This window comes from Amorphus coralli DSM 19760 (assembly GCF_000374525.1).
Classification (GTDB): Bacteria; Pseudomonadota; Alphaproteobacteria; order Rhizobiales; family Amorphaceae; genus Amorphus; species Amorphus coralli.
The window spans coordinates 514853-570718 of record NZ_KB894572.1 but is presented as its reverse complement, the minus strand read 5'-3'; the positions used below and the strand labels follow the sequence as shown (position 1 = coordinate 570718).

Annotated in this window: 57 protein-coding genes and 1 tRNA gene (2 of these 58 only partly in view); 11 read left to right on the top strand and 47 right to left on the bottom strand. The window is 67.3% G+C overall.

Features of this window, described 5'->3' with window-relative positions; genetic code table 11:
* The 12 genes from truB to C507_RS0110510 form a co-directional block, all read right to left on the bottom strand.
* Positions 1-973 carry the 5' portion of a tRNA pseudouridine(55) synthase TruB gene (gene truB, locus C507_RS0110570; RefSeq protein ID WP_018699667.1) on the bottom strand. 5 nt of this gene lie to the left of the window's left edge, so only the first 973 of its 978 coding nucleotides appear in the window; the start codon lies at positions 971-973; its stop codon lies beyond the left edge, outside the window.
* Positions 970-1359 (bottom strand): 30S ribosome-binding factor RbfA, encoded by a 390-nt coding sequence (gene rbfA / locus C507_RS0110565; RefSeq protein WP_018699666.1) that lies wholly within the window; start codon positions 1357-1359, stop codon positions 970-972. The genes truB and rbfA overlap by 4 nt, the downstream gene beginning before the upstream one ends.
* Before the next feature lie 31 nt (positions 1360-1390).
* Positions 1391-2053 carry a class I SAM-dependent methyltransferase gene (locus C507_RS0110560; RefSeq protein WP_018699665.1) on the bottom strand — a complete coding sequence of 221 codons (663 nt, stop codon included), beginning with the start codon at positions 2051-2053 and terminating at the stop codon, positions 1391-1393.
* Between the two features lie 76 nt (positions 2054-2129).
* The gene (gene infB / locus C507_RS0110555; RefSeq protein WP_018699664.1) at positions 2130-5123 is read right to left on the bottom strand and encodes a translation initiation factor IF-2; all 2994 of its coding nucleotides are present in this window, start codon (positions 5121-5123) and stop codon (positions 2130-2132) included.
* Positions 5124-5173: 50 nt separating this feature from the next.
* Positions 5174-5818, bottom strand: a complete 645-nt coding sequence (locus tag C507_RS21050; RefSeq protein WP_018699663.1) for an RNA-binding protein — start codon at positions 5816-5818, stop codon at positions 5174-5176.
* Between the two features lie 36 nt (positions 5819-5854).
* A complete protein-coding gene (gene nusA, locus C507_RS0110545; RefSeq protein ID WP_018699662.1) occupies positions 5855-7459 on the bottom strand; it encodes a transcription termination factor NusA in 1605 nt (534 codons plus the stop codon).
* Positions 7460-7530: 71 nt separating this feature from the next.
* Positions 7531-8091: a ribosome maturation factor RimP gene (gene rimP, locus C507_RS0110540; RefSeq protein WP_026319003.1), complete on the bottom strand. Its 561-nt coding sequence runs from the start codon at positions 8089-8091 to the stop codon at positions 7531-7533.
* Between the two features lie 260 nt (positions 8092-8351).
* Positions 8352-9113 (bottom strand): ABC transporter permease, encoded by a 762-nt coding sequence (locus tag C507_RS0110535; protein ID WP_018699660.1) that lies wholly within the window; start codon positions 9111-9113, stop codon positions 8352-8354.
* A complete protein-coding gene (locus tag C507_RS0110530; protein ID WP_018699659.1) occupies positions 9110-10036 on the bottom strand; it encodes an ABC transporter ATP-binding protein in 927 nt (308 codons plus the stop codon). The genes C507_RS0110535 and C507_RS0110530 overlap by 4 nt, the downstream gene beginning before the upstream one ends.
* Positions 10037-10152: 116 nt before the next feature.
* Positions 10153-10923, bottom strand: a complete 771-nt coding sequence (locus C507_RS0110525) for an SDR family NAD(P)-dependent oxidoreductase (RefSeq protein WP_018699658.1) — start codon at positions 10921-10923, stop codon at positions 10153-10155.
* A gap of 300 nt (positions 10924-11223) precedes the next feature.
* Positions 11224-11781, bottom strand: coding sequence for an HNH endonuclease (locus C507_RS0110515; RefSeq protein ID WP_026319002.1), 558 nt, complete (start codon positions 11779-11781; stop codon positions 11224-11226).
* A 118-nt stretch (positions 11782-11899) separates the two neighbouring features.
* On the bottom strand, positions 11900-12553 hold the full coding sequence (locus C507_RS0110510) for an alpha/beta hydrolase (RefSeq protein ID WP_018699655.1): 654 nt from the start codon (positions 12551-12553) through the stop codon (positions 11900-11902).
* A gap of 153 nt (positions 12554-12706) precedes the next feature.
* On the opposite strand from C507_RS0110510, the gene C507_RS0110505 reads away from it, so the two are divergent.
* The gene (locus tag C507_RS0110505) at positions 12707-12961 is read left to right on the top strand and encodes a GlsB/YeaQ/YmgE family stress response membrane protein (RefSeq protein WP_018699654.1); all 255 of its coding nucleotides are present in this window, start codon (positions 12707-12709) and stop codon (positions 12959-12961) included.
* 87 nt (positions 12962-13048) lie between these two features.
* Here C507_RS0110505 and C507_RS0110500 read toward each other — a convergent pair whose 3' ends face one another.
* Positions 13049-13690 (bottom strand): DNA-3-methyladenine glycosylase family protein, encoded by a 642-nt coding sequence (locus C507_RS0110500; RefSeq protein WP_026319000.1) that lies wholly within the window; start codon positions 13688-13690, stop codon positions 13049-13051.
* Positions 13691-13869: 179 nt separating this feature from the next.
* Here C507_RS0110500 and gluQRS point away from each other — a divergent pair, with 179 nt between their 5' ends.
* Entirely contained in the window at positions 13870-14769 is a 900-nt protein-coding gene (gene gluQRS, locus C507_RS0110495; protein WP_018699652.1) for a tRNA glutamyl-Q(34) synthetase GluQRS, read from the top strand.
* Here the strand turns inward: gluQRS and C507_RS0110490 are convergent.
* From C507_RS0110490 to C507_RS0110475, 4 genes are all read right to left on the bottom strand, one after another.
* Positions 14766-15587 (bottom strand): exodeoxyribonuclease III, encoded by an 822-nt coding sequence (locus C507_RS0110490; RefSeq protein ID WP_018699651.1) that lies wholly within the window; start codon positions 15585-15587, stop codon positions 14766-14768. The genes gluQRS and C507_RS0110490 overlap by 4 nt on opposite strands.
* Entirely contained in the window at positions 15587-16477 is an 891-nt protein-coding gene (locus C507_RS0110485; RefSeq protein ID WP_018699650.1) for an HpcH/HpaI aldolase/citrate lyase family protein, read from the bottom strand. Before C507_RS0110485 ends, C507_RS0110490 begins: the two co-directional genes overlap by 1 nt.
* Before the next feature lie 102 nt (positions 16478-16579).
* Entirely contained in the window at positions 16580-17923 is a 1344-nt protein-coding gene (locus C507_RS0110480; RefSeq protein WP_018699649.1) for a DUF2252 family protein, read from the bottom strand.
* Between the two features lie 50 nt (positions 17924-17973).
* Entirely contained in the window at positions 17974-19932 is a 1959-nt protein-coding gene (locus C507_RS0110475; RefSeq protein ID WP_018699648.1) for an acetoacetate--CoA ligase, read from the bottom strand.
* A 290-nt stretch (positions 19933-20222) separates the two neighbouring features.
* On the opposite strand from C507_RS0110475, the gene C507_RS0110470 reads away from it, so the two are divergent.
* The 4 genes from C507_RS0110470 to C507_RS0110455 all read left to right on the top strand — a co-directional run bounded on the left by C507_RS0110470 (position 20223) and on the right by C507_RS0110455 (position 22289).
* Positions 20223-20873, top strand: coding sequence for an RNA polymerase sigma factor (locus C507_RS0110470; protein ID WP_018699647.1), 651 nt, complete (start codon positions 20223-20225; stop codon positions 20871-20873).
* Positions 20874-20934: 61 nt separating this feature from the next.
* Positions 20935-21393, top strand: coding sequence for a hypothetical protein (locus C507_RS23270; protein ID WP_018699646.1), 459 nt, complete (start codon positions 20935-20937; stop codon positions 21391-21393).
* On the top strand, positions 21390-21902 hold the full coding sequence (locus C507_RS0110460) for a periplasmic heavy metal sensor (RefSeq protein ID WP_018699645.1): 513 nt from the start codon (positions 21390-21392) through the stop codon (positions 21900-21902). Before C507_RS23270 ends, C507_RS0110460 begins: the two co-directional genes overlap by 4 nt.
* Positions 21903-22004: 102 nt before the next feature.
* On the top strand, positions 22005-22289 hold the full coding sequence (locus C507_RS0110455) for a DUF6460 domain-containing protein (RefSeq protein WP_026318998.1): 285 nt from the start codon (positions 22005-22007) through the stop codon (positions 22287-22289).
* Between the two features lie 52 nt (positions 22290-22341).
* On the opposite strand, the gene C507_RS22405 is transcribed toward C507_RS0110455, so the two are convergent.
* The 3 genes from C507_RS22405 to C507_RS0110440 form a co-directional block, all read right to left on the bottom strand.
* The gene (locus C507_RS22405) at positions 22342-22944 is read right to left on the bottom strand and encodes a putative glycolipid-binding domain-containing protein (RefSeq protein ID WP_018699643.1); all 603 of its coding nucleotides are present in this window, start codon (positions 22942-22944) and stop codon (positions 22342-22344) included.
* A gap of 276 nt (positions 22945-23220) precedes the next feature.
* Positions 23221-23757, bottom strand: a complete 537-nt coding sequence (gene infC, locus C507_RS0110445) for a translation initiation factor IF-3 (protein ID WP_083923462.1) — start codon at positions 23755-23757, stop codon at positions 23221-23223.
* A gap of 213 nt (positions 23758-23970) precedes the next feature.
* A complete protein-coding gene (locus C507_RS0110440; RefSeq protein ID WP_018699640.1) occupies positions 23971-25140 on the bottom strand; it encodes a glycosyltransferase family 4 protein in 1170 nt (389 codons plus the stop codon).
* 107 nt (positions 25141-25247) lie between these two features.
* On the opposite strand from C507_RS0110440, the gene C507_RS0110435 reads away from it, so the two are divergent.
* Entirely contained in the window at positions 25248-26030 is a 783-nt protein-coding gene (locus C507_RS0110435) for an alpha/beta hydrolase (protein ID WP_018699639.1), read from the top strand.
* A gap of 15 nt (positions 26031-26045) precedes the next feature.
* Here C507_RS0110435 and ubiB read toward each other — a convergent pair whose 3' ends face one another.
* Positions 26046-27632 (bottom strand): 2-polyprenylphenol 6-hydroxylase, encoded by a 1587-nt coding sequence (gene ubiB / locus C507_RS0110430; protein WP_018699638.1) that lies wholly within the window; start codon positions 27630-27632, stop codon positions 26046-26048.
* A 4-nt stretch (positions 27633-27636) separates the two neighbouring features.
* Positions 27637-28419, bottom strand: coding sequence for a bifunctional demethylmenaquinone methyltransferase/2-methoxy-6-polyprenyl-1,4-benzoquinol methylase UbiE (gene ubiE, locus C507_RS0110425; RefSeq protein WP_040400879.1), 783 nt, complete (start codon positions 28417-28419; stop codon positions 27637-27639).
* 128 nt (positions 28420-28547) lie between these two features.
* On the opposite strand from ubiE, the gene mutM reads away from it, so the two are divergent.
* Both mutM and C507_RS0110415 read left to right on the top strand, forming a co-directional pair.
* Positions 28548-29429 (top strand): bifunctional DNA-formamidopyrimidine glycosylase/DNA-(apurinic or apyrimidinic site) lyase, encoded by an 882-nt coding sequence (mutM, locus tag C507_RS0110420; protein WP_018699636.1) that lies wholly within the window; start codon positions 28548-28550, stop codon positions 29427-29429.
* Positions 29430-29473: 44 nt separating this feature from the next.
* On the top strand, positions 29474-30022 hold the full coding sequence (locus tag C507_RS0110415; RefSeq protein ID WP_018699635.1) for a hypothetical protein: 549 nt from the start codon (positions 29474-29476) through the stop codon (positions 30020-30022).
* A gap of 117 nt (positions 30023-30139) precedes the next feature.
* Here C507_RS0110415 and purH read toward each other — a convergent pair whose 3' ends face one another.
* The 4 genes from purH to htpX all read right to left on the bottom strand — a co-directional run bounded on the left by purH (position 30140) and on the right by htpX (position 36275).
* Positions 30140-31756 carry a bifunctional phosphoribosylaminoimidazolecarboxamide formyltransferase/IMP cyclohydrolase gene (gene purH, locus C507_RS0110410; RefSeq protein ID WP_018699634.1) on the bottom strand — a complete coding sequence of 539 codons (1617 nt, stop codon included), beginning with the start codon at positions 31754-31756 and terminating at the stop codon, positions 30140-30142.
* Positions 31757-31901: 145 nt separating this feature from the next.
* The gene (locus C507_RS0110405; protein WP_018699633.1) at positions 31902-33653 is read right to left on the bottom strand and encodes a heparinase II/III family protein; all 1752 of its coding nucleotides are present in this window, start codon (positions 33651-33653) and stop codon (positions 31902-31904) included.
* 277 nt (positions 33654-33930) lie between these two features.
* On the bottom strand, positions 33931-35319 hold the full coding sequence (locus tag C507_RS0110400; RefSeq protein WP_018699632.1) for an RsmB/NOP family class I SAM-dependent RNA methyltransferase: 1389 nt from the start codon (positions 35317-35319) through the stop codon (positions 33931-33933).
* Positions 35316-36275 carry a zinc metalloprotease HtpX gene (gene htpX, locus C507_RS21040; protein WP_018699631.1) on the bottom strand — a complete coding sequence of 320 codons (960 nt, stop codon included), beginning with the start codon at positions 36273-36275 and terminating at the stop codon, positions 35316-35318. Before htpX ends, C507_RS0110400 begins: the two co-directional genes overlap by 4 nt.
* Before the next feature lie 130 nt (positions 36276-36405).
* On the opposite strand from htpX, the gene C507_RS0110390 reads away from it, so the two are divergent.
* Positions 36406-36669, top strand: coding sequence for a DUF1674 domain-containing protein (locus tag C507_RS0110390; protein WP_018699630.1), 264 nt, complete (start codon positions 36406-36408; stop codon positions 36667-36669).
* Here C507_RS0110390 and C507_RS0110385 read toward each other — a convergent pair.
* The 21 genes from C507_RS0110385 to rplU all read right to left on the bottom strand — a co-directional run bounded on the left by C507_RS0110385 (position 36627) and on the right by rplU (position 55210).
* Positions 36627-37529 carry a DMT family transporter gene (locus C507_RS0110385; RefSeq protein WP_018699629.1) on the bottom strand — a complete coding sequence of 301 codons (903 nt, stop codon included), beginning with the start codon at positions 37527-37529 and terminating at the stop codon, positions 36627-36629. The genes C507_RS0110390 and C507_RS0110385 overlap by 43 nt on opposite strands.
* On the bottom strand, positions 37526-38272 hold the full coding sequence (locus C507_RS21035; protein WP_245559668.1) for a gamma-glutamyl-gamma-aminobutyrate hydrolase family protein: 747 nt from the start codon (positions 38270-38272) through the stop codon (positions 37526-37528). Before C507_RS21035 ends, C507_RS0110385 begins: the two co-directional genes overlap by 4 nt.
* Positions 38269-39261, bottom strand: a complete 993-nt coding sequence (locus tag C507_RS21030; RefSeq protein ID WP_018699627.1) for an amidoligase family protein — start codon at positions 39259-39261, stop codon at positions 38269-38271. Before C507_RS21030 ends, C507_RS21035 begins: the two co-directional genes overlap by 4 nt.
* A 135-nt stretch (positions 39262-39396) precedes the next feature.
* A complete protein-coding gene (gene gloA, locus C507_RS0110370) occupies positions 39397-39837 on the bottom strand; it encodes a lactoylglutathione lyase (protein ID WP_018699626.1) in 441 nt (146 codons plus the stop codon).
* Positions 39838-39927: 90 nt separating this feature from the next.
* Positions 39928-41505 (bottom strand): FMN-binding glutamate synthase family protein, encoded by a 1578-nt coding sequence (locus C507_RS0110365; protein ID WP_018699625.1) that lies wholly within the window; start codon positions 41503-41505, stop codon positions 39928-39930.
* Between the two features lie 197 nt (positions 41506-41702).
* Positions 41703-42563, bottom strand: a complete 861-nt coding sequence (purU, locus tag C507_RS0110360; RefSeq protein WP_018699624.1) for a formyltetrahydrofolate deformylase — start codon at positions 42561-42563, stop codon at positions 41703-41705.
* Between the two features lie 281 nt (positions 42564-42844).
* On the bottom strand, positions 42845-43375 hold the full coding sequence (locus tag C507_RS22400) for a hypothetical protein (RefSeq protein ID WP_018699623.1): 531 nt from the start codon (positions 43373-43375) through the stop codon (positions 42845-42847).
* A 102-nt stretch (positions 43376-43477) separates the two neighbouring features.
* Positions 43478-44023: a BA14K family protein gene (locus tag C507_RS22395; RefSeq protein ID WP_051089741.1), complete on the bottom strand. Its 546-nt coding sequence runs from the start codon at positions 44021-44023 to the stop codon at positions 43478-43480.
* Between the two features lie 26 nt (positions 44024-44049).
* A complete protein-coding gene (locus C507_RS23070; RefSeq protein ID WP_051089740.1) occupies positions 44050-44721 on the bottom strand; it encodes a BA14K family protein in 672 nt (223 codons plus the stop codon).
* A gap of 209 nt (positions 44722-44930) precedes the next feature.
* On the bottom strand, positions 44931-45431 hold the full coding sequence (locus C507_RS0110340) for an RNA pyrophosphohydrolase (RefSeq protein ID WP_018699622.1): 501 nt from the start codon (positions 45429-45431) through the stop codon (positions 44931-44933).
* A 179-nt stretch (positions 45432-45610) separates the two neighbouring features.
* Positions 45611-46939 carry a S41 family peptidase gene (locus C507_RS0110335; RefSeq protein WP_018699621.1) on the bottom strand — a complete coding sequence of 443 codons (1329 nt, stop codon included), beginning with the start codon at positions 46937-46939 and terminating at the stop codon, positions 45611-45613.
* Complete coding sequence (locus tag C507_RS0110330; RefSeq protein ID WP_018699620.1) at positions 46936-48207, bottom strand: murein hydrolase activator EnvC family protein; 1272 nt, start codon at positions 48205-48207, stop codon at positions 46936-46938. Before C507_RS0110330 ends, C507_RS0110335 begins: the two co-directional genes overlap by 4 nt.
* A gap of 225 nt (positions 48208-48432) precedes the next feature.
* Positions 48433-48915: a 23S rRNA (pseudouridine(1915)-N(3))-methyltransferase RlmH gene (rlmH, locus tag C507_RS0110325; RefSeq protein ID WP_018699619.1), complete on the bottom strand. Its 483-nt coding sequence runs from the start codon at positions 48913-48915 to the stop codon at positions 48433-48435.
* 72 nt (positions 48916-48987) lie between these two features.
* The gene (gene rsfS, locus C507_RS0110320) at positions 48988-49401 is read right to left on the bottom strand and encodes a ribosome silencing factor (RefSeq protein WP_156829244.1); all 414 of its coding nucleotides are present in this window, start codon (positions 49399-49401) and stop codon (positions 48988-48990) included.
* Between the two features lie 220 nt (positions 49402-49621).
* Positions 49622-50266: a nicotinate-nucleotide adenylyltransferase gene (locus C507_RS21010; protein ID WP_018699616.1), complete on the bottom strand. Its 645-nt coding sequence runs from the start codon at positions 50264-50266 to the stop codon at positions 49622-49624.
* Positions 50263-51567 carry a glutamate-5-semialdehyde dehydrogenase gene (locus tag C507_RS0110310; RefSeq protein ID WP_018699615.1) on the bottom strand — a complete coding sequence of 435 codons (1305 nt, stop codon included), beginning with the start codon at positions 51565-51567 and terminating at the stop codon, positions 50263-50265. Before C507_RS0110310 ends, C507_RS21010 begins: the two co-directional genes overlap by 4 nt.
* Positions 51561-52715, bottom strand: coding sequence for a glutamate 5-kinase (proB, locus tag C507_RS0110305; RefSeq protein ID WP_018699614.1), 1155 nt, complete (start codon positions 52713-52715; stop codon positions 51561-51563). The genes C507_RS0110310 and proB overlap by 7 nt, the downstream gene beginning before the upstream one ends.
* Positions 52712-53752, bottom strand: coding sequence for a GTPase ObgE (obgE, locus tag C507_RS0110300; protein WP_018699613.1), 1041 nt, complete (start codon positions 53750-53752; stop codon positions 52712-52714). Before obgE ends, proB begins: the two co-directional genes overlap by 4 nt.
* 111 nt (positions 53753-53863) lie before the next feature.
* The gene (locus C507_RS21005; RefSeq protein WP_018699612.1) at positions 53864-54433 is read right to left on the bottom strand and encodes a GNAT family N-acetyltransferase; all 570 of its coding nucleotides are present in this window, start codon (positions 54431-54433) and stop codon (positions 53864-53866) included.
* A 119-nt stretch (positions 54434-54552) separates the two neighbouring features.
* Positions 54553-54822 carry a 50S ribosomal protein L27 gene (gene rpmA, locus C507_RS0110290; protein ID WP_018699611.1) on the bottom strand — a complete coding sequence of 90 codons (270 nt, stop codon included), beginning with the start codon at positions 54820-54822 and terminating at the stop codon, positions 54553-54555.
* A 64-nt stretch (positions 54823-54886) separates the two neighbouring features.
* Positions 54887-55210 carry a 50S ribosomal protein L21 gene (rplU, locus tag C507_RS0110285; RefSeq protein ID WP_018699610.1) on the bottom strand — a complete coding sequence of 108 codons (324 nt, stop codon included), beginning with the start codon at positions 55208-55210 and terminating at the stop codon, positions 54887-54889.
* 623 nt (positions 55211-55833) lie between these two features.
* On the opposite strand from rplU, the gene C507_RS0110280 reads away from it, so the two are divergent.
* Positions 55834-55866: transfer RNA gene (locus tag C507_RS0110280), tRNA-Ser, on the top strand (it continues 57 nt past the right edge of the window).

Below are 55866 nucleotides of genomic sequence, written 5' to 3'. Positions count from 1 at the left end.
GCCGGGGCTCGGTGTGGCGGAACACGCGGCGCGGGTGAAACGTGGCCTGATCGACCTCGCCGAGCGCCACGAGTTGGCCCGCCGCCGTGGCATAGGCCTCGCCCGTGACGACAGGCGCGTCGCGTCCGCGGAGGATGACGGCCTGGCCGCGACGCAGGCGCCCGGCGTCGGATCCGGTAATCACGACCTCGGGAAGCGCGTAGAAAGCCGTCTCGACACCGCGCAGCCCGGTGTCCAGCTGCGCCTCCCCATCCTCCTCAGCCGCGATTTCGCGCAGTTCGTCGAGGGTGATCATGTCGTCTTCCGAAAAGGGACCGACCAGCAGCCGCCTCAAGCCCGCCACGTGCGCGCACGTGTCCAGCGCCTGTCCCATGTCGCGGGCGATGGCGCGCACGTATGTACCCTTGCCGCACTCGGCCTCGAAAACGGCCTCGTCCGCGCTCGGGACCTCGACCAGCCGCAGGTCGTAGACGGTGATGGTGCGTGCAGCGAGTTCCACTGTCTCGCCATCGCGGGCGAGATCATAGGCGCGCTCGCCGCCGACCTTGATTGCCGAATAGCGCGGTGGCACCTGCTCGATGTCGCCGATGAACTGCTCCAGCACGGCCTCGATCTGTTCCACGGTCGGGCGCACGTCAGAGGTCTCGACCACCTCGCCCTCGGTGTCGTCGGTCTCCGTCGCCTCACCCCAGCGCACCGTGAACCGGTACACCTTTCGCCCGTCCACCACGTAGGGAACCGTCTTCGTGGCTTCACCGAAGGCGATCGGGAGCAGACCCGAGGCCAACGGATCGAGCGTACCGGCGTGACCGGCCTTCTGCGGCTTGAACAGCCGCTTCACCGCGCCCAACGCCTCCGTCGACGTCAGACCCACCGGCTTGTCGAGGACCAGCCAGCCGTTGACGTCGCGCTTCTTGCGGGGCGGTTTGCCGCCCTTCTTGCGCGGTTGGCGTTCGAGCGGCTCGGCGCTCATTGCCCTTCCTCCGCATCCCCGTCGATGTCCTTGCGCACGTCGGGGTCTTCCAAGAGATCGTTGATCCGGTCATCGTCGTCGAACCGGGTGTCGATGACGAAGCGGAGGTCGGGAACGAATTTCAGCTCGACCCGCTTGGCAAGCGTTCCACGGATCTGCTTGCGGCCGGCCTCGAGCGCCTTGACCGTACGATTCCGGTCGAGCGTATCGCCGAGCGGCATCACGAGCACAGTGGCGACCTTCAGGTCGGGCGTCATGCGAACTTCGGGGATGGTGACGAGATGGCTCGGCACCCCAAGGCCATGCACGTCGCCGCGCATGAAGACATCGGATAGGGCGTGGCGGACGAGCTCGCCGACCCGCAGCTGACGTTGGGACAGGGTCATCGGGTAACTTGGTCTGTGGTTCGTGGTTTCGTCAGGGATGCCGGATGGCGATCAGCGACTTGATCAGTCCGAACGCCCGTTCCACCCGAAGCTCGGCATCGGGGAAAAGCGCCCGCATCTGGGTCCGGTCGAGCAGTCTCGCATCCTGCATCAGCAACATGGCGTGGGACACGTCCCGCGCCTTCGGATAGTAGCCGTTTCGGCGCATCAGAAAGAGGCGATAGCGCAGCGGTTCCGGCAGAAACTGCAGGAACGGCGTGCGCGCGTGCGGTTCGATTGGAAACCAGACATAGGGCGTCTGGACGAAATAGGCGGGCGCGAGCCGACCGACCTCCGCGGCCATTGCCATCATCTCCCGCCATCCTCCGACATGCTCGATGACAGAGTTGGAATGGACGATGTCAAAGCTGCTGTCCTCGAATTCGGACATGTCACGCGCATCGACGACCTGGGTGTTGATCCGCTCACTGCTGGAGGCGATTGCGACCCGGTTCGTCACCGTGACCGAAAGGCGATCCCAGGGGAGCTCCGATCCGAAGACCTCCCAGTAGTCCACCGTCCCACCAACATCGACGATCCGGCAGATCTCGCCAGCCGGCTTGGCCTTCACGACAGCGTCGACCAGATCGCGGAACAGCCGGAAGCGCTTCGCGCGGAAGGAATTGGTCGGTGACGTGGGGCTGAAATCCAGCATCTGGAAACCGTCCCCACCTCACCCGCCGGCGCCGGCGGTCCTTGAGCGGAACCGCCGGTCCTGAGAAGCGCGGCGCCTAAAGCGACCGCGCCACTTCCTCGACCCGGTAGCACTCGATCACGTCGCCGGCACGGATGTCTTCGTACTTCTCGAAGGCCATGCCGCACTCCTGACCGGACTGGACTTCCTTGACCTCGTCCTTGAAGCGCTTGAGCGTGCCGAGCTTGCCCTCGTGGATCACCACGTTGTCGCGCAGCAGCCGGACGGAAGCGCCCCGTTCCACCATGCCTTCGGTGACGCGGCAACCCGCGACCTTGCCGACCTTCGTGATGTTGAAGACCTCGAGGATCTCGGCATTGCCAAGGAAGGTCTCGCGACGCTCCGGCGAAAGCATGCCCGACATCGCCGCCTTCACGTCATCCACCAGGTTGTAGATGATGTTGTAGTAGCGAAGCTCGACGCCGGCCCGGTCGGCCGCATCGCGGGCCTGACGGTTGGCGCGGACGTTGAAGCCGATGATGGCCGCGCCCGAAGCTTCCGCCAGCGTGATGTCGGACTCGGTGATCGCACCGACGCCGGAATGCAGGACGCGCGCCGCCACCTCGTCGGTGTTGAGCTTCTCAAGCGCACCGATGATCGCCTCGACAGAGCCCTGCACGTCACCCTTGATAACCAGCGGGAACTCGGCCCGGCCCGCCAGCTTCAGGTCGCTCATCATCTGCTCGAGCGAGCCGCGGGCGATCGGCTTGGCCGACTGCTTCTCGCGACGCACGCGCTGACGGTACTCGGCGATCTCGCGACCGCGGGCCTCGTTCTCGACCACCGCAAAGCGATCGCCGGCGTGCGGCGTCCCCTGCAGGCCGAGCACCTCGACCGGCATGGACGGAGCGGCTTCACTCACCTGCTCACCGCGATCGTTGATCAGGGCACGCACGCGGCCCCATTCGGTACCGGCAATGACGATGTCGCCAACCCGAAGCGTACCGCGATGGACCAGGACGGTCGCGACCGGGCCACGGCCGCGGTCGAGCTGGGCCTCAATGACGATGCCTTCGGCCACACGGTCGGGGTTCGCCTTCAGCTCCAGCACTTCTGTCTGCAGCAGGATCGCGTCGAGAAGCTTGTCGAGGTTGGTCTGCTTGAGTGCCGACACCTCGACCTCGAGGGTGTCGCCACCCATCGATTCCACCACGATCTCGTGCTGCAAGAGTTCGGTGCGGACCCGGCTGGGATCGGCGCCCGGCTTATCGATCTTATTGATGGCCACGATGATCGGCACCTCTGCCGCGCGGGCGTGGGCGATCGCCTCCACCGTCTGCGGCATGACGCCGTCGTCGGCGGCCACCACGAGAATGACGATGTCGGTGGCGGTGGCGCCACGGGCACGCATCGACGTGAACGCCTCATGGCCCGGCGTGTCGAGGAAGGTGATCTTCTGACCGTCCTGCTCGACCTGGTAGGCACCGATGTGCTGGGTGATGCCGCCGGCTTCGCCGGACACGACGTTGGCCTTGCGCAGCGCGTCCAGCAGCGACGTCTTGCCGTGATCGACGTGGCCCATGATGGTCACGACCGGCGGACGGGTCTCCAGCACGCCATCGTCGTCCGGCTGGTCGAAGATGCCGTCCTCGACGTCGGACTCCGACACGCGCTTCACGGTGTGCCCCATCTCCGTGGCGATGAGCTCGGCCGTGTCCGCATCGATCACGTCGGTGATCTTGTGCATCTGACCCTGCTTCATCATCAGCTTGATGACGTCCACGCCGCGTTCCGCCATGCGGTTCGCCAGCTCCTGGATGGTGATCGTCTCCGGCAGGATGACCTCGCGGACGATCTTCTCCCGGGGACCGGACTGGGCCGCCCGCTTTTCCTTCTCGCGGCGGCGACGCATGGCCGCGAGGCTGCGGCCGCGCTCGTCGTCGTCTTCGAGAGCGGTGGTGATCGTGAGCTTGGTGCGGCGCCGGTCGTCGGTCTTCGGAGCCGGCTTGGAGGGAGCGGCACCGCGCGCGCCACGCTTGGCCTTTGCCTTCTCCGACTCCTCGTCGTCGAGCTCGGCCTGGGTCTTGCGGCGAGGGGCGCCGCCGTCGTCGGCCTTCGCGGAGCGACGGTCGCTCTTGCCCTCGCCATCGGCGGGCGGCATCGCGGCCTCGACGTCGGCCGGGGAGACCTTGGGCTCTTCGGCAGCGCGCTTGGCGGCCTCTTCCTCAGCCTTCTTGCGGGCGACCTCTTCCTCGCGCTTGCGCTCGGCTTCCTCGGCCTGCTCGCGCCGGATGCGATCGAGTTCCTCCCGCTCCTTGCGGGCTTCCTCCTCGGCACGGCGACGATCATCATCCTCGCGGGTGCGCGCCTCGGCGAGCGCCGCGGCACGGGCCCTGGATTCCTGATCCGTCAGGGTGCGGTGGATCTGGCCACGGCCGGCGCCGCGCTGGCCGCCGTCGCGACGGTTGTCGTCACGGCCGCGCGAGCGCTGCGGCTGGTCGGACCGGCGATCGGGACGCGACGGAGCGGCCGCCGGGGCCTTGGCTTTCGCCTTGGGAGCGGCAGGCGCAGCCGGTGCAGCGGCCGGAGCCGGTGTTGGTTCCGGCGCCGGCGGGGCCTTCGCCTCCACGGGCGCGGCCGCGGGCTCGCTCGGCGCAGAAGCAGCGGACGCCTTCACCTCGACGGGGGCCTCCGAGGGCTCCTTGGCCGCAAGCGGCTCGTCCACAGGCGCAGGCTCCGGAGCCGGTGCAGGCTCGGGAGCCGCGGCCGCCTCGGCGGCCTTCTGCTCGGCAGCCTTCTGCTCGGCGGCCTGCTGTTCGGCTGCCCGCTGTTCAGCCGCCTTTTGCTCGGCGACCTTCTGCTCGGCGGCCTGCTCGCTTGCCTTTGCGGCGGCGGCGGCCTCCTGGGCACGCGCCTCCGGCGAGCCGGGAACGACGACCCGACGCTTCTTCTTCTCAACAACGACCGCCTTCGACCGCCCATGGCTGAAGCTTTGGCGCACGGTGCCCTGCTCCACTCCACGACGGAGAGAAAGGGTCTTCTTGCGCTCAACGCCCAGGGTCTTGTCGCCGGTGTTATTCGTGTCGCTCATACTTGCCTTCGATCCTACGGCCAGGGCCAAACGCCTTGGCCGTGCGTCCGCTATAAACCAATATCCGCACGCTCGAACAGGGGCGCCTTCGCGTCACGGCCCGTCCGGAAGCGTTCAAGTCGATCTGCGCGTTCGAGAAACCCGGTGCTTGCCCGGCCCGATTTCAGGCACGCATGTATCACATGACCGCGGCCCAATGCCAAACTCAATTGGGACGCGTCGAAACTCGCTACAAGTGGAAGCGCCTCGGAATCACCAAAGCGCCGCTTGACGGCCTGCAACAACTTGCGGCGTCCGTCTGCTGCCCCGTCACGCGCTTCCACGAGACAGGCCAGCGTGTCTCCGCCGATCGAGGCCTCCACCGAAGCGAAGCCATCGACCACCAGTCCCGCCTTGCGGGCAAGGCTCAGCGACGACAGCGCGCGCTCCTCAAGGAGCGCCTCGATGCGGTCGGCCAGGCCCGGTTCGACCGTGACCTGCGCCTTGAACCCGCGCGAGAATAGACGCTTCCGCTCCGCTTCTTCAACCGCGTCGCGTGTGGCAATCACCCACACGCCCCTGCCCGGCAGATCGCCCTTCAGATCCGGCACGACGCGTGCATCCGGATCGCAGACGAACCGAATCATCCGGTCCACCGGAAAAACCGAGCGGCTGACGAGACAGTGGCGCTCGACGGGTCCGTTCTTGCGCGGCATCTCCGCTCCCCGCCAGCGTCGTCGACGCGTTCGCCCCTACTCCTCGGCAGCCGCGTCCGCCTCTTCGCCTTCCGTCTCCGGCTCGGCGAGGTCTGCTTCGGTAATCCAGCCGATGGCCAGGCGAGCCGCGATGATCATCTGTTCCGCATCGGCCCGGCTCACGTCGAACTCCGACAGCGCGCCGGCGTGACGCTCGACCTCACCCTGCTTGCGCTCCACCCAGCCGACCAGGTCGTCCGTGGCGCATCCGGCGAGATCCTCCACCGTCTTGATGTCGTCCTTGCCCAGCGCAACCATCATGGCAGTGGTCATGCCCGGAATTTCACGCACCTCGTCGGCCACGCCCAGCCCGCGACGCTCTTCGTCGAGCTGACGCTCACGCTCTTCGAGATGCTCCCGCGCCCGGGCCTGGATCTCTTCTGCCGTTTCCTCGTCGAAGCCCTCGATGGAGGCGATCTCGTCGAGTTCCACGTAGGCCACTTCCTCGATCGAGGTGAAGCCCTCGGACGCGAGAAGCTGGCCGACCACCTCGTCGACATTGAGGCCTTCCACGAACAGCGCGGTGCGCTCCTGGAATTCCTTCTGGCGGCGCTCCGACTCCTCCTGCTCGGTCAGGATGTCGATGTCCCAGCCGGTAAGCTGCGAAGCCAGCCGAACATTCTGGCCACGCCGGCCGATGGCCAGCGACAGCTGCTCGTCCGGCACCACGACCTCGATGCGCTCGGCGTCCTCATCGAGAACGACCTTCGCCACCTCGGCCGGCTGCAGCGCATTGACGATGAAGGTCGCCGCATCCGGATTCCACGGAATGATGTCGATCTTCTCGCCCTGCAGCTCCTGCACGACCGCCTGGACACGGCTGCCGCGCATGCCGACGCAGGCGCCCACGGGATCGATGGACGAATCGTTGGACACCACCGCAATCTTGGCGCGGCTGCCCGGATCGCGGGCCACCGACTTCACCTCGATAACGCCGTCGTAGATCTCCGGGACTTCCTGGCGGAACAGTTTCGACATGAACTGCGGGTGGGTGCGCGACAGGAAGATCTGCGGACCGCGCTGCTCGCGGCGCACGTCCATGATGTAGGCGCGCACGCGATCGCCGTTGCGGAACAGTTCACGCGGGATCAGCTGGTCGCGCTTCACGATGGCCTCGCCGCGCCCCAGATCGACGATGACGTTGCCATACTCGACGCGCTTGACGACGCCGTTGACGACTTCGCCGATGCGATCCTTGAACTCGTCATACTGGTGATCGCGCTCGGCTTCGCGCACCTTCTGGACAATCACTTGCTTGGCCGACTGGGCGGCGATCCGGCCGAAATCGATCGGCGGCAGCGGCTCGGAGACGTAGTCGCCGAGTTGGGCCGCGGGATTGCGATGGCGGGCCTCGTCGAGATCGACCTGGGTCGTCGGGTTCTCGACCTCCTCGACCACTTCCAGCAGGCGCTGCAGCCGGATGTCGCCCGTCTTCGGGTTGATCTCGGCCCGGACTTCGGTTTCGGAACCGTAGCGGGAGCGCGCCGCCTTCTGGATCGCGTCTTCCATCGCCGCGATCACGATGGTGCGGTCGATCGACTTCTCGCGGGCGACCGCATCGGCGATCTGCAGAAGTTCGAGGCGGTTTGCACTAACGGCCATTGTCTTTTCTTCCTCCGATCGGCCTGCGAGCGGCGAGGCCAATTCCAGTCCCGTGCGAGCCGGCGAAACCCTCAGGCGTCGTCGTTGCCGCCCACATTGCGCGCCTTGCTGTCGGCCTTCAGGGCTTCGTCGATCAGCGCGTCTGTCAGCACCAGGCGAGCGTCGGACACGTCCTCGAGCGGCAGCACCGCCTCCGCCTCCTCGGCTTTCTTGTCTTCCAGCCTCAGCACGACGGCATCGTCGCGCGTGCCCAGAAGAATGCCGCGGAAGCGTTTGCGGCCGTCCTGCATGCGCGCCAGCTCAATCTTCGTCTCGTGGCCCATCCAGCGATCGAAGTCCGACTTGCGGACCAGCGGTCGGTCGATGCCGGGCGACGAGATTTCCAGATGGTACGCCTTGTCGATCGGGTCCTCGACGTCGAGGACCGGCGACACGGCACGGCTGACGTCCTCGCAGTCATCGACGGTCATTGTGCCGTCCGGGCGTTCGGCCATGATCTGCAGGGTACAGCCGTTGAGGCCGGTCACCTTCACGCGGACGAGGCGGAATCCCAGATCTTCCACGACGGGCTCGACGATGGCGGCAACGCGCGCGTCCAGCCCGCTCTCGCGGACCACGCGCGGCTCGTCGATCGCCGCCTCGATGTCGGCAGGCCCGGTTTCGCTGTCGTGCTTGTCGTCTGCGCTCACGCGCGCTCCATTGCCATTGTGGCGTGTCGGGCCGCATGTCGCGGCCCTGCCCTGTCGTCGAATCGTGATCCGGATAAACGAAAAAGAGCGGGTGCCCGGGAGGCCCCCACTCTCACACCGCACCTGTCAGGATGCCGATAGAGATGTTCGGATCGCTACCGAATATAGCGGAAACGACCCAAAACGCAAGATGACGCCGACGCTCAGGGCCGCAGGCGCCAGCCGGTGCGGAAGATGATCCAGATCACCGCCATGCAGATCAGCATGAACAGGACGGTCATGCCCAGCGAGATGGCCACCGGCACGTCGGACGTCCCATAGAACGACCACCGGAAACCGGAGACCAGATACACCACCGGATTGAGCAGCGTCACCTTCTGCCAGATCGGCGGCAGCATCGAGATCGAGTAGAACGTCCCGCCCAGGAAGGTCAGCGGCATGATGAAGAGAAGCGGGATCAGCTGCAGCTTCTCAAAGCCGTCCGCCCAGATGCCGATGATGAAGCCGAACAGGCTGAACGTCACCGCCGTCAGGACCAGGAAGGCCAGCATGACGAAGGGGTGTTCGATGCGAATCGGCACGAAAAGGGCCGCCGTTGCCAGGATGATCAGCCCCAGGATGATCGATTTCGAGGCTGCGGCTCCGACATAGCCGAGCACGATCTCCGCGTAGGAAATCGGCGCGGAAAGAATCTCGTAGATGGTGCCGGTGAACTTCGGGAAATAGATGCCGAAGGCGGCGTTGGACACCGACTGCGTCAGGAGCGACAGCATGATCAGGCCAGGCACGATGAAGGCGCCGTAGCTGATCCCATCGACCTCCTGGATGCGCGAGCCGATCGCACCGCCGAAGACGACGAAATAGAGCGAGGTCGACAGCACCGGCGAGATGATGCTCTGCAGCACCGTCCGTGCGGTGCGGTTCATCTCGAAGCGGTAGATCGCGGCAGAGGCATGAAGGTTCATCGCCGTTCCCTCACCAGATTGACGAAGATTTCCTCCAGCGAGCTCTGCACGGTGTAGAGATCGCGGAAACGGATGTCGGCGTCGCGCAGATCGGTCATCAACGAGGTGATGCCGGTGCGCTCGCTGCGGGTGTCGTAGGTGTAGACGAGTTCAGTCCCGTCCTCCGACAGGCTCAGGTCGTAGGACGACAGCGCGGCCGGCACCTCTGCCAGCGGCTCCTGCAGCAGGAGCGTCAGCTGCTTGCGGCCGAGCTTCTGCATCAGCGCGGCCTTTTCCTCCACCAGGATGATCTCGCCCTTGGAGATGACGCCGATCCGGTCGGCCATCTCCTCCGCCTCTTCCAGGTAGTGGGTGGTGAGAATGATCGTCACGCCGGCTTCGCGAAGGCGCAGAACCACGTCCCACATGTCCCGACGCAGCTCCACGTCGACACCGGCGGTGGGTTCGTCGAGAAACAGGATCTGCGGCTCGTGCGACAGCGCCTTGGCGATCATGACGCGCCGTTTCATGCCGCCGGACAGGGTGCGAAGCTGGTTGGACCGCTTGTCCCAGAGAGACAGGTCCTTGAGGATCCGCTCGATGTGGGCGGGGTTCTTTGGCTTTCCGAACAGACCGCGGGTGAACGCGACGGTGTCCTCCACCTTCTCGAACTGGTCGGTGGTCAGTTCCTGGGGCACCAGGCCGATGAGCGAGCGGGCAGCGCGATAGTCCGACACGATGTCGTGGCCACCCACGCGCACCGAACCGGCACTCTTGTTCACCAGCCCGCAGACGATGGAGATCAGCGTTGTCTTGCCGGCCCCATTGGGACCGAGCAGCGCGAAGATCTCGCCCTTCTGGATATCGAGATCGACCGACTTCAGGGCCTCGAAACCGGATTCGTAGACCTTGGACAGGCCCTGGACGGAAATGACGGAAGGCATGCGGCGTTTTGCCTTGTCTCTGGAAAGAGCAAACCGCGCGGTGACCTGCCACCGCGCGTCGGGGTCTATTTAGGACCGTTCAGTACAAATTTAAGGGGCGCCCCGCCAGAGGCTGGTCAGAGCGACGAGACGAGATGGCCGCCGTCGACCGGGATCACGCCCCCCGTCATGAAGCTCGAGGCATCGGTGGCGAGCAGCAGGAACACCCCGTCGAGTTCCTCCAGGTTGCCGATCCGGCGCATGGGAATGCGTTTCATCATGCCCTGTCCGGCGTCGCTGTCGAAGAAGTCGGCATTGATATCGGTGGCGAAATAACCCGGCGCGATGGCATTCACGCGAATGCCGTTGCGGGCCCACTCCAGCGCCAAAGCCTTGGTCATCTGAATGACGCCGGCCTTGGAGACCGCATAGGGTGCCACGCCCGTGGCGACCCGATCTCCCAGGATCGACGCGATATTGATCACCGTCCCTGCCGCCTTGGCATCCCGCCAGCGCCGCGCGACTGCAACCGCCGTCAGCCAGACGCCGCGCACATTCACGCCCATGACATTGTCGAAATCGGTGGCGGACTGGTCGATGGCCCAGCCTTCCGTGGCGATCCCGGCATTGTTGACAAGGACGTTGAGGTCACCGAAAGCCTGGAAGACGGTGTCGCAGCACGCCTCGATGGACTCCTCCGACGTGACGTCCAGTTCCACTGCCATCGCCTCGGCGGCCCCCGCCTCGCTGAGTTCGGCGAGGAGCCCTTCCAGCAGGTCATGACGTCGGGCGGCAACGGCGACCCGCGCTCCGGACCGCGCGGCAATGGTGGCGAAATGCGCACCGAGGCCGCTTGAGGCCCCGGTGACGAGAACGCTGCGGCCGGAAAGACGGCTGGCGAGATCCATTGAGACAGTCTCCTGAGTCTGCTGGGCAGCGCCGGTTGCGGCGCGCCCCTCCGGGATCCGGGAAGCGACGGCGCCCCTTGCGAAGATGGGGCGCCGCGGTCGGATCGCGGGATGAACGATGGTCTGCGGTCGGCCTCAACCGGTCCGGATGTCCGGCCGGGCCCCGCGAATGGCGGCCACGATCAGCGATCGCCGGAGCGGAACGCGGCACGGCATCTCGCCCGCCGTATGCTCCGCGCGGATGGCGGAGTCCAGCACGTCGCCGGTCCCGCGTCGAGCCGGACCATGACCCATTTGGCCCTAAGGCTCCAGCTCGGTATCCCAATACAGGAAGTCGAGCCAGCTTTCGTGCAGATAGTTCGGGGGAAACAGCCGGCCGTTGTTGTGGAGGTCCTGGACGGTGGGCCGGAAGGGCATCTGCCGCGGCCACATGTCGATCTCGCGGCAGGATTTGTTGGCCTTGCGCAGATTGCAGGGCGAACAGGCCGTGATGACATTGTCCCAGAGGGTGAGACCGCCCTTCGACCGGGGAATCAAATGATCGAAGGTGAGATCCTCGCGGGTGCCGCAATACTGGCACTCGAACCGGTCGCGAAGGAAGACGTTGAAGCGGGTGAAGGCGGGGTGTCGGGCAGGCTTGATATAGGTTTTCAGCGAGACGACGCTGGGGAGCTTCATTTCGAAGGACGGACTTCGGACCGCCGCTTCATATTCGGAGACGATGTTCACCCTATCGAGGAAGACGGCCTTTATGGCGTCCTGCCACGACCACAGAGAGAGCGGGTAGTAGCTCAGTGGTCTGTAGTCCGCGTTCAGCACCAACGTAGGGTGCGCATCGGGAGATACCGCTATGGTCACTCGATGTCCCTCGTACCTCAGTTGATTCGCCAACCTCGGATGCGCGACTGAACTATGTATAGGCTCTATGTCACTGATGTGAAGTACGAGTCTTGCCTGCGAGGCGCGGACGGCGTCTTCAGCCCGGCAAATATTCGCGCAGGAAACCGCGCCCCAACTCCAGCCCTACCGCATTGATTCCGTGCCCCAATCCCGGCTCCACGTGGGAGCGGACGGCGACACCGGCCGTCGCCAGCGTGGCCTCTGCCTGCAACGTCAGTTCGCTGGGCAGGAGATCGTCCGCCTCGCCGTGGACGAGCAGGACGGGAAAGCGGATCTCCGTTTCCGATTCGAAGCGTTCCGGACCCGCCAGCCGGCCCGAATAACCGATGAGCCCGGCGAGCGGCCTAGAACGGCGAAATCCGACGTGCAGCGCCATCATGGTGCCCTGGCTGAAGCCCACCAGGATCAGCTCCCGCTCCGTCAGGCCGGCCGCATCCAACTCCCTGTCCAGGAAGCGATCGAGGACCGGGGCCGCCGCCGTCACGCCGCGCCAATATTCCGACGGATCGCGCAGCGACAGCGGAAACCACTGCCGGCCCATTGGAGCCAACTCGCACGGATCGGGAGCGTCGGGAGCCACGAAGGCCGTGTGGGGAAACTCGCCTGCCCACATCTCCGCCAGCGCTATGAGATCGGAGCCGTCGGCGCCGTAGCCGTGCAGCAGCACCACCAGGCTGCGGGCCGCTTCGCCGGATGCCGGATGGAGGCGAGGTCCGTCGAGAGTGATCATGGCTCTGCCTTGTTGGCTTGGGCATTTGCTGTCGGCAGACTTTCACGCAAGTCCGTCAGGATAAAGTGACGGATGGGTGCGCGTGCAAATTCTGGAACCAAAAGGCCCCGGGACGAGTTTGCGCACCGTCAAGAAAACAGGGGGTCTCTCCGAATGCTGACCATTATTTCCTGGATTATCCTCGGCCTGATCGCCGGTGCCATTGCCAAGCTCATCATGCCCGGTCGCGATCCTGGCGGGTTCATCGTCACGATCCTGATCGGTATCGCCGGTGCCTTCGTCGGCGGCTATGTGGGTACCGCTCTCGGCGTCGGCGGCGTGACCGGTGGTCTTTCGCTTGCCTCGATCATCACCGCCATCGTCGGTGCGCTGATCCTGCTGTTCATCTACCGGCTGCTGCGCCGCTGATCAGGCACCAAGTCATCTCCAGGCTTCGACAGGGGCATCGGCAACGCCGGTGCCCCTTTCGTTTGCCGCCCGGTCTGCTGGGCCGGGTCAGACCGGCAGCGCCTCCCGACCCTCCCGGCGCGCCTTGTAAAAGGCCCAGAACAGCCGCGCCGCCACGCCGCGCCACGGCGTCCACGCGCCTGCGATCGCCTGAAGTTCACCGATGGTCGGTCGCGCCTTGAGCGCGAAGCCGTCCGCCACGGCGTTCTGCAATGCCAGGTCTCCCGCTGGGAAAATGTCCGGATGGCCGGCACAGAAGAGCAGATAGATGTCGGCGGTCCACGGGCCGATACCCTTGACCGCGCACAGCGACGCATGGGCGTCCTCGGCCGAAAGCGTTGCCACCCGGTGAAGGTCGAGACCACCCTCCACTGCCTCGGCGACAGCCCGCAGCGCCTTCAGCTTCGGCCGCGACAATCCCATCGCGCGCAGCGCATCGTCGTCGCACGCGGTGATCCGGTGCGCCTCGACCTCGCCGAGACCGGCTTCGACCCGGGTCCAGATGGCAGCGGCGCTCGCCACCGACAACTGTTGCGAAACGATGATCCGGCACAGCCCCTCGAAACCGGGTGGGCGCAGCCGAAGCGGCACCTCACCCGCGACGGCGAGAATCGGATCAAGCCGCGGATCGAGCGCCATCAAACCCTGCACGCCCTCGGCGAGATCGGTCTCCGTCTCGATGGGCTTCAGTCCCGCGGCCGGAGCCGGCGGGATCGCCACTGCAACAGTCTCGCGCCGCGCCGCCGGTTTGCGTTTGGTGGCCGGCGTCTTCTTGCGCCCCGTTGCGGCTCGTTTCGGTCCCGTGCTTGCCATCGTCCCTTCCGGCCCGTTACCGCTCAAGTCTCGACACGCCCGCAGCGACGGATCCGATGACCGAAGCCAAAGCCCCGATCGTCCGCTTCGCGCCGAGCCCGAACGGGCATCTTCATCTCGGTCACGCTCTGAGCGCAATCCTCAACGCGCAGGCTGCGGAAACAGGGCACGGCCGCTTTCTGATCCGCATCGATGACCTCGACCAGGGCCGAGCGCGACCCGAATTCGAACAGGCCATCTTCGAGGATCTTTCCTGGCTGGGCCTGCACTGGGATCCGGAGGTTCGGCGGGAATCGCACCACCTCGCCGAATACGGCGCCGCCCTCCAGAGGCTGACCGACATGGGATTGGTCCGCCGATCCGTAGCCAGCCGGCGCGAGATCGCGGAAGCGGCAGCCGCGGCGCAGGAGGCCGGCGCGCCCTGGCGCCGCGACCCGGACGGTGGATGGCACGTTCCCCCAGACGAGGCATTCCTGCCCGCAGCAACAATCGCAGAGCGTGTTGCAGAAAATCGCCCCGCCACGCTCCGGCTGAGGATGGTCGATGCACTGGCCCGGCTGGACGAGCCGCTCGTCTTTCACGAGACCGGTCTCGGCCCCGACGGTGAGACCGGCCGCATCGAGGCCGACCCCGCGATATGGGGCGACATCGTGCTCGGACGCAGCGATGCTCCCGGCAGCTACCACCTCGCAGTGGTCGTCGACGACGCGGTGCAGTCGATCACCGAGGTCATCCGCGGCCGCGATCTGTTTCACTCGACCGCGATTCATCGGCTTCTGCAGGCGCTGCTCGGCCTGCCCGTGCCGACCTATCGCCATCACCGGCTGATTCTCGGCGAGGACGGTCGCAAGCTGTCCAAGTCCTGCGGCGCAACCAGCCTGCGGGAACTCCGGGCCGGCGGCACGACACCGGACGACGTGCGCCGGCTGGTCGGCCTGACGATCGATGCGAATTAGCCCTCGATTGTGACGATCACCGGAACGTGGTCCGACGGCTTCTCCCAACTTCGCGCCTCGGCCACCACCTTCACCGCTCCGACCCGATCGGCCAGCGACGGTGAGGCCCACATGTGGTCCAACCGGCGGCCACGGTTGGAAACGGTGTGGTCGCGGTTGCGGTAGCTCCACCACGTGTAGACCTTCTCCGGCGGTGGCATGTCCCGGCGCACCACGTCGATCCAGCGTCCGGCGACGAGTGCTGCCTCCAGCCGCTCCGTCTCCTCCGGCGTGTGGCTGATGACTTTGAGGAGCTGCCTGTGGGACCAGACGTCCTCGGGATACGGCGCAACGTTGAAATCGCCGCCGACCAGGCTTGGCTCGGCAGAGGCCAGCACGCTCCAGGGCGCGAAGGCGTCGAGATAGGCGAGCTTGGCCTTGAACTTCGGGTTGATATCCGGGTCGGGCTCGTCGCCGCCGGACGGAATGTAGAGCGAGTGCAGGGCCGTCGGCTTGCCGCCCACCTCGACCAGTCCGGAGATGTGCCGACCCTCGTCGATGTCGGCGAGGTTCTCCCGCCCGACCCGTTCGATCGGCCGCTTGGAGGCAATGGCGACGCCGTGATGGCCCTTGCGACCATTCACCACCACATGCGGATAGCCGAGCTTCTCCAGCGCAGCTGTCGGAAATTGCGCATCCGGGCAGCGCGTCTCCTGCAGGAGGAGCACGTCCGGCTGGTGCGCGGAGACGAACTGTTCCACGAGCCCGATCCGGGCCCGGATCGAGTTGATGTTCCATGTCGCGACGACCAGCCGGTCGCCGCCGCTTGCTGCCACCATCAGGCCGCCCCGCGGGCGGCGATGGCGTCGGCCAGCGCGACGGTCTTTTCGGCGATCTCGGCGTGCAGCCGCTCCACCATCTTGCCGTCCAGGGCGATCGCGCCCCGGCCTGCATTCTCCGGCTGCTCGAAGGCCGCGATGATCTTGCGGCCCCAGGCCACCTCGGCCTCGCTCGGCGCAAACACGCGGTTGGCGACGTCGATCTGCTTCGGGTGGATCAGGGTCTTGCCGTCCATGCCCAGGTCGCGGCCCTGGCGACATTCTTCGGTCAGGCCCGCCATGTCGTCCATCTCGTTATAGACGCCGTCGATGATGGACAGGTCGTTGGCACGCGCCGCCGCCACGAAGGTGGCGATCCACGGCAGCATCGTTACCCGTCCCGGGACCATCTGCGCGCGGGTTTCCTTGGCAAGATCGTTGGTGCCGATGACCAGCGCGTCGAGCCGGCGGCCGGCATCCTCCTCGACCGCCTCGGCGATGGACCCGGCGTTCAGGACCGCGCGCGGTGTTTCCATCATCAGCCAGATCTTCAGCTCTGGCCGGGCGCCAAGCCGCGACAGAATCCGACCAATGGACATGACATCGTCCACCGTCTCAGCCTTGGGCACCAGAATTGCGTCCGCCCTGCTCTCCGCGATGGCCTCCAGATCGCCGATGCCCCAGGGCGCCGAGAGCGCGTTCATGCGCACGACGACCTCGCGGTGACCGTAGCCACCCGCGTTGACGGCGGCGAGCACCTGCTGACGCGCCATCTCCTTCTGGTCCGGGGAAACGGCGTCCTCCAGGTCGAAGATCAGGCAGTCGGCGTCGAGCGTGCGGGCCTTCTCCAGCGCACGGGCGTTCGATCCGGGCATGTAGAGGACACTGCGGCGCGGGCGGATGTCGGTCATGAACTCTCCCGGTGGGAAGTCGGTTTCCTCGGCGGTCGGGCGTCTGCCCGCCCTTTCGATAGCAAACCCGCGGCCGGACGCAACCCGCGAGGTGGAAGCCTTCTACCGCGCCCGGCGCATCAACGCCCAGTCCTGCATGACGCGGGTGGCGTAGGCTTCCGCTTCGCTGACCATGTCTGCGATCGCGTCCCCCGATAGCCGCTCGATCATGTGGCACTCGAAGCGCCGGGATCGCTTGTCGGCGCGGCCATGGGCCAGCGCAATCGCCCGGGCGGACGCCTTGGCGTGATCGACGAGGTTGTCCTCAAGGTCGCCATCGGCGAGGTCCTCCGCGTCGGCACTCACCTTGGAGTGATGCCGGGTCCGCACGAGCCAGTGGTTGTTGTTCCACTCAACCTCATCGAGAATCCGGTCGGGGCGGCGTTGCATCAGCCGCTGACAGTCCACCACAAGGTGCGCCGACGGCATGAGGTTGGCCGGATCAAGGGCGGGGAAGTGCGCCTGAAATGCCGCCGGACGCTGCTCCTTGATTTCGACCACGTGGTAGAGCTCAAGCAGCCGACGCCAGTCCTGCCCGTCGCGCGCTTCAGCGTCCGGCCCCACCAAGAGATAGTAGCGGTCGGCATCGCGGGCGCCGAGCCCCGCCCCGTATCGCACAGCCGCGTCGCATACCGTGTCGTCCACATAGGGCCGGAACGCCTCGACGATGGTCGATGCGCGCTGGCCCAGTAGTCGCTCCAGCCGGCCGGGCTCCTGTCCGAAACGCGGCACGGCGCCTTCCAGGTCGACCGCCTTGGCGAGCTTCGATTTTCGGTGGAAGTCCTTGCCACCGACGGCGCGCTTCTTCGCCTTCTTTTCGAAGTCGGCAAGAAAGTGGCCCGACTTGAAGTCGCAGACCACCTCGTCCCAGCAATCATCCGGCCGTTCGGCGATATCCGCGCAGGTCTTGCGATAATGCTTCAGAAACTTCCTGGCTGCCTTGCGGGCGGCGCCGAAGCCCGGCGAGCGCGCGATCCGGTCCAGCGGCCAGTCGACATAGATGCCGTCCTCGTCGCAGCTCGCCCGGTCCGCGGCGAGGAAGAGGCTGACGGCGTAGCGCATCAGGTCCCATTCGGCGTGGCCGACGCCTGCATCGTCGAAGTCGTTCGGACAGAACACGACGTGATGCGGGGCGGCCCAGGTGCCGCCCTCCGTCAGGAAGCCGAAATTCTCGAAATGGCTGTCGCCCTGGATCCGGGTCAGCGAGCGCCGGGCAACATCGACCTTGAGCCGGCCGTCGCGCAGATCGCGGTAGTAAAGGCTGGCCGTGCCCCGGAAGAAGGCGAAGGGCGACCCGGCCATGTCGGCATGTTTCGCCGTACCCTCCTCTGACAGGATGTCGATCTCGTCGACCCGGCGGATCTCCTCGACGATTTCCTGCAGGCGGACATCGCTTGCGGCGTCCATGACGCACCTTTCGGTTCGGGAGGGACCTCCGCTCTGCGGCCCGGGGCCGGTCAGTCGGCGAGTTGCGGCAAGTCGCGGTAGAGGTCCAGCGCTTCCGGGTTGGCCAGCGCTTCCTTGTTCTTCACCTCGCGACCGTGAACGACATCACGCACGGCGAGTTCCGTGATCTTTCCCGACTTGGTGCGGGGAATGTCGTTCACCGCCACGATGCGGGCCGGCACGTGGCGCGGGCTGGCCCCGGAGCGAATCTGTGCCTTGATCGTCTTTTCCAGCGCCTCGTCCAGCGCGGCGCCCTCCGCCAGACGCACGAACAGCACCACACGGACATCGTTGTCCCAGGTCTGGCCGATGGCAAGCGCCTCCAGCACGTCCGGGATCTGCTCCACCTGGGCGTAGATCTCCGCCGTGCCGATCCGCACACCGCCGGGGTTGAGGGTCGCGTCGGACCGACCGTGGATGATGATGCCGCCATGCGGCGTCCATTCGGCGAAGTCGCCGTGGCACCAGACATTATCGAAGCGGTCGAAATAGGCGGCGTGATACTTGGCACCGTCGGGGTCGTTCCAGAACATCACCGGCCTCGTCGGAAACGGCTTGGCACAGACGAGCTCGCCCTTGCCGTCCGCCATCGGCTTTCCGTCCTCCGACCAGACCTGCATGTCGAGGCCCAGGCCGGGACCCTGGATTTCGCCCTTGAAGACCGGCTTGATCGGAATGCCGAGCACGAAGCAGCCGACGATGTCGGTGCCGCCGGAGATCGAGGCGAGATGGATGTCCTCCTTGATCTTGTCGTAGACGAACGAGAAGCTTTCCGGCGCCAGCGGCGAGCCGGTGGAGGTCATCAGGCGGACGGTCGAGAGGTCGTGGCTCTCCTTCGGCACGAGGCCGGACTTGGCGACCGCGTCGATATATTTCGCCGACGTGCCGAACAGCGTCATCTTCTCCGCGTCGGCATAGTCGAACAGGATCGAACCGGACGGGGCGAAGGGCGAGCCGTCATAAAGCAGCAGCGTCGCCTCGGACCCGAGCGCCGACATCAGCCAGTTCCACATCATCCAGCCGCAGGTGGTGAAGTAGAAGACCCGGTCGCCGGGGCGCTCGTCGCAATGAAGGCGGTGCTCCTTGAGGTGCATCAGGAGCACGCCGCCGGTAGCGTGGACGATACACTTCGGCACGCCCGTCGTGCCCGACGAAAACATGATGTAGAGCGGCTGGTCGAACGGCACACGCTCGAAGCGTACGGCGCGGGCTTCGTAGCGGGAGGTCACCGCGTCCAATGCCTCGGCGCGGGGCAGGCCTCCGGCCACGTCCCCGGCCCGGCCGAGATAGGTGGCGATCCAGACCTCGCCGGCACTCGGCAGCTGATCGACGATCGGCTTCAGCTTGTCGGCCACGGCAATCTCCTTGCCGTTGTACCAGTAGCCGTCACACGCCACGAACACCTTCGGCTCGATCTGGCCGAACCGGTCGAGCACGCCGCGCTCGCCGAAATCCGGCGAGCAGGACGAGAACGTCGCGCCCAGCGAGGCGGTCGCCAGCATAAGCGCCGCGGTTTCCGGCATGTTCGGCATCATGGCCGCGACCCGGTCGCCAACCCCGACACCGGCATCCGCAAGCGCCTGCTGCAGCTTCGAGACCAGCGCCTGCAGTTCCCGCCACGAGAGCCGGCGCTTCACCTTGTCCTCGCCCCAGAAGACGATGGCGTCGCCGTCGTCGTTCCGGCGCAGCATATTTTCCGCGTAGTTGATCCGCGCCTCGGGGAAGAAGGCCGCCCCCGGCATCCGGTCGCCATCCTTCAGGACCGTCTGGCCCTTGTCGCCGATGACCCCGCAATAGTCCCAGATCGCCGACCAGAAGCCCTCGACGTCCTCTACGGACCAGGCATGCAGGTCTTCATAGGACGAGAGCGTCCGGCCGGTCCGCTCGCCGACGAACCCCATGAATTCGGTCATGGCGGCCTTGGCGACGCGCTCGCTGGATGGGGTCCAAAGCGGCTGGTCAGCGGTCATGTCGGAGATCCCTCCCACGGTCCTTCGGGCCTGGCGCCGGGGCCAGCACCGGTCGAGATAGCACCCGCCAGCCACGGCTCACAAGATAGGCCGCACATTTGCCAGAACGAAGCGTAGGGAACCCGGTCGCGCCGCGTTTGCAGCATCGAGACGGCCGCATGGCGCGACCTTCGGGCGACCCTGCCGGCCCTCTTGGAATTGCGTTGCACCGACGAACACGGGACCAGATTGACATGCGGGCACCGGACTGTGGTCGACATGCCCCGGAAACGACCGATTGAGAGGTTTCGATGGCCGCTTCCATTGACGCGGTCGCCGGACCGCTGAACCGACAAAGCCATCCGACGACCCACGTGGACACCAACGCAATCGAAGACGGGGATGCCATGCTCCTCGCCCGTATCGGGCGCGGGGACGAGCGCGCTCTGGCCGAGCTGGTGCAGCGCCACGGCGGCCGGATTCGATCGCTGGCGCTTCGCTTCACCGGGTCGGCGGCGGACGCCGAGGACATCGTCCAGGACACCTTCTGGTCGGTGTGGCGCAAGGCCGGCCGCTGGGATGCGCGCGGGGTGAAGGTATTAACCTGGATCTACCGCATCGCTCTGAACCGGTGCATCGACCTGGACCGACGCCGCAAGGTGCGCCGGGCCGTTGGCCTCGACACCGTGGACGATCCGGTCGAACCTGCGCCTGGAGCGGAACACAGGGCGGTGGTCCGCGACGAACTGAAGGCGGTAACGGCCGACGTCAAGGCATTGCCTGCCCGGCAGCGAGCAGCGATCCTGCTGGCCTCGACCGGGGACGTTGCCACCACCGAGATCGCCGCCCGGCTGGGCGTCAGCGAAGGCGCGGCAGAACAGCTGCTGGTGCGTGCCCGGCGGACACTGCGACAGAAGAAAATGGAGCGCGACGCCGTGGGCGACGGGGACCGGGCGCGATGAACGGAAGACGGATGTACGACGGCGTTCGCGACGGAGCGCGACGCCGGCGGAGCGAGAACCGATGAACAGGACCTTCACCCTTGCCGACCTGGAAGCGCTGATCGACCGTTGCGGGTCCGATCCGCATGACTGGCCGCGCGGCACCGCCGACAGCGTGAACGCGCTCGTCGCACGGGACGACCATGCGCGTCGGCTCCTTGAGACGGCACGCGCCCTCGACGCCGATCTTGGTGCGATTGCCGCGCCCGCCGCCACCGACGCTGCCCTCGTCGGTCGCGTCCTGCAGACGGTTCGCGAGCGTCAGCGCGGTGACATGACCTCGCTCGCCACGCTCTTCACCCCCGTACGCATGGCTGCCTTCGCCGGTGCCGCCGTCGGCTGCATCGCGCTTGGCGCAACGCTCGGTCTGGTCATCGACCAAACCGCCACCCAGTCCTATTCGCAGGGCGAGGAAGTGGCTCTCCTGGTGCTGGGCGTGGGCGAGGACGGAACCGGCTTCGGCGAAGGAGACAGCTTGTGACCCTGCGTGGTTCCTGGGCAATCGGCGTCCTGGTGGCCCTTGCCCTTTCGCTCGCCATCAACTTCACCGTCGGCGGATTCTTCGCCGCACGCTCGGTGTTCGGTCCCGATCACCCGCCGCCCCGCGGCGGCTTTTCCGGTTTTCTCACCGCCGCCGACCGAGCCTTTCCTCCGCAGATGCGAGAGGCCCTGCGCGACGATCTCTTCAACGATCCCACGGTGAAGGCAAATTTCGACGCCTTCCGCGCCGCCCGCCAGGAGATGTACGCGGCGATGCGGGCGGATCCCTACGACCCCGCCGCCCTGGAGGCGGCGCTGGACAAGATACAGGCGAGCACGAGCGCTCTGCAGCAAGCCGGTCACCAAGCGCTGGAGCGGATCATGGCCCAGACGCCCGCCGACGTGCGGGCCGAAATCGGCATGCACCGACGTGGACGCGACGGCCCGCGGGACGGCGACCGCCGCGGTCCGCCGCCGCGAGACGATGATCCCGCCCCCCCGCCCCGCTGATCGTGATCGAGCGGACGGGGTTGCGGATCGACGCGGGAGATCCTTGATATAGAGGCAGGCCGGAGCCTGGCCGCAGCGACCGAACCGAGGACGAGACCCGCAATGACCGACCCCCGATCCCCAGCCCGCCGTTTTCTCGGCGGATCACCGGGCAACGTGATCCTCAAGCTGGTCGTGCTGTCGTTCGTTGTCGGCTTGGTCTTCGCCGGGTTCGGCTACACGCCCGGCGACGTCGTCGCCATGCTCACCTTCTGGATCGACCGTCTGCCCCGGATCGGCTGGGATGCGGTGGTCTCCATCGGACAGTATCTGCTGCTCGGCGCGATGATCGTGGTCCCGATCTGGCTGGTCGTGCGGATCCTGGAATCCGTTCGCTCACGACCCTGAACAGGAAAGTCGGGGACGCGGCCTCCGGCCCGCCCCGGCCGCGCCAAAGTCATCAGGCGAGGCGCAGGAAGCGCCTGGGAAAGGCGGTCACGAAACCGTCCCGGTCAACCGAGACCTCGACACGCTCGCCCGTTTCGACATCCTCCGTCCGATAGATGGACAGCGGCTGAACGCAGGTCAGCCGCCGCTGCACGCGCACCGGGATCATCTCCGCAGCCGACAGGGACACGAGATCGAGATCGGCGCTCTCCCCGGCCGAAAGCCCCAACCGGCGGATGATCGGCGTCAACGTGAAGGCCGTCTCGCCGAACTCCAGGTCCGTGCACCCCTGGAGTTCGTCAAGCGGCACGCCGTGCCCTTCCGTCCAGCGGCCCGCACCATCGGAATGGAGCCGCGTCGGTTCGGCGGCCCCCAGCGGTCGGACCTCGAAAAGGCGAACCGACCAGGCAAGGTCCATCAGGCAGCGATAGGTGAGCGCGAACGGTTCGCCGACATGGGCACCGGCGATTACGCCTTCAACGGAGCGCGCGTTGCCGTGCTGCTCGTAGTGGAGAACCTCGGACCGACCGCCGTTGGTTTCGCCGGTCCAGTGGGCGCGCAGGGCCCCGCGTTCGGCTTGAGGCTGAATCGTTTCCCGGGTCAGGGTCGCTAGCATGGGTCACCCGATCTTCTGGCCCGAACCGGCCGGGTGGCCGGAGCGGGCGTTTGCGTTGAAGTTCGTGCGTTCCAAACATGGGCAGCCATCGCGGCAATCCCGTGGCAGCAAGAAAGCACCAGACGGGCCTTTCCTTCGCAATCGTGCGACCGCAAGGCCGGCGCCTTGAACGCAAAAGGCGCTCCCGGTTGCCCGGAAGCGCCTCGCATTCATCTCGGTGTCAGTGGCCCGTCGCTGGTCTTGCCCGAAAGGCACGGCCAGCGGCGGACAGGTCAATCAGCGCGGAGCGAGAACCATCACCATCTGGCGGCCTTCGAGCCGGGGCTCGGATTCCACCTTGGCGATTTCCTCGATCTCGGAGCGAACCTTGCGGAGCACGTCCATGCCGAGTTCCTGGTGCGCCATCTCGCGCCCCCGGAATCGCAGCGTGACCTTGACCTTGTCACCCTCTTCGAAGAACCGCTTCATCGACCGCATCTTCACGTCGTAGTCATGCGTGTCGATGTTGGGCCGCATCTTGATCTCTTTGACCTCGACGGTCTTCTGCTTCTTGCGGGCTTCGGCGGCCTTCTTCTGGCTCTGGTACTTGTACTTGCCGAAGTCGAGAATCTTGCAGACCGGCGGATCGGCGTTCGGGGAGACCTCGACGAGGTCGAGGCCGGACTCCTCGGCGATGGCAATGGCCTCGTCGGTCTCGACGATTCCGCGGTTGTTGCCCTCGGCGTCGACGAGCTGGACTCGCGGAACGCGAATATCGGAGTTGATGCGCGGCCCTTCTTTGGTGGGCGGCGGTGCACGGTGCGGACGGCGAATGGTACGTTTCTCCTCAACTGTTCAGGAACGGGCTGCGTTCGCGCGGTCGCGGAAGGCAAGGGAGACTACCCTGCAACACCGCCATCCCCGAACGCAACGCGCCGGGGCGACCGTGTGTCCTCCGCGGTCGCCGCAAATGCGACCTCCAAGTGAAGATCGGGTCTTTGCAGCGGGAAGTCAACGGCGAGATGCGCGGAAACTGCGGCCTTTTCGCTAGGGACGTGCTTGTAGCAGGCTCCTGTAGACGTCCATCGTCTGATCGGTCATCGCGTCCAGCGAAAAGTTCTGCCGGACATGGGCGCGCGCATACGCGGCCAGCGCTGCACGGCTTTCCGCATCCAGATCGAGTACCCCATCGAGGCAGGCCGCAAGCGCCTGAGCGTCGCCGGGGGGGACCTTCCACCCCGTCCGCTCGCCGTCCGCGACCAGGGGCGGGGAGGCGACCGTCTCCACCACGGCCCCCAGATCCGACACGATCAGCGGCCGGCCGGCGGCCTGTGCTTCGACCGCCGCGCGGCCGAACGCCTCCGGCTCGACCGAGGCGACCACCACCGCGTCGGCAGCCGCCATTGCCGCCGGAACATCGGCGCAGTGACCGGGCAGCAGCACGCGCCCGTCCAGTCCGAGCGCGTGGATGCGCTCCTTCAGAGAGGCGAGATAGTCCTCGCGCCCCTGCGCGTCACCGGCCAGCACGACCACGCAGTCCCTGTGTGCGTCCAGTTGGCCGAGCGCGTCGATGAGCACGCCCTGTCCCTTCCAGCCGGTGAGCCGAGCCAGGTGCAGTATGATCCGAGCCTCCTCGGGGACCCCCCAGGCGGCGCGCAGCGCCGCGGCACGGCTCGGCACGTCCGGCTCGTCGAACGCCGCGAGGTCCGTGCCGCGATGGATTGTGACGATGCGCCCAGCGGCCACCGGATGCCGCTCCAGGATCAGGTCGGCGGTGTAGCCGGAGTTGGCGATGACCACGTCCCCGCGGGCCATGACCGAATTGTAGAGGCCCTTGAGGCGAGATTTCTGATTGTAGGCGCCGTGGTAGGTGGTCACGAACGGCGTATCCGTGCGCCGCGCGGCCCAATAGGCCGACCAGGCCGGGGCGCGCGAGCGGGCGTGGACGATATCGACGCCTTCCGTCCGGATCATCTCGGCGATCGCCCGGGCATTGGCCCGAAGTTTCAACGGGTTCTTGGTGCGCGCGGGAAAGTCCACATACTCAGCGCCGGTCGCCTTCAGCTCGTCCACCAGCCGGCCGCCCTGCGACAGCACGATGGCCCGCCATCCCTCCGCGACGAGCCGAGCCGCCATGTCGACCGCCGTGCGCTCGGCACCGCCCGTGTGGAGTTCGGGAACGATCTGCAGGACGGTCGGACGGGACACGAAAACCACCGGAAATGGCAGGAGGCCGGCGCTGGACCGCCAGCGGGGTTGGCGTCGCGGGCCGGAGGTCGCTATGCCAGGGGCCGCGACGATACCACCGGAGCAAGGACAGGCAAATGAGCGAAGCGGCCCCCGAATTCCTGAGCGTCGGTCCTGCCGGCGGCGAGCGACGCATCGCCGTCCGGCGACGGACAGGCGCCACGCCGGCCGTCCTCTGGCTGGGCGGTTTCATGTCCGACATGGGCGGAACCAAGGCCGTGGCCCTCGACGAATGGGGCCGGGACACCGGGCGCGCCGTCACGCGCTTCGACTATTCCGGCCACGGCGAATCGGGGGGCCGCTTCGAAGACGGCACGATTTCGAAGTGGCTGGAGGAGGCGGAGGCCGTTTTCGACGCGTTCTGCACCGGTCCGACGATCCTGGTGGGCTCCTCAATGGGTGGCTGGATTGCGCTGCTTCTGGCCCGCAGGCTGAAGCAGAAGGCGACCGCCGACCGGCTCGCCGGCATGGTCCTGATCGCGCCCGCCGCCGACTTCACCGAGCGGCTTATGTGGGCGTCGTTCCCGGACGAGGTGAAGCGGACGATCCAGGACGAGGGCGTCTGGCATCGGCCGTCTCCCTACGGCGAGGCCCCCTACCCGATCACCCGGGCGCTCATCGAGGATGGCCGACTGAACCTGCTTTATGACAGCGGGCCGATCGAGACCGCCTGCCCCGTCCACATCCTGCAGGGTGTGCAGGACGAGGACGTGCCGTGGAGCCATGTCACCGATCTCGTCACGCGGCTCGCTCGCGACGACGTCGTGCTGACCCTGGTCAAGGATGGCGACCACCGCCTGTCTCGCCCGCAGGATATCGAGCGGCTGATCGGCGCCGTCGAGGCTCTGTCGGCAGACTGACCTCCGGCCGCCGCCTCAGCCGAAGACCACGGAGAACGCGATCGCGGCAAGCGACAGGGCGCCTACCCAAAGCGCGGCCTGGCGCGAGCGCGAGCGGCGCGCCTCGGCCTCGGCGATGGCGTCCACCGTTTCCGCCGCGAGCACCAGGCCGGTCTCCGCCATGCCAGTAAGGCCGTTGGACGTCCGGCTCATCTTTTCCACGTAGTCCGGGAATTCGCTCATGAAGCGGGCGATGGCCGTCAGCCCCTCCCCCGCCTCGTGGAAGAAATGGGCCGGCCCCACGTGCTCTTCCATCCAGCCGCGCATCACCGGTTCGGCGACGTGCCAGATGTCGAGCCGCGGATCGAGGGAGCGCGCCACGCCTTCCACCACCACCATCGTTTTCTGCAGCATGATGAGCCGCGGCTGGGTGGTCATGGCGAACAGCTCGGTGACTTCGAAGAGCTGGGTCAGAAGCCGCGCCATGGAAATGTCCTGGGCGGTCTGGTCGCGGATCGGTTCGCCGATGGCCCTGAGCGCCTGGGCAAACACGTCCGGATCCTGGTCGGCGGGCACGTAGCCAGCTTCGAAGTGCACCTCGGCGACCATCTTGTAGTCGCGCCGGATGAAGCCGAAGAGGATGCGCGCCAGAAAGCTGCGCTCCTTTTCGTTGAGCCGTCCGGTGATACCGAAATCGACGGCCACGAGGGTGCCGTCCGGCTCGACGAAGAGGTTGCCCGGATGCATGTCGGCATGGAAGAAGCCGTCGCGCACCGCGTGGCGCAGGAACGACTGCAGCACCGTTTCGGCGAGCTGTTCGAGATCAAGCCCCGCCTCGCGCAGGAGATCCGCCTTCGACAGCTTGATGCCGTCGATCCACTCCATGGAGAGGATGCTCTTGGAGGTGCGCTGCCAGTCGACGGCAGGCACCCGGAAGCCGGGATCCTCGGCGCAATTCTCCGCCATTTCCGACAGGGCGGCAGCCTCTAGCCGGAGATCCATCTCCAGGTGCACCGAGCGCGCCAGCGTGTCGACAACGGCGAGGGGCCGCAGACGCCGCGCCTGCGGCGCAAAGCGCTCCACGAGACGGGCTGCGAGATAGAAGCTCTCCAGGTCCCGGGCAAAGCGCCCGGCAACCCCCGGCCTCAACACCTTCACCGCCACTTGGCGCAGGCCGCCATCCGCATCGCGCACCGTTGCCTGATGCACCTGGGCGATGGAGGCCGCCGCCACCGCGGGTCCGAATTCGACAAACGCGTCCTCGACCGGGCGGCCCAACCCTTCCGCCACAGCCTTGCGTGCCGTCTCGTCGGAGATCGGCGGTACCTCGTCCTGCAGCTTGGCCAGTTCCCGAGCCGCGTCCGCGCCGACCACGTCGGCCCGGGTCGCCAGGAACTGGCCGAGCTTGACGTAGGACGGCCCGAGCCGGTTCAGCGCCTGGGTCAGCCGGGCGGCGGCATCGGTCCGCTTGACGCCGCGTCGCTCGACGAGGCGCGCGGCACTGATGGCGAAGCGTGCCGACGGCGGCAGGTCGGGCAGCACGGCGAGGCCGAACACGCCTTCGCGCGCGAGCACGAAGCTGGCATTCACCAGCCGCAGGAAGGGCGCGATGTGAAGGGGCATCCGCTCAGACCTTGAAGCCGGAGTGGATGTTCGCGATGCCGCCGGAAAGCTGGCGGAAGGTGACGCGCTCGAAGCCGGCGTCCTCGATCTCAACGGCGAAGCGCTCGGGGATCGGGAAGGTGCGGATCGATTCCACCAGATACTGGTAAGGCTGGTCGTCGCCCGTGATGGCGCGACCCATCTTCGGGATCACCTGGAAGGAATAGGTGTCGTAGACGCGCTTGAGCATCGGCAGGTCGACTGGCGCGAACTCCAGGCACATGAAGCGCCCGCCGCGCTTGCAGACCCGGTAGGCCTCGGCAAGCGCCGCAGCCCGGTCGGGCACGTTCCGGATGCCGAAGGCGATGGTGTAGGCGTCGTGGGTCCGCTCGGCGAAGGGCAGCTTTTCGGCATTCAGCTGCACGAAACGGGTGCGGCTGTCGGCGCCGCGCTTCAGGGCGCGTTCCGCGCCCACACCCAGCATGGCGGCGTTGATGTCGGCGACCGTGACGCTGACGCCGGGTCCGCCGCGATCGAGGATGCGAAACGCCACGTCGCCGGTTCCACCGGCCACGTCGAGCACCCGGTAGGCGGAGCGGGTCGCCTTGGGCGGCGCGAGCCAGCTCACCATGGCGTCCTTCCACAACCGGTGCAGCCCGCCGGACATGAGGTCGTTCATCAGATCGTAGCGCCGGGCCACGCGGTGGAACACATCGTCCACGAGGCCCTGCTTCTCGCGAGCCTGCACCTTGCGGAATCCGAACGGCAGCTCGCCGTCGCTGCGCTCGTGCATTTGCGTTTCGCTCATCAGCGTTGGACCTTTCTCGCGAGACGATAGCCGCCCGCTCATGCTGGGGCTATGGTGAAGGCATCAATCCGGCTGGCGGAGCAAGCGTTCCGTTCGCCGGCATCCTTCCGCAGTCGACAGTCTTTGTGATGCCCGAGCTTCCAGAAGTCGAGACCGTCCGCCGCGGCCTCGAGCCTCACCTCACGGGCCGGACCCTTGTTACGGTGGAACAGCGTCGTCCGGATCTGCGCTTTCCCTTTCCGCAGGACTTCGCCGCGCGCCTGGCGGGCCGGCAGGTGACGACCCTCGGCCGCCGCGCCAAATATCTGCTCGCCCACCTCGACGATGACACCGTGCTCCTGATGCATCTCGGCATGTCCGGCTCGTTCCGCACCGAGATCGGCACCGACTCCGACACGCCCGGCGACTTCCATCACCCCCGCGGCAAGAACCCCGTGCACGACCACGTGGTGTTCCGGCTCGATGACGGCACCCGTGTCGTCTACAACGACCCGCGCCGCTTCGGCTACATGACGCTGATCGGCTTCGACGCGTTCGATGCGCATCCCCTCATCCGGAACCTCGGCGTCGAACCGGTCGGCAACCGGCTCGATGCGATCTTCCTTGCGGAGAAGTTCGCCGGCCGTGCGGCGCCGCTGAAATCCGCCTTGCTCGACCAGCGCATCATCGCCGGCCTCGGCAACATCTATGTCTGCGAGGCCCTTTGGCGAGCCCGCCTGTCGCCGCGTCGGGCCGCCGGCTCCATCGTGCGAAGGGACGGCCGTCCGACCGAGCGGCTCGAACGCCTGGTCCAGGCCATCAAGACGGTCATCGCGGAGGCCATCGTGGCCGGCGGCTCGTCGTTGCGCGACTATGTGCAGGCCGATGGGTCGATGGGGTATTTTCAGCATACCTTCGCCGTCTACGATCGCGAACACGAGCCCTGCCAGCGCGAGGGCTGCCGGGGCACGGTGGCCCGCATCGTCCAGTCGGGCCGCTCGACCTTCTTCTGCCCCGAGTGCCAGAGATAGGCGGTCCGCACCCGGTCGGGCACCGCCAGAGGAGAGGACTGATCATGGACCCCGCCAGCCAAACCGACGTCCGCCCCAGGGCACGAAGGATCGTTCCGATCCTGGCCGCCACCGCCATCCTCGTGGCCGGGACGGCCGCGCACGCCCAGTCGCAGATAACGGCCAAGCCGTTGCCGCAGGAGACGTGCACGGATCTCGCGAAGACCGCCAGCGAAAAGACCGGGATCTCCGTGGACACCGTCATCGGCGACGCCGGGCCGTACATGTACACCAACGTCGATGGCTCCGCGTGCCTGTTCTCCGGCACGGCGACCGGTCTCGACACGTCCCTGAGCGAGTTGGCCGGTCTCGCTGACGCGTTCGAGGGCTGGACGCGCGATTCATCCTACGACGCCGATGCCCCCGGTGCGACGAGCCTGACGCTGCGTCGCAGCGATGACTGGCTGGGCATTTCCGTCGACGCCGAGCCGCCGGCCGGTCAGTGCGGCGACGTCATGCTGTCGGAGTGCAAGGCGCCGATGAAGGAGTGGATGTGGACCTTCACCGGCATGGCGTTCTCCGCGCCGTCCGGGTCGGGCAAGCCGACGCTCTGACCGGCTTCAGCCGCCCAACCTTCAAGAAGACTGCGAAGCCAGCGGACGACCGTCCGCCGGCCGGTCAGGCCGCCCACCCGGAGCCGGTGCGCGCAAGCGCACTCGGCGCGAGGGGTATTAGTGCCGGAAATGCCGCACGCCGGTGAAGACCATGGCAATGCCGGCCTCGTCGGCCGCCTTGATGACCTCGTCGTCGCGCATTGAGCCTCCCGGCTGGATCACCGCCGTGGCGCCCGCGTCGATGGCCGCCAGGAGGCCGTCGGCAAACGGGAAGAACGCGTCCGACGCCACCACCGAACCGCGCGTCAGCGGCTCAGCAACGCCCGCCGCCTCCGCCGCGTCGGCCGACTTGCGGGCCGCGATGCGGGCAGAATCGACCCGGCTCATCTGGCCGGCACCGACACCGACCGTCGCCCCGTCCTTGACGTAGACGATGGCGTTCGACTTGACGTGCTTGGTCACGCGCCAGGCGAACTTGAGGTCGGCGAGTTCCTGATCGCTCGGGGCCCGCTTGGTGACGACCTTCAGGTCGCAGTCCTCGACCACCGAGCCGTCCCGGTCCTGCACGAGAAAACCGCCGGCCACCGACTTCACCATCGGCGTCGCGGTCCGCGGGTCGGGCAGAGCATCGGTCAGGAGAAGGCGCAGATTCTTCTTGGCGGCGACGATGGCGATCGCCTCCTCGCTGGCCCCCGGCGCGATGATCACCTCGGTGAAGATCTCGGTGATCGCCTTCGCCGCATCGGCCTCAAGCGGCCGGTTCAGCGCCACGATGCCGCCGAACGCCGACACGGGATCGCAGCGCAGCGCCTTGCGGTAGGCTTCCGCGATGGTTTCCGCCTCGGCCACGCCGCACGGGTTGGCGTGCTTGATGATGGCGACGGCTGCCGTGCGGGCCGGGTCGAATTCTCCGGCGAGTTCGTAGGCCGCGTCGGTATCGTTGATGTTGTTGTAGGAGAGCGCCTTGCCCTGCACCTGGCGTGCGGTGGCAACGCCAGGCCGCGCCGAACCGGCCCGGTAGAACGATGCAGACTGGTGCGGATTCTCGCCGTAGCGCATCTCGGAAACCAGCTTGCCGCCGACGGAGAACCAGGTCTGGTCGTGCTCGTCGATCTCGCCGGCGAACCAGCCGGAGATCGACGCGTCGTAGGCGGCCGTGCGGGCATAGGCCTTCGCCGCGAGCCGGGTGCGCAGCGCCAGCGGCAGCGCGCCCTCACCGGCCTGGAGCGTTTCAAGGACGTGACCGTAGTCGGCCGGGTCGACCAGCACGGTCAGATACGCATGGTTCTTGGCCGCAGCTCGGATCATTGCCGGGCCGCCGATGTCGATCTGCTCGATGACCGCGCGGAAGTCCGCACCGGCCGCCACCGTCTTCTCGAACGGGTAGAGGTCGATCACCAGGAGATCGATGGGCTCGATGCCGTGCTCCGCCATCTGGGCAGCATGCTCGGGCTCGTCGCGGATCCCGAGAAGGCCGCCGTGCACCAGCGGATGCAGCGTTTTCACCCGGCCGCCGAGGATTTCCGGGAAGCCCGTCACCTCGGACACGTCCGTCACGGCAAGGCCGGCGCCCTTGAGCGTCGCCGCCGTACCGCCGGTGGACAGGAGTTCGACCCCCTGCGCGGCAAGCGCGGAAGCGAACTCGGCGACGCCGGTCTTGTCGGAGACCGAGATCAGCGCGCGCTTCACGGCGATGCGATCGGGAATGGCCACGGTGGACGGCGGGGTCACCATGAGACGGATCCTTTCGAGACAGAGCGGGGACCAGGGACGGAAGGCCGAAGGCGCGCTCCGGACAGGCAGGGCGCTGCGCGTTCGACCGCGCGCGATGGCGGGTACCACACTTCACAGCGAGTCCGGAAGCCGTCGCGTCCGGTTCTCAGATCAGAAGCGGCGCGTCGTCTTCCTCTGGCTCGTCGGCGGACCGCTTGCGGGTGCGCACGCGCTCGGCCTCCTTCTCCAGCCTCCAGTTGATGGTGGTTTCGCCATCGACCCGGCCGTGGAGCACGATCTGGCTGGTGCGCCGCATGCCGTGCGAGCCCGCGAGAAACACCGATTCCTCGAGTTCCGGCTCGATCTCTTCGGCCACGAAGCGCCAGGCGGAGCGGTCTTCGCAGACCAGAAGCACCGCCTGCCCGCCCTGGCTGCGGTTGGCCCGCACCTTTGGATGAAGGTGGAAGCGGATCGCAAAGGGCGTCTTGTCGCCCGCCTTGCGGCCGGACGGGGTGAGCCTGTCACGTCCCATGAGCACGCGCCCGTCGGCGCTCAGCACGAGGGTGCGCTCGTGGACGATACCGAACTTCGCCAGGTAGCCGTCGTGATCGGCCACCACGGAGGTCTGATCCGCTCCTTCCTGGCGGTAGACGTCCACCTCGCGCGGCCCCCTGTAGAGAAGTGGCCCCAGCCGCCGGCCGAGTCCGTCAGGGGACAGCACCCGGGCCGAAGAGGTGTCCCCCACCACCAGCGTGGAGTGGGCGGCGGTGGTGCGGGCGAGATCGCGCCAGACAGCGCGGCCACCCGCGGGAAGACCGCAGTTGACGATGATCCGGTTCGTCCGGTCGCTGAACTCGAAGGACAGGCAGCCGGCGTGCGCCTCACGCGCGAAGCGCAGTGGCGGCGGCAGACCCGTGTCCACGATCGCCACGGCACCGCCCCCCTCCATGCGCTGGTACCCGGAATGGCGAGCGTTGCCGGGCGCGGTACCGCGGGAATCGTCATAGGCGAGAACGGTCGCCACCAGGTCGCTCGGCGTTGCGCCCATCCCGTTGAAGAGCGCGAACGCTCCGTCCCCGTGCCGGAAGAAGCGGACCATTGGCATCATGCGGTCGATCGCCTCGCCCAGCGTCTGCGACGGTGTGATGCCGCGCACCGACAGGGCCTGTCGGATCGGCAGGAGATCGGCCAGGAGTTCGAGGATCACCCCCGACTGGCGGGATACATGACCGCCATCGGCGAGGATCTGGATTGTCAGCTCGCGGTCCAGGATGCGGGTCACCCACCGGGCAAAGCCGGGCTGATCGGCGATGGCCGCCGCGGCGGCCGTCAGGGCCATCACCATGCGCATGCGCGGCAGGCCGTCGTCGGAGCGGGCGAAGGCGCACCGGAGCTGGTGAACGTGTCGTCCAACCGCCTTCAGGAAGCGTTGGTAGAAGCCGTGGTCGCAGTCCTCCAGGATCAGCGGCGACTGGGACAGCCAGGAGAGCAACCGGCGCGCAGCGACGGAATCCTCCCACGCCACGGGTGGCAGCTTTGAGCCGAGCCGGATCCATTCATCGACGAGGGCCCGCGCATTGGAGCGCGACAGCGCGGAATCGGAGGCGCGCAGATGCCGCAACCACGCAAAGCCGTGGAGCGCCCGTGCCCATTCCGCGGAAGGCGGCTCGACCACGAAGGGCGAGTTGCCCCCCACGTCCACCGTGTGGCCGCCGAAGGAGTAGAGCCCGGCATAGATGTCGGTCGCGACCGTCGGGTCGGCGGTGCGGATATCCTGCGGCGCGATCACCAGCCGGGTCGGCGTGACGTGCACGAACGGACCGATCAGGTCCCACCTGCCGGGCAGATGCGACCCTACCGTCTTCTGGATGGCAAGCGACCAGAGCTGCCCCCGGTCTGAACCGGTTCGTTTCGCCATCGGCGCGGTTCGCACTCCGCAAAAAGAAATCCACTGACCAGGCGGCGAACCCGATTCGCGGGCGGCGCCACACTAGATCAACTATCGGAAAAAGGGATACCGCATCAGCCCATTCCGCCCCATCAACTGGCACGGGTACTGCGGTCGACTTAGGATTGTGGCGGTGTTCGGAAGGATTGGGCAACGGAAAACCGGCCGAACCCTGCTTGGCGAGTGCTGCTTGCAGCTCGCACTCTCCCCGCAAAAGGCTCCTCCAGAAGGCCGGTTCAACGCTTGATCAGCCGGCGCGCACCAACCGCGCCGCAAAGAAGCCATCGAGGCCCGCGAGCCGGGGATCTTCGTGCGGCCAGTGCGACGGCAGGGTGCGCAGCCAGCCTTCAGTTGTGACGGCCTCGGAAAGCCCCGGCACCTCGTCTGTACGGATGGCGCTGGTGGAGAAGTCCGGATGGGCCTTCAGGAAGGCCTCGATCTGCTTCTCGCCCTCTTCCGGCTCCAGCGAGCAGGTGGAGTAGACCAGCGTTCCGCCGGGCTTCACCCAGGCTGCCGCGCGCTCCAAGAGCGCGCTCTGCAGGTCCGCGAGGGCCGCGATGTCCTTCTCGCGCTTCAGGAGTGCCACGTCGGGCTGGCGCCGGATTGTGCCGGTGGAGGTGCAGGGCGCATCCAGCAGGACGGCATCGAAAGCGCCGTCCGGCTCCCACTGCCTGAGGTCGGAAGCGACCGTTTCCGCCGACAGCGACAGGCGCGCGAGATTCTCCGTCAGCCGCCGGAGCCGTCCGGCGCTTGAGTCCACCGCGGTGACGATGCCGCCCGCTGCCGCGAGCTGGGCCGTCTTGCCGCCGGGTGCGGCGCAGAGATCGGCAACGCGCTTGCCGGCAACGTCGCCCATCAGACGGGCGGGAAGCGCCGCGGCGGCATCCTGGACCCACCATGCGCCTTCCGTGAACCCGTCCCGCTCGGCGATGGCACCGCCGGCCGTGGTCCGGACGGAGCCGGTCGGCAAGACGATCCCCGACAGCCGCTCCGCCCAGCTTCCGGGATCGGATTTCACCGTCACGTCGAGCGCCGGCTCAACCATGTGAGCGGCGGCAATGGCCCGGGCGGTATCGCGTCCGTAGGCGCAGGCCCAGCGGCGGAACAACCAGTCAGGCGTGTTGACGACCGGTCCGTCGATGTCGGCCAGCAGCGCCTCGCGCTCGCGCCCGGCCCGGCGCAGCACGCCGTTCACCAGCCCGGCGAAGCCACCGGAGGCCGGGTGCGCCTTGGCCAGGTCCACCGAGAGATGGACCGCGGCGTGCTCCGCCACGTCGAGATAGAGGAGTTGCGCGAGGCCAACCCGCAGGATGGTGTCGGCACGGCCTGCCGAGCGCGGCAGCTTCTTGTGAAGGAGCTTCGAGGCCACCGCCTGAATCTCGCCGCGCCTGCGCAGTGCGCAGCCCACCAGGGTGCGCACAAATGCGCGATCGCGCACGTCGAGGCGCGAGAAACGCTGCGCAATGGCATCGCTTTCCAGAACCGCATCGACCGGCACCTGGTCGCCGGCCATCTGCTCCAGAATATCCACCGCGAGGTCGCGGGCGGCGTAGCCGGCGGGCACCGGACGCCGGCGGGGACGGTTTTGGCTGGTCGGACGCTTGGTGCGCGAGCGCTCGCTTTGCTGGGGCTTCATCCCCACGGTCCGGACCCGCGCCGGCCGGAGCCGCCCGTTCGGGGTACCGATCCGCGACCCGAGCCGCGGCTCACGGGGCCTGCCCGCCCGAGCGCGGCGCCCGCCCCCTGCCCCATCTCGCTGGCCAGTTCCTCAAGCGCCGCGACCCGGTTCGCGGTTGCGGGATGGGTGGAGAACAGGTTGTCCATGCGCTGGCCGGACAAGGGATTGACGATGAACATGTGGGCGGTGGCCGGGTTCTGCTCTGCCGCCGGGTTCGGGATGCGGCGGCGGCCATTCTCCAGCTTGTCGAGGGCGGACGCCAGCCAGAGCGGCTGGCCGCAGATCTCCGCGCCCATCCGATCGGCGGAGTATTCACGCGTCCGGCTGATGGCCATCTGAACCATCATGGCCGCCAGGGGCGCCAGGATCATCATCAGGATGACTCCGACGAAGCCCAGCGGGTTGTTGTTGTCGCGCGATCCGCCGAAAAAGAAGGCGAAATTGGCGAGCATGGAGATGGCGCCGGCCAATGTGGCGGTGATCGTCATCGTCAGCGTGTCGTGATGCTTCACGTGGGCCAGCTCGTGCGCCATGACGCCGGCGATTTCCTCGCGCGTCATCATCTGCAGCAGCCCGCGCGTCGCCGCCACCGCCGCGTTCTGCGGATTGCGACCGGTGGCGAACGCGTTCGGCTGGTCCTCGTCGAGGATGAAGACGCGCGGCATCGGCAGTTCCGCCCGTGCAGCGAGATCGCGCACGAGGCCGTAGAACTCCGGCGCGCTCTGGGCATCGACCTCCCGCGCATGGTGCATGCGCAGCACCATCTTGTCGGAACTCCAGTAGGAGAAGATGTTCATGCCCGCGGCGACGGCGAAGGCGATGAACATGCCGGCCTGGCCGCCGATCATGTAGCCGATGCCCATGAAGAGGGCCGTCATCGCTGCCAGAAGCAGGGCGGTCCTGAAGAAATTCATGCGTGCGGTCGTCCCGTTCCGAAATGTCTGGCCGCGCCCGCCGCTGCTGCCCGGTCGGGTCGCCATGCGAAGGCTGCGGAGCGCCCCTGCGCCGCTCGCCTTTCGACGCGGGCGGGGGAGCGATCTATAAATGGTCGCAAGCACGGACCGCGACAAGCGTCGCAAGGCCGAGAGGACAGCAATGACGGACACCGCCCCTTCCCGAGCCGCTCTCGAGCCGGCAACCGAGGAGCCGACGAAGCCCCTCAGCGACGCGGCACGGCGCGCGCTCGCCGAAGCCGAAGCCCGGCGCACGGCCGATGCCGAACGTCCCAGCGAGGTCGGCGGACGCGGCGGGCTCGACCCCGCGCGCTACGGCGACTGGGAGGTCAAGGGCATCGCCTCTGACTTCTGAGGGCGCCGGCCGCGGCTGAGCCGCCACCACGAATGCAGCGCCAACGTTGCCAGGAGCAGGCCCCCGCCCACCAGCGCGTGGACAGTCGGTGCGATGCCCACCACAGCCCACACCCAGATCGGGCCGAGGATCGTCTCCAGCAGCATGATCAGGCTCACCTCGGCCGACGTGATGTAGCGCGGGCCCTGGGTGATTAGCGCGAACGAGATTGGCACCACCAGCAGCACAAGGAGGCCCATCAGGGCGGCATCCGCGCCCCTGAGCAGGCCCGGCGCGTGGAACGGCGCGGCGACCAGCGCCACCAGAAGCCCGGCGATGGCGTAAAGGAAGAACACGTCCGGTGCCCGCAGCTTGCGGATCAGCGTGAAGGCAGTGCCGAGCGAGATCGGGACGGCGGCAGCCACGAGGTCGCCCCGCCAGTTGCCCTCCCCGCTCATGTGCGAAGACAGCATGATCGCAACGCCGGCGAGACCCGCCACGATGGCAATCGCCGTCGAGGGGGCGATGCGTTCGCCGAGCAGGATGCGGCTGGCGATCGCCGCGCACAGCGGCGTTGCCGCGACCATGACCAGCACGTGGGCCGGGTTGGTGGTGGCCACACCGCCGACGAAGGCAAGCTGACAGACGGCGAAGCAGATCGCGATCATCACGCCCGTCCAGCCGCACTTGCGGGCATAGGCGATCACCCCTCCCTTGTGGCGGACAAGGCTCAGGATGCCGAGCACGACGAAGATGCCGAGGCCGCGCCAGAAGATGACGGTCATCGGGTCGACCGACATCAACCGGATGATCATGGCGTCGGGGGATAGCACGAGCACGCCGACCAGCGTCAGCAGCGTGCCCTTCATCTGGTCGGTCATCGGGTCTTCGTGTCCGCAGCCAGCAGCGCCTCGCCGGGTTCCGCCTCATGGCGGTCCGGCCCGGTCGCAAACCGTTGGGCATCGCGCACGAGGGCCCGGAAAAGCCGACGTTGCGAACGCTTGAAGACGAGCAGTTCGGGGTGCCACTGGACGCCGACGCGGAACGGCTTCCCGCTCGCCTCGATGGCCTGCACGATGAGCGCCTTGTCGCGCGCCACAACCTTCAGGTCGGTGCCGAGCCGATCGATGGCCTGGTGATGAAGCGCGTTCACCCGGAACCATTTGAGCTTGGCGATCCGCGCCAGCCGGCTGCCCTGCACCAGGGTTACGGTCTTGCGCGGCAGGATGGTGCGCAGTCGCGGCGGCGGCGCATCAAGGCTGTAAATGTCAGCAATCAGGTTGCCACCAGCGGCCACGTTCAGCATCTGAGCCCCCCGGCAAATTCCAAGAACGGGAATCCGGCCCGGAAGAACCCGGCGCATCAGCCGGATTTCCAGGTCGTCGCGATCGGGGTCGAGCCGCACGTCGGGAACGATTTCGCCGCCGTAGAGATGCGCGGAGATGTCATCGCCGCCGCCGACAACAAGACCATCTAGCCTTCCGGCCAGGTCCTCCACATCGTCGTCCGGCATGATCCGCTCGGTGCGCCCACCCGTCAGACGAATGGCTATAGCGGTCATGAAGTAGCTGCGCCAGCCGCCACGAGCGGACGTCGTGACACCGATCAGCGGCCTCCGGCTCACGACATCACCTTGTCGACCATCTCGTCCCAGTCAGGCTCGGCGGACAGCCACGCGTTGCGCCACCGCCGCCAGGCGCGCGACAGCAGTTCCAGCCTGTGGTCGTCGGCTGCAAGCCGCTCCACCGCGACCCAGCGGTTCCATTCGCCAGTGATCGACCAGGACGGATCGCTGAGCCGCGCGTCGGGCAGCCGGTAATGGAATGTCGGCCGCTTCGCCTTCGGTTTCTCACCGAGCGCCCGCGCGACGCGGTTTTCGTCGAGATATGTGAGCAACGGCAGGAGGTCGAGGTCGCGGTGCTTGCTGGGGTTGGCCCGGCAATAGGCGGTGATGAACTCCTCGAGACTGATGTCGTCGCCGGCGTTGACGACCCAGTCGACGAAGTCGGTCGGAAACGGATCCACGAACGGCAGCAGGGCGCGGGTCGGATCGATACGCATGCGGCGTCTGAGCCAGGGCGACAGGAGCAGGAAGGCGCGGAAGATCTTCAGGATCGGAGCGATCTCGCGCGAGGGCGTCTCGATGTTGAGGTGGAGGCCGAACGCGTAGGGCGCCCATTCCTCGGTGCCGCGTGCACCGGCGCCAGCCAGCGCCCGGACGAGGGTGTCGATCTCAGGCAGATCGGAGTGAGCGACCGGCGGCGCGATGATCTCGGCCGGCACCACGATGGAGGCCACCCGCCCGAACGCCTCGCGCAGTGCAAGATCGGCCGGTCCCGACTCCTCGCTCGGGTGAGCGTACCGGCTGTCCAGTTCGATGGTGAACGTGCCGAACTCCGTATCGGCCACGGTCCAGCGGTGGGGGTCGGACGCGGTGACCGTTCCCCCCAGGCGGGACTTCACGATATAGGCCGCCTCAACGGTTTCCAGTCCCGCGAACTCGACCTCGACACCGACCCGGCGCGGGGCACCGTCCTCGCCGAATGGCCAGGGCGGCGCTAACGGGTCGGGTATTAAAGTACCGGCTCCGCGGCCGGCTTTGTCCGGATCCATCGGATAGCCTCCTCCGTCTGGGATGCGCGGGACTCAAGATGGGCCGTCCGGAGCGGATTTCCGGAAGCGCCAGCCCCACGCCAGCACAGAGGAAATGGCGGAACGGCGCAACCGTTCCGCCAGGACGTTGCCGGCTTACCAGGTGCCGGTGTTCTGCATGGAGGCCCAGGGTTCAGCCGGCTCCTTCGCCTCGCCGTTCTGGAGCAGCTCGATGGAGATGCCGTCGGGGGACTTCACGAAGGCCATGTTGCCATCGCGGGGAGGACGGTTGATGGTCACTCCCGCATCCATCAGCTTCTGACAGGTGGCGTAGATATCGTCGACACGGAAGGCCAGGTGACCGAAGTTGCGGCCGCCGGAATACTCCTCCGGGTCCCAGTTGTAGGTCAGCTCCAGGAGCGGTGCGCGATCGGCTTCGGCGCGCTCGATGTCCTCGTCGGCAGACAGGAAGATCAGGGTGAAGCGGCCCTGCTCGCTCTCCATCCGGCGGACTTCCGTCATGCCCATCTTGTTGCAGTAGAAATCGAGGGACTCGTCGATGTCGCGGACGCGGACCATCGTGTGGAGATACTGCATGTCGGTCTCCTTCGTTTGCGGGGTCTGGCCACGCCAAAGCGTCCTGCAGTGCGGGGCGCGCGTTCGGCGTGGTCGAAGCTGCGAGAGGACCTAGAACGCGCTGGCGCTCGAAAGGTCCCAGTGCGGCTTGTAGTAGGCGTGGATGTCGTTGCCGAGAAAGTTTCCGGGCGGCACAAAGTCGTAGATCTCCGCGTAGGTCCGCTCGGTCTGGTCGGCCACGCGCCTGTAGATGTGGCGCGGACCCAGATGATCAACGTCGGCCAGCCCGATCGCGCCGACGATTTCCAGCAGGCTCTTAACCGTGGCACGGTGGTAGTTGGCCACGTGCAACTGGCGCAGATCGACGTCCACCGCGCGGGCTCGCCCATGATCCTGCGTGGCAACGCCTGTCGGGCAGGTGTTCAGGTGACAGCGCAGCGCCTGAATGCAACCGACGGCGAACATCATCGTGCGGGCGGCATTCACCATGTCGGCACCCAGCGCGATCTTCAGAACCATGTCGAAGCCCGACACGGTCTTGGCGCTGGCGATCACCTTGATGTCGTCACGCAGGCCGACACCGACCAGGCAGTTCTGGACGAAGACGAGCCCCTCCAGGATCGGCATGCCGAGCCGGTCGGAATACTCGATCGGAGCGGCGCCGGTGCCGCCCTCCGCGCCGTCGACGGTGATGAAGTCCGGCTTGATGCCGGTCTCCAGCATGGCCCGGCAGATGCCCATGAATTCCTTGCGCCGGCCGACGCAAAGCTTGAAGCCGACAGGCTTGCCACCGGACAGCTCGCGCAGCCGCTGGACGAACTCCAGAAGCCCGACGGGCGTGGAGAATTCCCGGTGAGCCGGCGGCGAGATGCAGTCCACGCCCATGGGCACGCCGCGGATCTCGGCAATTTCCGGCGTGATTTTCGCCGCCGGGAGCACGCCGCCATGCGCCGGCTTCGCACCCTGGGACAGCTTGATCTCGATCATCTTGACCTTGTCGAGCGCCGCCTTCTCGCGGAACAGCTCGGCGTCAAAACCGCCCTCTGCCGTGCGGCAGCCGAAATAGCCGGTGCCAAGCTGCCAGACGAGATCGCCACCGCCGGCCTTGTGGTAGGGGCTGATGCCGCCCTCGCCGGTGTTATGGGCAAAGCCGCCGACGCGCGCCCCGTTGTTGAGGGCGAGGATCGCGTTGGCGGACAGCGCGCCAAAGCTCATGGCGGAAATGTTCAGCCGGGACGCCGAATAGGGTTTGGCGCAGTCCGGCCCGCCGACCATCACGCGGCTTTCCTCCTCCGACACCACCTTGGGCGCCAGCGAATGGTTGGCCCGGTGATAGCCGACCTCGTTGACGTCGTACTGGGTGCCGAAGGCAAGCGCGTCCGGCTTGCCCTCGGCGCGCTCTGAGACGAGATCGCGCTGCAGCCGGTTGAACGGCCGCCCGCTCGAGTTCGTCTCGATGAAATATTGCCGGATGTTCGGGCTGATGAATTCGAAGGCGTACCGCAGGTGGCCGATCACCGGATAGTTGATCAGCACGTTATGGCCGGACAGGAAGATGTCGTAGAGGCCGAGCAGGATCAGCGGCACCACCACGACGAAAAGCCAGAAAAACGGGTAGGCGAGCCCTCCCGCCGACAGCACGAAGACGACCGCGACGATCGACGCGATGTAGAAAATCTTGCGGACCATGTTCCCCCTCCCCTGCCACCCGGAGCACCCAAGCCCCGGTACGCGGCACATGCGGCGGAACGGACGGCCGGCCCGCCACCGCTTGCTGGAATTGGACAAGTGATAGGCGATCCGGCGGCGCTCAGAAAGCCCGCTTGAACCACGAGATCATGGGGAGCCGGACCGCATTGGCGAACGGGCGACGTGAACCGTGCCGATCAGGGCCGGAAGACGACCGTCTTGACGCCGTTCAGGAACACCCGGCGTTCCGCATGCGCCTTGACGGCGCGGGCCAGGACCCGTGCCTCGATGTCGCGGCCGATGGCGACAAGCTCGTCGGCGGCATGGGCGTGGCTCACCCGCTCGGCGTCCTGCTCGATGATCGGTCCTTCGTCGAGATCGGAGGTGACGTAGTGGCCGGTTGCGCCGATCAGCTTCACGCCGCGGGCATGGGCCTGATGGTAGGGTTTGGCGCCCTTGAAGGCCGGCAGGAAGGAATGATGGATGTTGATCACCCGGCCGGAAAGCGTCGTGGAGAGGTCCTCCGACAGGACCTGCATATAGCGCGCGAGCACCACCAGCTCCGCGCCGGACGCCTCGAAAATCTCCAGAAGCTTTGCCTCGGCCTCCGGCTTGGTATCCCGCGTCACAGGCACGTGGTGGAAGGGAATCCTGTTCATCTCCGCGATCGGCTGCGCGTCGGTGTGGTTGGAGACGACGGCCGCGATACGCACGGGAAGCGCCCCCATCCGCTGGCGGTAGATGAGATCGAGCAGGCAGTGGTCGAACTTCGAAACCATCACCAGGATCGGCAGAAGCGCGGTGGCATCGTACACCGCCCAGTCCATCTGGAAGCGCTTGGCGACGGACGCCAGGGCGGCGGACACGTCCTCCCGCGAGACCCCCTCCGGGGCCATGAACTCCACCCGCATGAAAAACAGCCCGGTTTCCGTGTCGCCGAACTGGGCACTGTCCAGGATGTTGCAGCCGGAGTTGGCCAACGTGCTGGCGATACCGGCGACGATGCCGGGCTTGTCTTCGCACGAAAGGTTCAGGACGAGACGGGCAGAGTCGGTCATGGCGGCTGCGCTCGACGGTGGGTTGCGGAGGAGTTCGAGTGGCAGAAATGCGCCCGATCGGCAACCTATACACCGCCTCTACGCCCAAGCCGCGCGGCCCGCGTCATCCATGCTTCGAAATGCGACGGAACCGGCATCGTTGCTGCCTCTCAGCCCCCGTGCGGCCCCGTTCCTGCCGGGCAAAAACCCGCCAAGCATGGGGGAAATTGATCCGCACGATCACCTGCCATGATGGGAGCATACGGGCGGTCGCGCGGCAGCCGTTGCCGCGCGACGCTCGCTCAATAAGGGCAGACCACCCGCGCGCCGACGTCGTAACAGCCCGACGGATCGGTGGCCGGCCCGTCATAGGGTTGCGGTACCACGTAGACGGGACCGCCATAGGGCGCCGGCTCGGCATAGACCGGCGGAGCCGGATAAACCGGAGCCGCGTAGACGGGCGCGGCATATACCGGAGGGGCCTCGTAGACCACGGGCGGGGCCTCGTAGACCCGCACGCGCGGAGACGTGTAGCCGTAGCAGCCTCCGCCATAGCAACGGTTCTGGTTGGCCAGTGCGCCACCGATGATGGCGCCCGTCGCCAGGCCGATGATCCCGGCCGTGGCCGCCGCGGCGGCGGCATTGCCATTGTCCCAGCCACCGCGATAGCGCCGGCCGTGATAGCGGCCGCCGACGTGTTCGACCGGGAGCGATCCCGATGCCGAAAGGCCGGTCGCCCCACCAAGACCGAGCGGCGCGGACATCGCGGTCTGGGATGCCCCCGCGACCGACACCAGCAGCGCCAGTGCGAGACTCTTGCGTAGTGTCCTCATTGGACCCTCCAGGGGCGGCGATGCCGCCCGGACCTGCCGCCCCCGGCAGAGCGTTTCAACGACACGGACCGCGGTGTCCTGTGGGACGCGGCCAAATCGGGCCTACTGGCAATAGTGATACTTGCCGTCGTAGCCGAGATAGAGGCCTGTCTCGGGATTGAACGACTTGTACTTGCGCGAGCAGTAAGTGTACCAGGCCGGCGTCCACGGCGGGATGCCCGTGCGCGTCACGGGCGCGCCCTGCTGGACCACCACCGGCGGCGCGCTCGGAGCCGCGGCCGCCGCTCCGAGAGCCGCACCGGCGGCGAGGCCGAGTGCGGCTGCAGCCACCCAGGCACCGTCATTGTAGACGTACCAGCCATTGTGCGCCGGCCGCCAGTAGCGCCCGTTATAGTAGCGGCGCGGCCCCCGCCAGCGCGGCGGCGGCGGAGCCGGGCGATAGTAGCCGCGGGGCGGCCCCCGGTAGTAGCTACGCGGAGGCGGACCGCGGCGATAGCCGCGACGATACTGGACCTCTTTGACCTGCGGCGTGACCGCTTCCACCTGGCCGGCCAGGACGCCGGAGGCCGGAGCGGCGGACACCATTGTCGCGGGCAGCGACGTGATCGACAGGCAGAGCGCCGTCAGGAGAGCGAAATGCTTGCGCATGAGACGTGTCCTTCCCGATCGGAGCCTTAGCGGCAGTAATGGTACTTGCCATCGTAGCCGAGATAGAGGCCAGTTTCCGGATTGAAGGATTTGAACTTGCGCGAGCAGTAGGTGTACCAGGCCGGCGTCCACGGCGGGATGCCCGTCTTGGTCACCGGCGCGCCGCTCTGGACCGTTGCCGGCGCCTGGGGCGTCGTGATCGCCGAACCGAGCAGAGCGCCTGCGGCGAGGCCCAACGCGCCCGCGGCGATCCAGGCCCCATCGTTGTAGACGTACCAGCCATCGTCCGCCGGCCGCCAATAACGGCCATCATGGTAGCGGCGGGGGCCGCGCCAGTTGCGGCGATCGTCGTAATAGCGGCGGCGATCGTAGCGGTCGTCATAGCGCCGTTCGGCGCGGCGCCCGTCGTGGCGGTTGCCATCGTTGCGGCGGCGCTCGGCCCGGTTCTCGTCAGGACGGTTGTCCGGACGCGGACGGTCGTAGTTGCCGCCGTTGCTGGGACGATCGCCGCGCAGATTGTTGGGTCCGACGACGAAAGTGTTGCTGCCGGAGCTGCCCTGCCGGGTGTACTGGGCCTGCACGACGGACGACGGCGCAGCCAGCTCCGCGATTGCGGGGAAGGCGGTTGCTGGACCGGACAGGGCGACGCTCGAGAACGCCGCGGCGGCAGCCGCGATTACAAAAGCTCGATGTTTCATTTGTCGTTTCTCCACCACCGAAAAACGCGCTGCTTCCCAGCCGGGTTCCCGGGCGGTGCGCGCTGAACCTGCCCCTCTACGCTCATCCTTGGCCGATCCAGCCTGAACCGGACATGAACGGACGGCCGGCGCCCACTGCAAGACAAGGCTACCGGCATCCGAGCCGCGTCAGGAAAACCGCAAAATCGGCGGAGAAAAAGGCGGGACGGTCAACGGGCCAGGTGGGCGAAGGCGGAAACGACCTGCTCGTACACGCCGCGCTTGAACGGCACGACGATGGAGGGCAGCCGCTCGAGAGCTTCCCAGCGCCAGGAGGTGAACTCGGGCTTGTGGCCATCCGGCGGCGTCAACACGTCGATCTCGGCCTCTGCCCCCTCGAAGCGGAAAGCGAACCATTTCTGCCGCTGACCGCGATAGCGGCCCTTCCAGGCCACGCCCAGCAGGTCCTCGGGAAGATCGTAGGTGACCCAGTCAGGTGCCTCATCGATGAGGCTGATGGAGGAAATGGAGGTTTCCTCGTAGAGCTCGCGATGCGCGGCAGCGAGAGGCTCCTCGCCCTTGTCGATGCCGCCCTGCGGCATCTGCCAGGCCATCTGGACCTGGGTGTGCTCCGACCCGCTTGTGCGTTCGCCGATGAAAACCTTGCCCTCGGCATTGAAGAGGGCCACGCCCACGCAGGGCCGGTATGGCAGGCTCTGGCGATCGACCACGGCAAACCTCGGGACAGGGGGACAGGCTCGGGGCGGCTCGCGGCGGACCGGCCGCCGCCGGACGGACGTATGACGCGGCAACGGCAGGGTCAAGCGGGCTTCCCGTTCGGCAAGCATCGTCCAAACGAAACGGGGCGCCCGAAGGCGCCCCGTGGAACGTGTCGCGGTCGCATGACCGATCAGTTCGGGATAACGGACTCCGGATCCGGCGGGAAGGCGCTGTTGACCTGGATGCCCCGCAGCAGGCTGAGCGCCGACTGAAGCTGCTGGTCGTCCTCGGTCTCGGCCGGAACGTAGGCGAACGAGCCGGACTCTTCCTCGCCGTCGGAGGCCTCCAGATGGCCGCGCAGCGAGGATTCACCGCGCGCCTTGACCTTGCCGGCCAGTTCGTCGGGAAGCTCCTGCTCGACCTCGATGTCGGGCTCGATGCCCTTCGCCTGGATCGACGTGCCCGACGGCGTGTAGTAGCGCGCCGTGGTCAGGCGTAGAGCGCCGTTGGAGCCCAGCGGGATGATGGTCTGGACCGACCCCTTGCCGAAGGACCGGGTGCCGAGCACCGTCGCGCGGCGATGATCCTGCAGCGCGCCGGCAACGATTTCGGAGGCCGAAGCGGAGCCGCCGTTGACCAGCACGATGATCGGCTTGCCGTCGACCAGGTCGCCGGAGCGGGCATTGAAGCGCTGGGTCTCGTTGTCCTCCCGGCCGCGGGTGGACACGATCTCGCCGCGTTCGAGGAAGGCATCGGACACCGCGATCGCCTGGTCGAGCAGACCGCCGGGATTGTTGCGCATGTCGACCACGAAGCCCTTCAGACGGTCCTCGGGGATATCCGCCTCGAGCTCGTCGATGGCCTCCTTGAGACCGTCGAAGGTGCGCTCGTTGAACTGGGTGATGCGGATGTATCCGACATCTTCCTCCGGCCGCCATTTGACCGACTGGATCTTGATGATCTCGCGGGTGATATCGATGTCGAACGGCTCGTCGACACCGTCGCGCACCACGGTAACGGTGATGTCGGTATTCACCGGTCCGCGCATGCGCTCGACGGCCTCCGACAGGGTGAGGCCCTTCACCGGCTCGCCGTCGAGCTGGATGATGTAGTCGCCGGCCAGGATGCCGGCCGCGGCGGCAGGCGTGTCGTCGATCGGTGTCACCACCTTCACGACCTCATCCTCCATGGTAACCTCGATGCCGAGACCACCGAACTCACCGCGGGTCTGCACCTGCATGTCGCGAAAGTCCTTCGGCGGCATGTAGGAGGAATGCGGATCGAGCGACTGGAGCATGCCGTTGATGGCCGTCTCGATCAGCTTCTCGTCTTCGGGCTGCTCGACGTAATCGTTGCGCACGCGCTCAAACACGTCGCCGAACAGGTTGAGCTGCCGATAGGTATCGGATGACGCCGCCTCGGCAACGCCGCTCGGCATCCAGCGGGCGCCGTCAAGTGTGGCAACCGCAACGGCACCGATCACGACGCCCACCCCCACGAGGGTCAAACGCTTCATCATCCACGAACCTCTTCGTCTGCACGCGCCGACCACCACGGGTCGGGGTCGATGGAAGATCCATCCTTCCGAAATTCTACATAGAGCACAGGTCGCGGCGATTCGATGTCCATGGTGGCCGCGCTCGCGAATCTTTGAGAACCCATCGTCCCCACCGGCTCGCCGGCAAGGACGAATTGGCCGAGCTGGACGTCCGTCCGGTCCATGCCCGCCAGCAGAACATGGTATCCGTCGCCGACATTCAGGATCAAGAGTTGGCCATAGCTGCGGAACGGTCCGGCATAGACCACCCAGCCATCGGCCGGCGCCAGGATCTGGGCCTGGGGAAGCGTCGAGATCGAAATGCCCTTCGCCGCGTCGCCGGTGGCGTCCGGTTCGCCGAAGCGCCGCAGGACGGCGCCCTGGGCGGGGAGAGGCAGGCTGCCGCGCGCCCGCGCGAACGGGACGGCCGGCGACAGGCGTCCCGGGTCGCCGGCGCTCGGCTTGGTTTCCGCCTCGCTGGCCGTACGCGCCGCTTCCGCGGCCTTGCGGGCACCGGCGACCTCTCGCTCCAGCCCCTCGATCAGCTCCTGCAGCGACGACGTGCGCGAGGCAAGGTCCTCCGCCTTCTCCCGTTCGGCCTCGAGAGCGGCCACCTGCTCGTCGCGCTGCGCCTTCTTTTCCTCGACCAGAAGCTGGACCCGCGCGCGCTCCTCGGTCAGCGACGCGAGATCCGCGGACAGCGATTCGCGCTCCTCGGCGATTTGCGCCTTGAGTGTGGTCAGCGCCTTGAGGTCCGCGGCCAGCGCCTCCGCCTCGACATTGAGCTCCGGCACGACGGCGCCAAGGAGGATGGCACTGCGCACGGCCGCAAGCGCGTCTTCCGGCTGCACGGCGACAGCGGGCGGTGGCTTCGCACCGATGCGTTGAAGAGCGGCGAGCACTTCCGCGATCACGCCACGGCGTGCGTTCAGGGACAGGCGGATGCCGTCCTCGTTCCTGGACAGCTTCGCCAGCCGCTCCTCGCTGTCGGAAATGCGCCGTTCGAGACGGGCGATGCGCTCGCCGGTCCGCACCAGGTCTTCCGTGAGGGCGGCACGATCCTGATCGAGCGCCGCGACCTCTTCCGCCAGCTCCGCCTCGCGCTCGCGGGTCAGCTGCATTTGTTCGCGCAGGGCCTCGAGCTCCTGCTGGCGCGCTTCGATCCGCTCCTGTTCCTCCGCTGCGACGGGCTGGGCGAAGGCCCCCTCCCCCGTGGCGACCAGCACGGCGACCGACAGCGCGAGCGCCATCCGAGCCGCGCGCCGGGCGCGGGCGGGCAATCGGATCGGTCGGGACCGCTGGCGCGCAGTCATGCGTGAGACGGGCTCCAGAAACGGGCAATCCGGCGACCGGGCTTCCGGCCAGCTTCGAATCACAGTGTCGGCCGGCAGCGCGCGGGCGTCCACAGGCTGCCTTGCCGGAGTGAACACATCCTTATGAGATCGTCGCTGATCAAACGCGCGGCCCGCCCGCCGTCAGACCCGATGATAGGGGTGCCCGCTGAGGATCGTGGTGGCGCGGTAGATCTGTTCGCTCAGGAGCACGCGCGCCAGCATGTGCGGCCACGTCGCCCGGCCGAAGGCCAGCACATGGTCGGCCCGTCGGCGCAGATCCGGGTGCAGCCCGTCCGGCCCACCGATGACGAAAAGCGTGTCGGAGACGCCGTCGTCGCGCCAGGCCCCAAGCAGTTCGGCCAACTCGACGCTGCCGGTATCGCGACCGCGTTCGTCGAGGGCGATCACTCGCCACCGGTCTTCCAGGCCTTTCGACAGAACCTTCGCCTCGGCCTCGCGCCGGCCGTCTGCGCTTGGCAGTTGGGATTCGGCATGGTCGCGAATCCCGCCGACATCGAGACCCATCTGGGCCCCGACCTTCTTCGCGCGCTCCATGTAGCGCGCGACGAGGTCCTGCTCCGGCCCGTTCTTGAGCCGTCCGATGGCGACGATAGCAATCCGCATCAGGCCGTACGCACTGTCCCGATCCCGGTGATCCTCGCCCCGTCCGCCGATCCGTTCAGAACCGGTGGCCGGTCAGCCGACCACGTGGATGCTCGCCGGCTGTTCGGCCGACCACATCTTCTCCAGATTGTAGAATTCGCGCACCTCGGGACGGAAGAGGTGAACGATCACGTCGCCGGTGTCGATCAGCACCCAGTCACAGGTGCTCATGCCCTCGACACGGGACGTGCCGAGCCCGGCGTCCTTCAGGTCACGGAGAAGCCGGTCGGCGACCGCGCCTACGTGGCGATGGGAGCGGCCAGAGGCCACCACCATGTGGTCGGCGAGCGGTGTCTTGCCCGTCACGTCGATGGAGATCACGTCCTCGGCCTTGGAGTCGTCGAGACTTTCCAGGACGATGCGAAGCGCCTCCTCCGACATGTCGCGCGGAGGAAGGCTCTGATGAGGCTCACGAACGAGAGTCGCGCCCTCTGCCTCAAACTTCATGGTCGACAATTTGCCCTTTCGCCATGCCGCGCGAGCGCGGCTGTTCGACCACCGACTTGGACCAGGTCCCGACCGACGTCTTCGAGCCGGGCGTCCAAGCGTCGCGACCGCTTCTCATCGCAGATGTCTGCATCCTGAAGAAACGGTCCAGCATCGCGAAGATGCCACGGACGGCGAATCCACCGCCACAACAAAAGATAGGGGTGCCGGGATGACGATTTCAAGACGCGGAGGTGCGACGACCGTTGCGCATCGCCGTGGACGAGCTCGGATCCAGCGGCACGTGGAGAAATGTCCAGGCCGGCGGAGACGCGCCCGGCAGCGCCGCGGCCTGGGTTTCGGGCACGCGCGCGCCCGCGAAGGACCGCGCCGCCGGCGACGAGATGACCGACATTGACGCGCCCGGCCGGTCGACCACGGCAACCGGCACGAGGCGCATGATCTCGCGCCATTTCTGCCAGCGGTGCAGCGTCGCGAGATTGTCGGCGCCCATCAGCCACACGAACTTCACCGTGGGGAAGCGCCGACGGCAGAAATCGATGGTATCGGCCGTGTACCGGAAGTTGTAATTGGCTTCGAAGGCCGTCACCACCATGCGCGGGTGGTCGGCATACTCGCGGGTGATGCGGACGCGTTCGTCAAGGCTGGCCAGCCCGTCGTGGGATTTCAGCGGATTTCCGGGCGTGACCAGCCACCACACCTGATCGACACCGAGCCGCGACAGCCCCGTCATCGCCACGTGACGATGCCCCTTGTGAGGCGGATTGAAGGTGCCGCCGAAGAGCGCGATCTTCTGGCCGATCCCCACACGCGGGATCCGCAGATAGTCGGGGCGGCCCACGCCGCTCGCGAGGCGTTCCATCATGGGCGGGTTTGCCCGGTCCCGTGGACCCGGTACTTGAAGCTCGTCAGCTGCTCCACGCCCACCGGGCCGCGCGCATGGAAGCGACCGGTGGCGATTCCGATCTCCGCCCCCATTCCGAATTCGCCGCCGTCGGCGAACTGGGTCGAAGCGTTGTGCACCACGATGGCGGAATCGACCGTGGCGAGGAACCGCGTCGCGGCGGCCTCGTCCGCGGTGACGATGGCATCGGTGTGGTGCGAGCTGTAGCGGGCAATGTGGTCGAGCGCGCCGTCGAGGCCGTCCACCACCTTCACCGAAAGGATCGCATCGAGATATTCCGTCGCCCAGTCGTCGTCGCTGGCCGGCGCAACGTCCGCGCAGCGCGCCACCACCGTCGCGTCGCCACGGATGGCGCAGCCCGCCTCTTGCAGCGCGGTGACGATGGGACCGAGGTGCGTGTCGACCACCGCCCGGTCGATCAGCAGCGTCTCCATTGCGCCGCATATGCCGGTTCGCCGCATCTTGGCGTTGACGGCAATGGTGCGGGCCATGTCCAGGTCGGCGTCGGCATGGACGAACAGGTGGCAGAGACCCTCAAGGTGCGCGAACACGGGCACCCGGGCTTCCGCCTGCACCCGTTCCACGAGGCCGCGACCGCCGCGCGGCACGATCACGTCGACATTGCCGTCCAGGCCGGACAGCATGTGACCGACGGCGGCACGGTCGCGGGTGGGAACGACCTGGATCGCATCGGCCGGCAGGCCGGCGGCTTCCAGGCCGGCGACAAGAGCGCGATGGATGGCTGCGGCACTGCGACGGGTGTCGGAGCCGCCGCGGAGGATCGCCGCGTTGCCAGCCTTGAGACACAGGACGCCCGCGTCCGCCGTCACGTTCGGCCGGCTCTCGTAGATGATGCCCACGACGCCGAGCGGCGTGCGCACGCGCTCGATCTCCAGCCCGTTGGGCCGGCGCCAGTCGGCGATGATCTGACCGACCGGATCGTCGAGCGCCGCAACAACCTCGATGGACGTCGCGATTGCCTCGATGCGCTCCGCCGACAGCGTTCCGCGGTCGATCAGCGCCTGGCTCGTGCCCGCCGCCTTCATGTCCGCGACATCGTCGCCGTTGGCGGCGAGGATCGCCGGCACCGAGGCACGGACGGCCTTCGCCATCTCCGTCAGCGCGCGCGTCTTCTGCTCCGCCGATGCCAGCGCCAGCCGGTCGGCAGCGGCTCGGGCGCGCCGTCCGATGGCCAGCATCGTGGCCTCGACGGATCCGTCGCCTCCGGCGGAATCCGCGCTCTGTTCGGGCGTCGTCAGCATACTCCTGCTCCCCTCCCGAGGGTCCGGGTCACCGCCTGTACCACCAGATCGTCCCTATGGACCATCGCGGTGCGCCCCCGATACCCCAAAATTCCCTCGATGGCGCGGCTCTTCTTTCCGGCGATCAGCACCGCGTCGCCGGAATCGTAGGCAGCAAGCCCGCGGGCCAGCTCGTTTCCGTCCCGGTCGAGGATGCGCACCGCGTCGCCCCGGTCGAAGCGCCCCTCCACCTCGACCACGCCGGCCGGCAAGAGGCTCTTGCCCGCCGCGAGCGCCTGCACGGCCCCATCGTCGATGATCAGCGTGCCCCGTGTTTCCAGACGGCCCGCGATCCAGGTCTTGCGGGCCGCCGCCGGTTCGGCCTGGGCCAGGAACCAGGTTGCCTTGCCGGTGGCGTCGATGGCGCCGATCGGGTGGTCGCGGCGGCCGGATGCAATCACCATCGTGGTGCCGGCCTCCGTGGCGATCCGCCCGGCCTCGACCTTGGTGCGCATGCCGCCTCGCGACAGCTCGGAGCCGGCGGCGCCCGCCATCATCTCGATTTCGGGCGTGATGCGCTCGACCACGGGGATCAGCTCTGCGGACGGATCCAGCGCCGGCGGCGCGGTGTAGAGGCCGTCCACGTCGGACAGCAACACCAGGCAGTCGGCGCTCGCCATGGTGGCCACGCGCGCGGCCAGCCGGTCGTTGTCGCCGTAGCGGATCTCGCTGGTGGCGACCGTGTCGTTCTCGTTGATGACGGGGACCGCTCCCCGGGCGAGCAGCGTGGCGATGGTGGAGCGGGCGTTGAGATAGCGCCGCCGCTCCTCGGTATCGCCGAGCGTCAGAAGCACCTGCGCGGCCGTCATGCCGCGCGCGCCGAGGAACTCAGACCAGGCGCGCGCCAACGCGATCTGGCCGACGGCCGCCGCGGCCTGGCTTTCCTCCAGTTTCAGGGCGCCGGCCGGCAGTCCGAGCACCCCGCGACCGAGCGCGATGGCACCGGACGACACGAGGATGATCTCACCGCCGCCAGCGTGCAGCGCGGCCAGATCGTCGACCAGGCTCTCCAGCCAACCGCCCTTCACCGTGCCCGTCGCGGAATCGACAAGCAGCGACGAGCCGATCTTCACCACCACCCGGCGGCAATCGGCGATGCGCGGCGTCATGGCTGCCACTCCGGCTTGTCCGACGGAATGGCGTCCTTTTCCTCCTGCACCGCCTGGTCGATGGAGCGCAGCAGCGCGATCACCACCTTGTCGACGCCCTCGCCCGTGGGGGCGGAGACCAGGAACGGCACCTTGCCGGCGGCGCGGCCGAGCTCCTTCGCCTGGATCTCGCGCTCCTCCTGCGACAGCGCATCGACCTTGGAGAGCGCGACCAGTTCCGGCTTCTCGTCGAGGCCGTTGCCATAGGCGGCGAGCTCCTCCCGCACGGTGCGGTAGGCCTCCGCCACGTCGACCTCGGTACCGTCGACCAGGTGCAGCAGCACCCGGCAGCGCTCCACGTGGCCGAGGAACCGGTCGCCGATGCCGGCACCTTCGTGGGCGCCCTCGATCAGGCCGGGGATGTCCGCCAGCACGAAGCGGCGCGTGTCGACGCTGACGACGCCGAGATTGGGATGGAGCGTGGTGAAAGGATAGTCGGCAACCTTCGGCTTGGCGGCCGAGACGCGCGACAGGAAGGTCGACTTGCCCGCATTGGGCAGGCCGACGAGACCGGCGTCGGCGATCAGCTTGAGCCGCAGCCAGATCCACCGCTCCTGGCCCTCCAGGCCCGGATTTGCGCGGCGGGGCGCCTGGTTGATGGAGGACTTGAACCGGGCGTTGCCGAAGCCGCCGTTGCCGCCCTTGGCGAGGCACACCCGGTCGCCGGCCTCGGCGAGATCGGCAATGACGGTCTCGTTGTCCTCTTCCAGGACCACCGTCCCGACCGGCACCCTCAGGACGACGTCCTCGCCGCCGGCGCCGGTGCGGTTGCGGCCCATGCCATGTACACCGGGCTTGGCCTTGAAATGCTGCTGGTAGCGGTAATCGATGAGGGTGTTGAGGTTTTCCACCGCCTCCACCCAGACGTCGCCGCCACGGCCGCCATCGCCGCCGTCCGGCCCGCCGAACTCGACGAACTTCTCGTGCCGGAACGACACCGAGCCGGCTCCGCCGTCGCCGGAGCGGACATAGACCTTGGCCTGATCGAGGAACTTCACGGGAGGGGCCTCACTGCCGGCCGCCGGACGCGGCCGGGTCCTTTCGTCTCCGCCTCGCCGGCACCGGTGCCGGGGCAGGGTTCGTGTCGCGGGCGCACGGAGGGACCGTCCTCATGCATGCGCCCAAGTCTTCAACGACCGCCAGGTCTTGCGGTCAAGCCCGTAGCGCTCGATGGGCACCGTACCGCCGACCGCGACGGAGTGCATCAGCCCGTGGCCTCGCGGCTGAAAGCCACACTTCTCGATGACCCGGCGCGAGCCGGGATTGGTCACCCGGCACGACGCCTCGACCTCGTCCATGGCCAGTTCGGCGAACGCGAAGTCGAGAATGGCCTGGGCCGCTTCCGTGGCGATCCCCTCGCCCCAGTAATCGCGCCCGATCCAGTAGCCGAGATCGCCACGGTCCGCTTCCGTCCGTGTGATGCCGATCTGGCCGAGGATCTCTCCATCGCTGCGCCGGCAGACTTTCAGGGCCGTTTTGTTCGGCCCGTGCGACCCGAGCCAGTTGGCCACCGCCGCCTCCGTGAGCGGGTGCGGCATGCGGGCCGTGTGCTTGGCGATCTCGAAATCGTTGCCCAGCGTTGCGAGCGCCGAAACATCGGCCTCGCCGACCGGCTGCAGCGCCAGCCGCGGGGTCAACAGGGGGAGGCTTTCGGACCAGGCGTCGACACACGGTTCCATCGGGCGCACTCGCGTTGAAACGACAAAGGGGAGGCGGTCGTCCCGTCTCCCCTTCGCGTCAACTTTGCCTCGCTGGCCGGGTCACGGGACACCGGCGCGAGGGTCGCCCTCAGGCCGGGTTAGCTGGCGGTCTCCGGTGCCGGGACCACGTTGACGGCCGTGCGACCGTTGGCGATTGCCTGGAACGTGACCTGACCCTCGACGAGCGCGAACAGCGTATGGTCCTTGCCCATGCCGACATTCACGCCCGGGTGCCATTTGGTCCCACGCTGACGGATGATGATGTTGCCCGGGATCACGTGCTCGCCGCCATACTTCTTGACGCCGAGACGACGGCCGATCGTGTCGCGACCGTTGCGGGAGGAACCGCCTGCCTTCTTATGAGCCATGGCTTCGACCTTCTCTCTACTCGTTGCCGGCGCCGCAGCGCCCGAACCTCGATTTCAGCAGCGCTTACGCGGCGGCGCCGAGGTTGATGTCGGTGATACGGACGACCGTCAGCGGCTGACGGTGACCGTTGCGGCGCCGGGAGCTCTTCCGGCGGCGCTTCTTGAAGATGATGATCTTGCGGGTGCGCTTCTGGCCGACGATCTCGCCCGCCACGCTCGCACCCTCGATCAGCGGCGCGCCAACCTTAAGGCCGTCGTCGCCGGAAACCATCAGCACGCTGTCGAAGGTGAGCGTCGCGCCGGCATCGCCGTCGAGCTTCTCAACCTCGATTTGGTCGCCGGCGGCGACCTTGTACTGCTTCCCGCCGGTCTTGATCACTGCAAACATCGTCTTATCGACCAGTTCTTCTGAAACTCTGTTCGTCTGCGAAATGCGTCGCCCCGGTAAGAAGCGACCGCTCGAAAGGCCGGTCCCGATCGTCTGGCCGCTGCAAGCGCAGCGCCTGAACACGGGGACAGGCCCCATCCAATCCAAACCTTTGCCGAAGGGCGTGCAATATAGCCGGCAAGCCCTCGCTGTCAACGCGAGATCGGGTGCAAAAGGGGCCAAAACAAGGGCACCGGCCGGGAAACCGCGTTGCGCCCCCTGCCCGCTCCGGGCTGCCGGCGCCGCTGAGGCGCCCGAGACAGGCGTGCAGCTCCCTCTCGCACAAGCGATTCCCGTCGAACGCGGCTCAACCGATTCCCTGATCCGGCCAGGCCCGGCGGAACTTGGCGAAGAGGCCGAACGCTGCGCGGTGGCGTGACGAGCCGAGCGCTTGTCGCGCGGCCGTCCCTGCCATCCGGTCGCCGCAGGCCAGGGCGGCCCCAGCTCCTGGATGGCGCGAAACGGGCGTTCACGGACGCGTCCACAGCGGCTTTGAAAATTCGCCCCGCGACGGCCTTGTCGACCGACAGGTCTGTCGTTATGGTCCGCGCCCGCTGGACGATCACAGTCAGCCAGGGCTTCGCGGAGAGGTGCCGGAGTGGTCGAACGGGGCGGTC

Coding starts and splice junctions, on each gene's coding strand:
- rbfA (WP_018699666.1), bottom strand. CDS start 1,359: ATGACCCTGTCCCAACGTCAGCTGCGGGTCGGCGAGCTCGTCCGCCAC.
- C507_RS0110560 (WP_018699665.1), bottom strand. CDS start 2,053: ATGCTGGATTTCAGCCCCACGTCACCGACCAATTCCTTCCGCGCGAAG.
- infB (WP_018699664.1), bottom strand. CDS start 5,123: ATGAGCGACACGAATAACACCGGCGACAAGACCCTGGGCGTTGAGCGC.
- C507_RS21050 (WP_018699663.1), bottom strand. CDS start 5,818: ATGCCGCGCAAGAACGGACCCGTCGAGCGCCACTGTCTCGTCAGCCGC.
- nusA (WP_018699662.1), bottom strand. CDS start 7,459: ATGGCCGTTAGTGCAAACCGCCTCGAACTTCTGCAGATCGCCGATGCG.
- C507_RS0110535 (WP_018699660.1), bottom strand. CDS start 9,113: ATGAACCTTCATGCCTCTGCCGCGATCTACCGCTTCGAGATGAACCGC.
- C507_RS0110530 (WP_018699659.1), bottom strand. CDS start 10,036: ATGCCTTCCGTCATTTCCGTCCAGGGCCTGTCCAAGGTCTACGAATCC.
- C507_RS0110525 (WP_018699658.1), bottom strand. CDS start 10,923: ATGGATCTCGCCAGCCGTCTTTCCGGCCGCAGCGTTCTCGTCACCGGG.
- C507_RS0110510 (WP_018699655.1), bottom strand. CDS start 12,553: ATGATCACTCTCGACGGACCTCGCCTCCATCCGGCATCCGGCGAAGCG.
- C507_RS0110505 (WP_018699654.1), top strand. CDS start 12,707: ATGCTGACCATTATTTCCTGGATTATCCTCGGCCTGATCGCCGGTGCC.
- gluQRS (WP_018699652.1), top strand. CDS start 13,870: ATGACCGAAGCCAAAGCCCCGATCGTCCGCTTCGCGCCGAGCCCGAAC.
- C507_RS0110490 (WP_018699651.1), bottom strand. CDS start 15,587: ATGGTGGCAGCAAGCGGCGGCGACCGGCTGGTCGTCGCGACATGGAAC.
- C507_RS0110485 (WP_018699650.1), bottom strand. CDS start 16,477: ATGACCGACATCCGCCCGCGCCGCAGTGTCCTCTACATGCCCGGATCG.
- C507_RS0110480 (WP_018699649.1), bottom strand. CDS start 17,923: ATGGACGCCGCAAGCGATGTCCGCCTGCAGGAAATCGTCGAGGAGATC.
- C507_RS0110475 (WP_018699648.1), bottom strand. CDS start 19,932: ATGACCGCTGACCAGCCGCTTTGGACCCCATCCAGCGAGCGCGTCGCC.
- C507_RS0110470 (WP_018699647.1), top strand. CDS start 20,223: ATGGCCGCTTCCATTGACGCGGTCGCCGGACCGCTGAACCGACAAAGC.
- C507_RS23270 (WP_018699646.1), top strand. CDS start 20,935: ATGAACAGGACCTTCACCCTTGCCGACCTGGAAGCGCTGATCGACCGT.
- C507_RS0110455 (WP_026318998.1), top strand. CDS start 22,005: ATGACCGACCCCCGATCCCCAGCCCGCCGTTTTCTCGGCGGATCACCG.
- C507_RS22405 (WP_018699643.1), bottom strand. CDS start 22,944: ATGCTAGCGACCCTGACCCGGGAAACGATTCAGCCTCAAGCCGAACGC.
- C507_RS0110435 (WP_018699639.1), top strand. CDS start 25,248: ATGAGCGAAGCGGCCCCCGAATTCCTGAGCGTCGGTCCTGCCGGCGGC.
- ubiB (WP_018699638.1), bottom strand. CDS start 27,632: ATGCCCCTTCACATCGCGCCCTTCCTGCGGCTGGTGAATGCCAGCTTC.
- ubiE (WP_040400879.1), bottom strand. CDS start 28,419: ATGAGCGAAACGCAAATGCACGAGCGCAGCGACGGCGAGCTGCCGTTC.
- mutM (WP_018699636.1), top strand. CDS start 28,548: ATGCCCGAGCTTCCAGAAGTCGAGACCGTCCGCCGCGGCCTCGAGCCT.
- C507_RS0110415 (WP_018699635.1), top strand. CDS start 29,474: ATGGACCCCGCCAGCCAAACCGACGTCCGCCCCAGGGCACGAAGGATC.
- purH (WP_018699634.1), bottom strand. CDS start 31,756: ATGGTGACCCCGCCGTCCACCGTGGCCATTCCCGATCGCATCGCCGTG.
- C507_RS0110405 (WP_018699633.1), bottom strand. CDS start 33,653: ATGGCGAAACGAACCGGTTCAGACCGGGGGCAGCTCTGGTCGCTTGCC.
- C507_RS0110400 (WP_018699632.1), bottom strand. CDS start 35,319: ATGAAGCCCCAGCAAAGCGAGCGCTCGCGCACCAAGCGTCCGACCAGC.
- htpX (WP_018699631.1), bottom strand. CDS start 36,275: ATGAATTTCTTCAGGACCGCCCTGCTTCTGGCAGCGATGACGGCCCTC.
- C507_RS0110390 (WP_018699630.1), top strand. CDS start 36,406: ATGGTCGCAAGCACGGACCGCGACAAGCGTCGCAAGGCCGAGAGGACA.
- C507_RS0110385 (WP_018699629.1), bottom strand. CDS start 37,529: ATGACCGACCAGATGAAGGGCACGCTGCTGACGCTGGTCGGCGTGCTC.
- C507_RS21030 (WP_018699627.1), bottom strand. CDS start 39,261: ATGGATCCGGACAAAGCCGGCCGCGGAGCCGGTACTTTAATACCCGAC.
- gloA (WP_018699626.1), bottom strand. CDS start 39,837: ATGCAGTATCTCCACACGATGGTCCGCGTCCGCGACATCGACGAGTCC.
- C507_RS0110365 (WP_018699625.1), bottom strand. CDS start 41,505: ATGGTCCGCAAGATTTTCTACATCGCGTCGATCGTCGCGGTCGTCTTC.
- purU (WP_018699624.1), bottom strand. CDS start 42,563: ATGACCGACTCTGCCCGTCTCGTCCTGAACCTTTCGTGCGAAGACAAG.
- C507_RS22400 (WP_018699623.1), bottom strand. CDS start 43,375: ATGAGGACACTACGCAAGAGTCTCGCACTGGCGCTGCTGGTGTCGGTC.
- C507_RS22395 (WP_051089741.1), bottom strand. CDS start 44,023: ATGCGCAAGCATTTCGCTCTCCTGACGGCGCTCTGCCTGTCGATCACG.
- C507_RS23070 (WP_051089740.1), bottom strand. CDS start 44,721: ATGAAACATCGAGCTTTTGTAATCGCGGCTGCCGCCGCGGCGTTCTCG.
- C507_RS0110335 (WP_018699621.1), bottom strand. CDS start 46,939: ATGATGAAGCGTTTGACCCTCGTGGGGGTGGGCGTCGTGATCGGTGCC.
- C507_RS0110330 (WP_018699620.1), bottom strand. CDS start 48,207: ATGGCGCTCGCGCTGTCGGTCGCCGTGCTGGTCGCCACGGGGGAGGGG.
- rlmH (WP_018699619.1), bottom strand. CDS start 48,915: ATGCGGATTGCTATCGTCGCCATCGGACGGCTCAAGAACGGGCCGGAG.
- rsfS (WP_156829244.1), bottom strand. CDS start 49,401: ATGAAGTTTGAGGCAGAGGGCGCGACTCTCGTTCGTGAGCCTCATCAG.
- C507_RS21010 (WP_018699616.1), bottom strand. CDS start 50,266: ATGATGGAACGCCTCGCGAGCGGCGTGGGCCGCCCCGACTATCTGCGG.
- C507_RS0110310 (WP_018699615.1), bottom strand. CDS start 51,567: ATGCTGACGACGCCCGAACAGAGCGCGGATTCCGCCGGAGGCGACGGA.
- proB (WP_018699614.1), bottom strand. CDS start 52,715: ATGACGCCGCGCATCGCCGATTGCCGCCGGGTGGTGGTGAAGATCGGC.
- C507_RS21005 (WP_018699612.1), bottom strand. CDS start 54,433: ATGGAACCGTGTGTCGACGCCTGGTCCGAAAGCCTCCCCCTGTTGACC.
- rpmA (WP_018699611.1), bottom strand. CDS start 54,822: ATGGCTCATAAGAAGGCAGGCGGTTCCTCCCGCAACGGTCGCGACACG.
- rplU (WP_018699610.1), bottom strand. CDS start 55,210: ATGTTTGCAGTGATCAAGACCGGCGGGAAGCAGTACAAGGTCGCCGCC.